This is a genomic window from Streptomyces sp. NPDC051662 (genome assembly GCF_040681655.1).
Lineage (GTDB): Bacteria > Actinomycetota > Actinomycetes > Streptomycetales > Streptomycetaceae > Streptomyces.
The window spans coordinates 1-52,060 of the sequence record NZ_JBFAZD010000045.1 but is presented as its reverse complement, the minus strand read 5'-3'; the positions used below and the strand labels follow the sequence as shown (position 1 = coordinate 52,060).

The 52,060-nt window shown below is 69.1% G+C and carries 54 protein-coding genes and 2 pseudogenes; 29 read left to right on the top strand and 27 right to left on the bottom strand.

Annotation, left to right across the window (positions count from 1 at the left end; all coding sequences use genetic code 11):
* Positions 1 to 736 precede the first annotated feature (736 nt).
* Positions 737 to 1,045 carry a hypothetical protein gene (locus tag AB0M67_RS39765; protein ID WP_365752878.1) on the top strand — a complete coding sequence of 103 codons (309 nt, stop codon included), beginning with the start codon at positions 737 to 739 and terminating at the stop codon, positions 1,043 to 1,045.
* A gap of 64 nt (positions 1,046 to 1,109) precedes the next feature.
* On the opposite strand, the gene AB0M67_RS39760 is transcribed toward AB0M67_RS39765, so the two are convergent.
* Complete coding sequence (locus AB0M67_RS39760; RefSeq protein WP_365752876.1) at positions 1,110 to 1,508, bottom strand: hypothetical protein; 399 nt, start codon at positions 1,506 to 1,508, stop codon at positions 1,110 to 1,112.
* A gap of 686 nt (positions 1,509 to 2,194) precedes the next feature.
* On the bottom strand, positions 2,195 to 3,247 hold the full coding sequence (locus AB0M67_RS39755; RefSeq protein WP_365752874.1) for an SGNH/GDSL hydrolase family protein: 1,053 nt from the start codon (positions 3,245 to 3,247) through the stop codon (positions 2,195 to 2,197).
* Positions 3,248 to 3,759: 512 nt separating this feature from the next.
* On the opposite strand from AB0M67_RS39755, the gene AB0M67_RS39750 reads away from it, so the two are divergent.
* From AB0M67_RS39750 to hemC, 7 genes are all read left to right on the top strand, one after another.
* Positions 3,760 to 4,302 (top strand): HNH endonuclease family protein, encoded by a 543-nt coding sequence (locus tag AB0M67_RS39750; RefSeq protein ID WP_365752872.1) that lies wholly within the window; start codon positions 3,760 to 3,762, stop codon positions 4,300 to 4,302.
* A 175-nt stretch (positions 4,303 to 4,477) separates the two neighbouring features.
* Entirely contained in the window at positions 4,478 to 5,662 is a 1,185-nt protein-coding gene (locus AB0M67_RS39745; protein ID WP_365752870.1) for a helix-turn-helix transcriptional regulator, read from the top strand.
* 104 nt (positions 5,663 to 5,766) lie between these two features.
* Positions 5,767 to 6,165: a hypothetical protein gene (locus AB0M67_RS39740; RefSeq protein WP_365752869.1), complete on the top strand. Its 399-nt coding sequence runs from the start codon at positions 5,767 to 5,769 to the stop codon at positions 6,163 to 6,165.
* Complete coding sequence (locus AB0M67_RS39735) at positions 6,162 to 6,323, top strand: hypothetical protein (RefSeq protein ID WP_365752867.1); 162 nt, start codon at positions 6,162 to 6,164, stop codon at positions 6,321 to 6,323. The genes AB0M67_RS39740 and AB0M67_RS39735 overlap by 4 nt, the downstream gene beginning before the upstream one ends.
* A gap of 443 nt (positions 6,324 to 6,766) precedes the next feature.
* The gene (locus AB0M67_RS39730) at positions 6,767 to 6,940 is read left to right on the top strand and encodes a hypothetical protein (RefSeq protein ID WP_365752866.1); all 174 of its coding nucleotides are present in this window, start codon (positions 6,767 to 6,769) and stop codon (positions 6,938 to 6,940) included.
* Between the two features lie 122 nt (positions 6,941 to 7,062).
* The gene (locus AB0M67_RS39725; protein ID WP_365752864.1) at positions 7,063 to 7,659 is read left to right on the top strand and encodes an NUDIX hydrolase; all 597 of its coding nucleotides are present in this window, start codon (positions 7,063 to 7,065) and stop codon (positions 7,657 to 7,659) included.
* Positions 7,556 to 8,527, top strand: coding sequence for a hydroxymethylbilane synthase (gene hemC, locus AB0M67_RS39720; RefSeq protein ID WP_365752862.1), 972 nt, complete (start codon positions 7,556 to 7,558; stop codon positions 8,525 to 8,527). Before AB0M67_RS39725 ends, hemC begins: the two co-directional genes overlap by 104 nt.
* 298 nt (positions 8,528 to 8,825) lie before the next feature.
* Here the strand turns inward: hemC and AB0M67_RS39715 are convergent, their stop codons facing one another.
* The 4 genes from AB0M67_RS39715 to AB0M67_RS39700 form a co-directional block, all read right to left on the bottom strand.
* On the bottom strand, positions 8,826 to 10,553 hold the full coding sequence (locus AB0M67_RS39715) for a relaxase/mobilization nuclease domain-containing protein (RefSeq protein ID WP_365752861.1): 1,728 nt from the start codon (positions 10,551 to 10,553) through the stop codon (positions 8,826 to 8,828).
* Positions 10,550 to 10,891, bottom strand: a complete 342-nt coding sequence (locus AB0M67_RS39710; protein WP_365752885.1) for a plasmid mobilization relaxosome protein MobC — start codon at positions 10,889 to 10,891, stop codon at positions 10,550 to 10,552. The genes AB0M67_RS39715 and AB0M67_RS39710 overlap by 4 nt, the downstream gene beginning before the upstream one ends.
* Before the next feature lie 464 nt (positions 10,892 to 11,355).
* Positions 11,356 to 12,567 carry a DUF3631 domain-containing protein gene (locus tag AB0M67_RS39705; protein WP_365752859.1) on the bottom strand — a complete coding sequence of 404 codons (1,212 nt, stop codon included), beginning with the start codon at positions 12,565 to 12,567 and terminating at the stop codon, positions 11,356 to 11,358.
* A gap of 631 nt (positions 12,568 to 13,198) precedes the next feature.
* Positions 13,199 to 13,420, bottom strand: coding sequence for a helix-turn-helix domain-containing protein (locus AB0M67_RS39700; protein WP_365752857.1), 222 nt, complete (start codon positions 13,418 to 13,420; stop codon positions 13,199 to 13,201).
* Positions 13,421 to 13,866: 446 nt separating this feature from the next.
* On the opposite strand from AB0M67_RS39700, the gene AB0M67_RS39695 reads away from it, so the two are divergent.
* On the top strand, positions 13,867 to 14,217 hold the full coding sequence (locus AB0M67_RS39695; protein ID WP_365752856.1) for a helix-turn-helix transcriptional regulator: 351 nt from the start codon (positions 13,867 to 13,869) through the stop codon (positions 14,215 to 14,217).
* Between the two features lies 1 nt (position 14,218).
* Positions 14,219 to 15,562 (top strand): site-specific integrase, encoded by a 1,344-nt coding sequence (locus tag AB0M67_RS39690; RefSeq protein WP_365752883.1) that lies wholly within the window; start codon positions 14,219 to 14,221, stop codon positions 15,560 to 15,562.
* Between the two features lie 103 nt (positions 15,563 to 15,665).
* On the opposite strand, the gene AB0M67_RS39685 is transcribed toward AB0M67_RS39690, so the two are convergent.
* On the bottom strand, positions 15,666 to 16,298 hold the full coding sequence (locus tag AB0M67_RS39685; protein ID WP_365752854.1) for a helix-turn-helix domain-containing protein: 633 nt from the start codon (positions 16,296 to 16,298) through the stop codon (positions 15,666 to 15,668).
* Positions 16,299 to 16,392: 94 nt separating this feature from the next.
* Between AB0M67_RS39685 and AB0M67_RS39680 the strand changes: the two genes are divergently transcribed.
* Both AB0M67_RS39680 and AB0M67_RS39675 read left to right on the top strand, forming a co-directional pair.
* The gene (locus tag AB0M67_RS39680; RefSeq protein ID WP_365752882.1) at positions 16,393 to 17,355 is read left to right on the top strand and encodes a zinc-binding dehydrogenase; all 963 of its coding nucleotides are present in this window, start codon (positions 16,393 to 16,395) and stop codon (positions 17,353 to 17,355) included.
* Between the two features lie 188 nt (positions 17,356 to 17,543).
* On the top strand, positions 17,544 to 17,762 hold the full coding sequence (locus tag AB0M67_RS39675) for an alpha/beta hydrolase (RefSeq protein ID WP_365752852.1): 219 nt from the start codon (positions 17,544 to 17,546) through the stop codon (positions 17,760 to 17,762).
* 517 nt (positions 17,763 to 18,279) lie between these two features.
* Here the strand turns inward: AB0M67_RS39675 and AB0M67_RS39670 are convergent.
* Both AB0M67_RS39670 and AB0M67_RS39665 read right to left on the bottom strand, forming a co-directional pair.
* Positions 18,280 to 19,140 (bottom strand): alpha/beta hydrolase, encoded by an 861-nt coding sequence (locus tag AB0M67_RS39670; RefSeq protein ID WP_365752851.1) that lies wholly within the window; start codon positions 19,138 to 19,140, stop codon positions 18,280 to 18,282.
* Between the two features lie 91 nt (positions 19,141 to 19,231).
* Entirely contained in the window at positions 19,232 to 19,795 is a 564-nt protein-coding gene (locus AB0M67_RS39665) for a RidA family protein (RefSeq protein WP_365752849.1), read from the bottom strand.
* Positions 19,796 to 20,030: 235 nt separating this feature from the next.
* Here AB0M67_RS39665 and AB0M67_RS39660 point away from each other — a divergent pair, with 235 nt between their 5' ends.
* Complete coding sequence (locus AB0M67_RS39660) at positions 20,031 to 21,008, top strand: Lrp/AsnC family transcriptional regulator (RefSeq protein WP_365752847.1); 978 nt, start codon at positions 20,031 to 20,033, stop codon at positions 21,006 to 21,008.
* 317 nt (positions 21,009 to 21,325) lie between these two features.
* Here the strand turns inward: AB0M67_RS39660 and AB0M67_RS39655 are convergent, their stop codons facing one another.
* On the bottom strand, positions 21,326 to 22,411 hold the full coding sequence (locus tag AB0M67_RS39655) for an alpha/beta hydrolase (protein ID WP_365752845.1): 1,086 nt from the start codon (positions 22,409 to 22,411) through the stop codon (positions 21,326 to 21,328).
* Between the two features lie 101 nt (positions 22,412 to 22,512).
* Between AB0M67_RS39655 and AB0M67_RS39650 the strand changes: the two genes are divergently transcribed.
* From AB0M67_RS39650 to AB0M67_RS39640, 3 genes are all read left to right on the top strand, one after another.
* Positions 22,513 to 23,097 carry a TetR/AcrR family transcriptional regulator gene (locus AB0M67_RS39650; RefSeq protein WP_365752843.1) on the top strand — a complete coding sequence of 195 codons (585 nt, stop codon included), beginning with the start codon at positions 22,513 to 22,515 and terminating at the stop codon, positions 23,095 to 23,097.
* Between the two features lie 371 nt (positions 23,098 to 23,468).
* Entirely contained in the window at positions 23,469 to 24,332 is an 864-nt protein-coding gene (locus AB0M67_RS39645; protein ID WP_365752841.1) for an AraC family transcriptional regulator, read from the top strand.
* Positions 24,333 to 24,508: 176 nt separating this feature from the next.
* Positions 24,509 to 25,045 carry a YbhB/YbcL family Raf kinase inhibitor-like protein gene (locus AB0M67_RS39640; protein ID WP_365752839.1) on the top strand — a complete coding sequence of 179 codons (537 nt, stop codon included), beginning with the start codon at positions 24,509 to 24,511 and terminating at the stop codon, positions 25,043 to 25,045.
* 410 nt (positions 25,046 to 25,455) lie between these two features.
* Here the strand turns inward: AB0M67_RS39640 and AB0M67_RS39635 are convergent, their stop codons facing one another.
* The 5 genes from AB0M67_RS39635 to AB0M67_RS39615 form a co-directional block, all read right to left on the bottom strand.
* The gene (locus tag AB0M67_RS39635) at positions 25,456 to 26,076 is read right to left on the bottom strand and encodes a dihydrofolate reductase family protein (protein WP_365752837.1); all 621 of its coding nucleotides are present in this window, start codon (positions 26,074 to 26,076) and stop codon (positions 25,456 to 25,458) included.
* A complete protein-coding gene (locus AB0M67_RS39630; protein WP_365752835.1) occupies positions 26,076 to 26,582 on the bottom strand; it encodes an SRPBCC family protein in 507 nt (168 codons plus the stop codon). The genes AB0M67_RS39635 and AB0M67_RS39630 overlap by 1 nt, the downstream gene beginning before the upstream one ends.
* Before the next feature lie 3 nt (positions 26,583 to 26,585).
* Complete coding sequence (locus AB0M67_RS39625) at positions 26,586 to 26,927, bottom strand: metalloregulator ArsR/SmtB family transcription factor (protein WP_365752833.1); 342 nt, start codon at positions 26,925 to 26,927, stop codon at positions 26,586 to 26,588.
* Positions 26,928 to 27,110: 183 nt separating this feature from the next.
* The gene (locus AB0M67_RS39620) at positions 27,111 to 27,974 is read right to left on the bottom strand and encodes an alpha/beta fold hydrolase (protein ID WP_365752831.1); all 864 of its coding nucleotides are present in this window, start codon (positions 27,972 to 27,974) and stop codon (positions 27,111 to 27,113) included.
* 331 nt (positions 27,975 to 28,305) lie between these two features.
* Positions 28,306 to 29,559, bottom strand: coding sequence for an MFS transporter (locus AB0M67_RS39615; RefSeq protein WP_365752829.1), 1,254 nt, complete (start codon positions 29,557 to 29,559; stop codon positions 28,306 to 28,308).
* A gap of 719 nt (positions 29,560 to 30,278) precedes the next feature.
* On the opposite strand from AB0M67_RS39615, the gene AB0M67_RS39610 reads away from it, so the two are divergent.
* Positions 30,279 to 31,079 (top strand): hypothetical protein, encoded by an 801-nt coding sequence (locus AB0M67_RS39610; protein ID WP_365752828.1) that lies wholly within the window; start codon positions 30,279 to 30,281, stop codon positions 31,077 to 31,079.
* Between the two features lie 142 nt (positions 31,080 to 31,221).
* On the opposite strand, the gene arsM is transcribed toward AB0M67_RS39610, so the two are convergent.
* The gene (gene arsM, locus AB0M67_RS39605; protein WP_365752827.1) at positions 31,222 to 32,037 is read right to left on the bottom strand and encodes an arsenite methyltransferase; all 816 of its coding nucleotides are present in this window, start codon (positions 32,035 to 32,037) and stop codon (positions 31,222 to 31,224) included.
* A gap of 107 nt (positions 32,038 to 32,144) precedes the next feature.
* On the opposite strand from arsM, the gene AB0M67_RS39600 reads away from it, so the two are divergent.
* From AB0M67_RS39600 to AB0M67_RS39590, 3 genes are read left to right on the top strand one after another with little or no spacing between them, the layout of a single operon-like run.
* Positions 32,145 to 32,549 carry a metalloregulator ArsR/SmtB family transcription factor gene (locus AB0M67_RS39600; RefSeq protein ID WP_365752825.1) on the top strand — a complete coding sequence of 135 codons (405 nt, stop codon included), beginning with the start codon at positions 32,145 to 32,147 and terminating at the stop codon, positions 32,547 to 32,549.
* Complete coding sequence (gene arsB, locus AB0M67_RS39595; protein WP_365752823.1) at positions 32,546 to 33,664, top strand: ACR3 family arsenite efflux transporter; 1,119 nt, start codon at positions 32,546 to 32,548, stop codon at positions 33,662 to 33,664. Before AB0M67_RS39600 ends, arsB begins: the two co-directional genes overlap by 4 nt.
* Entirely contained in the window at positions 33,657 to 34,073 is a 417-nt protein-coding gene (locus tag AB0M67_RS39590; protein ID WP_365752821.1) for an arsenate reductase ArsC, read from the top strand. The genes arsB and AB0M67_RS39590 overlap by 8 nt, the downstream gene beginning before the upstream one ends.
* Before the next feature lie 44 nt (positions 34,074 to 34,117).
* Here AB0M67_RS39590 and AB0M67_RS39585 read toward each other — a convergent pair whose 3' ends face one another.
* From AB0M67_RS39585 to AB0M67_RS39560, 6 genes are all read right to left on the bottom strand, one after another.
* Positions 34,118 to 34,318: a hypothetical protein gene (locus tag AB0M67_RS39585; protein WP_365752819.1), complete on the bottom strand. Its 201-nt coding sequence runs from the start codon at positions 34,316 to 34,318 to the stop codon at positions 34,118 to 34,120.
* A 237-nt stretch (positions 34,319 to 34,555) separates the two neighbouring features.
* The gene (locus tag AB0M67_RS39580; RefSeq protein ID WP_365752817.1) at positions 34,556 to 35,047 is read right to left on the bottom strand and encodes a hypothetical protein; all 492 of its coding nucleotides are present in this window, start codon (positions 35,045 to 35,047) and stop codon (positions 34,556 to 34,558) included.
* 109 nt (positions 35,048 to 35,156) lie between these two features.
* The gene (locus AB0M67_RS39575; RefSeq protein WP_365752815.1) at positions 35,157 to 35,609 is read right to left on the bottom strand and encodes a MarR family winged helix-turn-helix transcriptional regulator; all 453 of its coding nucleotides are present in this window, start codon (positions 35,607 to 35,609) and stop codon (positions 35,157 to 35,159) included.
* A 199-nt stretch (positions 35,610 to 35,808) separates the two neighbouring features.
* Positions 35,809 to 36,474: a hydrolase gene (locus AB0M67_RS39570; protein ID WP_365752814.1), complete on the bottom strand. Its 666-nt coding sequence runs from the start codon at positions 36,472 to 36,474 to the stop codon at positions 35,809 to 35,811.
* 315 nt (positions 36,475 to 36,789) lie between these two features.
* The gene (locus AB0M67_RS39565) at positions 36,790 to 36,999 is read right to left on the bottom strand and encodes a helix-turn-helix domain-containing protein (protein WP_365752812.1); all 210 of its coding nucleotides are present in this window, start codon (positions 36,997 to 36,999) and stop codon (positions 36,790 to 36,792) included.
* 121 nt (positions 37,000 to 37,120) lie between these two features.
* Positions 37,121 to 37,807: an ABC transporter permease gene (locus AB0M67_RS39560; RefSeq protein ID WP_365752810.1), complete on the bottom strand. Its 687-nt coding sequence runs from the start codon at positions 37,805 to 37,807 to the stop codon at positions 37,121 to 37,123.
* A 222-nt stretch (positions 37,808 to 38,029) separates the two neighbouring features.
* On the opposite strand from AB0M67_RS39560, the gene AB0M67_RS39555 reads away from it, so the two are divergent.
* The 6 genes and pseudogenes from AB0M67_RS39555 to AB0M67_RS39530 all read left to right on the top strand — a co-directional run bounded on the left by AB0M67_RS39555 (position 38,030) and on the right by AB0M67_RS39530 (position 42,833).
* Entirely contained in the window at positions 38,030 to 38,683 is a 654-nt protein-coding gene (locus AB0M67_RS39555; RefSeq protein WP_365752808.1) for a response regulator transcription factor, read from the top strand.
* Positions 38,664 to 39,308 (top strand): annotated as a pseudogene (locus tag AB0M67_RS39550) (HAMP domain-containing protein); the annotation flags it as partial. The gene AB0M67_RS39555 and the pseudogene AB0M67_RS39550, both read left to right, overlap by 20 nt.
* Positions 39,287 to 39,631: an ATP-binding protein gene (locus AB0M67_RS39545; RefSeq protein ID WP_365752880.1), complete on the top strand. Its 345-nt coding sequence runs from the start codon at positions 39,287 to 39,289 to the stop codon at positions 39,629 to 39,631. The pseudogene AB0M67_RS39550 and the gene AB0M67_RS39545, both read left to right, overlap by 22 nt.
* Positions 39,632 to 39,694: 63 nt before the next feature.
* Positions 39,695 to 40,237 (top strand): PadR family transcriptional regulator, encoded by a 543-nt coding sequence (locus AB0M67_RS39540; protein WP_365752806.1) that lies wholly within the window; start codon positions 39,695 to 39,697, stop codon positions 40,235 to 40,237.
* The gene (locus tag AB0M67_RS39535) at positions 40,234 to 41,052 is read left to right on the top strand and encodes an ABC transporter ATP-binding protein (RefSeq protein ID WP_365752804.1); all 819 of its coding nucleotides are present in this window, start codon (positions 40,234 to 40,236) and stop codon (positions 41,050 to 41,052) included. The genes AB0M67_RS39540 and AB0M67_RS39535 overlap by 4 nt, the downstream gene beginning before the upstream one ends.
* A gap of 2 nt (positions 41,053 to 41,054) precedes the next feature.
* Positions 41,055 to 42,833, top strand: coding sequence for an ABC transporter permease (locus tag AB0M67_RS39530; protein WP_365752802.1), 1,779 nt, complete (start codon positions 41,055 to 41,057; stop codon positions 42,831 to 42,833).
* Between the two features lie 37 nt (positions 42,834 to 42,870).
* On the opposite strand, the gene AB0M67_RS39525 is transcribed toward AB0M67_RS39530, so the two are convergent.
* Entirely contained in the window at positions 42,871 to 43,143 is a 273-nt protein-coding gene (locus tag AB0M67_RS39525) for a DUF6193 family natural product biosynthesis protein (RefSeq protein WP_365752800.1), read from the bottom strand.
* A gap of 382 nt (positions 43,144 to 43,525) precedes the next feature.
* Positions 43,526 to 44,410: a LysR family transcriptional regulator gene (locus AB0M67_RS39520; protein WP_365752798.1), complete on the bottom strand. Its 885-nt coding sequence runs from the start codon at positions 44,408 to 44,410 to the stop codon at positions 43,526 to 43,528.
* 275 nt (positions 44,411 to 44,685) lie between these two features.
* Between AB0M67_RS39520 and AB0M67_RS39515 the strand changes: the two genes are divergently transcribed.
* Entirely contained in the window at positions 44,686 to 45,819 is a 1,134-nt protein-coding gene (locus AB0M67_RS39515) for a M20 family metallopeptidase (protein ID WP_365752879.1), read from the top strand.
* Positions 45,797 to 46,462 (top strand): hypothetical protein, encoded by a 666-nt coding sequence (locus tag AB0M67_RS39510; RefSeq protein WP_365752796.1) that lies wholly within the window; start codon positions 45,797 to 45,799, stop codon positions 46,460 to 46,462. Before AB0M67_RS39515 ends, AB0M67_RS39510 begins: the two co-directional genes overlap by 23 nt.
* A 347-nt stretch (positions 46,463 to 46,809) precedes the next feature.
* Here AB0M67_RS39510 and AB0M67_RS39505 read toward each other — a convergent pair whose 3' ends face one another.
* The 3 genes and pseudogenes from AB0M67_RS39505 to AB0M67_RS39495 all read right to left on the bottom strand — a co-directional run.
* Positions 46,810 to 47,391 carry a peptidase inhibitor family I36 protein gene (locus tag AB0M67_RS39505; RefSeq protein WP_365752794.1) on the bottom strand — a complete coding sequence of 194 codons (582 nt, stop codon included), beginning with the start codon at positions 47,389 to 47,391 and terminating at the stop codon, positions 46,810 to 46,812.
* A 327-nt stretch (positions 47,392 to 47,718) separates the two neighbouring features.
* Entirely contained in the window at positions 47,719 to 47,859 is a 141-nt protein-coding gene (locus tag AB0M67_RS39500; RefSeq protein ID WP_365752792.1) for a hypothetical protein, read from the bottom strand.
* Between the two features lie 274 nt (positions 47,860 to 48,133).
* Positions 48,134 to 48,286, bottom strand: a pseudogene (locus tag AB0M67_RS39495) (transposase); the annotation flags it as partial.
* A gap of 115 nt (positions 48,287 to 48,401) precedes the next feature.
* On the opposite strand from AB0M67_RS39495, the gene AB0M67_RS39490 reads away from it, so the two are divergent.
* Positions 48,402 to 52,060, top strand: a 3,659-nt coding sequence (locus AB0M67_RS39490; protein ID WP_365752791.1) for a CHAT domain-containing protein, incomplete at its 3' end; no start/stop codon positions are given.

The window sequence follows — 52,060 nt, the reverse complement described above, 5'->3', positions numbered from 1 at the left end:
CGACATCTCGAAGCGTGGAGAACGGCCGCCCCAGCTGTCCCGAGAAGAACCGCAGATCAGCAGGTCGGGTGACCAGCGAGGATAAACGCCAAGCTTAGTCGCTGCCGCGCCCGCTGCGGGAGTTAAATAAAGGAGCTCGCCTTGGATCTCGGATTCGAACGCATCGCCGTTATGCTGGCTTTGGTTTGGTGGATCTCGAACGTGTGTATCGCTGGCAGTATGAGGTTTTATACTCGCTTCGACATCAAATTTCCTCGCTAGCGACCTCATATTCGTTAGCCTTCCGGCCAGCTTCTAGCCCTTGCCTTTCTGACGGTCGACATCGCTGCGGCATGACTCCTGGGCGGGAGTGGCAGAAGACTCCCAGTTGCACTTTGCTGGGTATTGGCGTGCTGAGCCCGGCGAGCGTGGATGCAAGTCCATTAGTCTGGCGAGGTGCTCGATGAAGCCTCGGCTTGAGGCCGGCGGGCGTTAGCCGAGGCTTCTGGAAAATTGTTACGGACACCACGTGGTCTAGCTACAAAGAAACCCCAAGTCGCTGACTTGGGCCTTCGTCGTGGAGCGGGTGACGAGAATCGAACTCGCGCTCTGCGTTTGGGAATCACAGGTGCTTTGTTTGCTTCCTTGCAGGTCAGCGGCTTAAGTGGGTGTCGGGCGTGATCTGTGGAGTCGCTGTTACGCGCTCCGATTGGCCGTGGTTCACCGCCTCGACTGGCTCGACAGTGGTGCGATATGGATGAGTGCCACTTCGCCGTCGCTGTCGAGGAGGTGGCAGGGGGCATCGGTGCTGGGCAGGGGAGTTGACTGCATCGAGTTGAAGTTGGACGAGGTCCTACAGGAAACCTCCGACATTCGTGGCGACGTCGCCGACCACGAGACCAGGCTCCGTGCGCTGGAGCGTGCTCGGTGGCCGCTGCCCACGATCACCGCGCTGGCCGCTGTCGCCGCCGTGGTGATCGCGCTCTACCGCTGGCCTGCACGCGCCACGCCCCTCCGTCCAGCTTCCGGGCTGGACAGAGGGGCGCTCTCCGCGTTTCCCGCCTAAGGCGCCCTCAGCAGCTGAGGACCTTACTAGAGCCCTGCGCCGCGTCGTGCTGGGACCACCGCGGTCACACCCAGACGCTTCGCTCGGTTCCCCAGCCCCAAGCGCCGAGGGCTTCGCCGCCATAGGCACCTGCCTGGAGGTACACACGCCCATCCGTACGCAGACGGCCCGTTTCCTTGATCGCCGTTGTTGTCAACTCGTCGGTGCAGGACCCTCGCGTATACCGCCAGCTTTCGGCACTGGACCCGAAAGCCAGGCTCCACAGCTGATCCGGTCCTTGTTTGCGGATGCACCTGGCTTTCACGGTGCCTTTCAGTTCATAGCGGTCACCGGTCCGGGTGACCGTGCCCGTGATGTCCACGTTGTAGTAATTTTGGGCATAGTTACTGCCCGACTTGTACGTCACATGGAAGTCCTTTGGTGCGGCAGCCGCGGGGTTGATCCCGCTCAGCGTGACCAGCACCGCCGTTACCGCACAGAGCGCGAACCGGGCAGCGGCCCGGCAGGCCCCAACCGCCCATTGCCTGGACGTCATCGTTCCTCCAGAGGAGTCGAAGAAGTTCGGATCTCTCGCTGGGACTGTCGAGGAGAGGAAACCGCGAGGCCCGGGGCACGAGGTTCTTCATCACCGCGCCCGCATCCTGGACCGGATCGTGAACCTCCGGAGCGATCGGGCTGGACACGCCACCGTCGACGAGCGGGGACGCATCCGCACGTGCCGCTCCGGAAGAACGGGGAGTCAATGCGGCGCCTGCCGTGGTCAGCCGACAGGAACACTTGACCACCTCGCCCTCCGGTTCGACCGCAATACCCCACTACGTGCAATCCCGGTCCTCACCCTGCCCGCAACGACCCCTGGCATAGCCGAGGCACGGCAGGACAACCCCATGGGGTGACAGGGGGAAACGTGGATTCGATACGGCCGGGCCACCAGCCGGGCTGAGGGAAGCCTGATCGCCCTCTACCGCTGACCCGCACGCACCGCGCCCCTGCTCTCCCACGGGAGGGCAGGGGCGCATTGGTCGTGCCCAGGACTCGGCGGCCTATTTCACTTGAAGCGGTGGGGGCTGGAAACGGAGCGTCAGCTACCACAGCCAGCCCCCGACCCTACCCGTTTGAAGGACAGCAAAGCCCCCGGTCAGCGGGGCGTCATCGCTGGGCGATGGGGAGGGCTGCTGAGGTCAGGTGGGCCAGCTCGTTGTGCCCGTACTCGTTGGGGTGAGCCGCGCCCCACAAGGCATAGTCGGGGTTGGTCCTGGGGGCCGGGACGGGCCAGATCCACCGGTTGGGGGACGCGGGCTGGCAGGGCTCGTGCCCCTTGAAGTGGTCGTAGGTGTTCACGTAGGTGACAGCGAAGCTGGGCTCTTTCGCGGCCAGCCCGGTGACGGTGTCCTCGACGCTTGCGTTGAACGCTTCGAACTTGCCCCGCAGCCACACGAGGTCACCGTGGGAGACCGGCCCGAGCCCGTTCCTCAGGAAGGGGATGGGATCGGTGTAGAAGTTGCACCGTGTCACGTCCTGGGGGATGACCACGGGATAGCCGACGACCGCTACCTGAGCTTGCGGAGCCCGCTTGTAAATTTCCAGCAGGGCCTTCCGGATTTCCTCCTGTGCACCTGGGATGTCGAACTGGTAGTTTTTCTCGCCGTTTTCGGAGCGGTCCTTGCACGAGGTGCCCTGGGGGTCGTTGCCCCTGCCGGTGCCGCCGAAGTCGCGGTCGGTCCCGTCATTGATGCAGGTGAGGAAGGTGTTGCTGACTCCGCTGTCGTTGCCTCCCATCTGAAATGTCACGTACTTCGTCCCGGCGTCGACCTCGTCGATCATCGCTGCGGTTCGCCCGCCGTCGATGGACTCCCAGAAGCCGCCTCGTCCGGACCCCCAGACACCCTTCTTGAGGGTCGCCCCGTTGCAGGAGGTGTCGGTGATGTCCCAGCCCTTGGCCTCGGCCAGCTGATGGGGATAGTTCCTCAGAGACCGTCCGCCGCAGGCTTCGTCGGTCGGGTCGAGCGGCTCGATGGACCCGCCGGCGGCGAACGAGTCACCGATCGCCACGTACTTGGGATCGGCCGCGGACGCCGCGCGCACCGGATGGGACTGCGGTACGGCGACCGCGGCAGACAGCCCCACGCCGAGCAGGGACGCGGCGGCCGCAACGATCGTCGAACTGCGCAGCAGACGGCGTGACGAACCTCGACCGGGCAAGATGACCTCCTCGTTGGTGCCCCCACCTCAAGGCAGGTAGGGACTCCGACGAATACTCACCAAACTCTCAGGTAAGAGGCAAATCGGTACACCATATGGGTGACGGGGATGTTCGAGTTTCCGCAAAGTCTCGATCGGCAAGCCTCTGGCAGTCATCGGCGAACTGGTCGACGAGGGAGTCCAGCTCCTGGCGCGGCATGCCGGTCAGGGCCGGATCGACAGCGCAAGCCGCTGAATCGGGCGAAGACGTCGGTCAACAAGTTGATCGCCAGTGAACGGGCGGTGCGCGAGCGGACTGGGCAGAGGCCAGTTTCCTGCGTGGAAAGCACGTTTGGGTGATCTCTCGCCGCAGTAACGATCCGCCAGCCGGACCGTCGCGAGCGTGATCAGGATGATTCTGCAACTGCGGCGTACGACCGTCCTCGCCGTGTCAACCCTCCTCGCGCCTCGCCCTCGCTGCGGCTCCCGCCCCCGCTCACACGCCGCCCCTCTCGCCACCGTCAGCCCGGTCCATGCCGGAGCCGGTGGACGCAGCGACCGCCCGCACTCAACTCGCCCAGCTCACCGTCACCGAAGAGGTCACACCGCCCGGCTACAGCCGAACAAAATTTCCGCACTGGGCCACCCAGCACGGCAACTGCGACACCCGCGAGGTCGTGCTCCAACGCGACGGCCAGGACGTCGTCCAGGATGCCGCGTGCCGAGCGGCCGGTACCTGGTACTGGCCGTACGACGGCGCCAGCTGGACCGACGCGACCGACCTCGACATCGATCATGTGGTGCCGCTGAAGGAAGCGTGGCGGAGCGGCGCGGACAGCTGGACGACAGCGCAGCGACGGGGCTTCGCGAACGACCTGACTCGTCCGCAGCTCATCGCCGTCACGGACAATGTGAACCAGGCCAAGGGCGACAAGGACCCGGGGAAGTGGATGGTTCCCCTGGCCTCGTACCGGTGCACGTACAGCCGTGCCTGGGTGCAGGTGAAGCACTTCTACAACCTGAGCATCGACTCCGCGGAGAAGGCCGCGCTCGAGAACGCCCTGAACAACTGTTGAGCCTGTCACCCACCGCGCGCCCCCTGTCTGGCCTTCATCGGCTGGGCAAGGGGCGTTTCGCTGCGCTCGCTGCGAGCGTGGGCACGCAGAACGCCTCGGCTCCGTGGAGCCGAGGCGTGCGGCCCGGAGCCGACCGGGCGTACCGTTCTGGTGTCGAGTCAGAACGGAGTTCAGTATGCACGCTCTGCCACATGACCACACCGGCGCGCGAATCAAACGGCTGCGCCTGGAACGCCACCTCACCCAACGGGCCCTATCCGACCTGTCTGCGGTGCCATACAGCACCCTCACCAAGACCGAACAAGGCGTCCTGCCCGCCACCCCGCACGTCATCGCCAGCATCGCGCGCGCTATGCGTGTCGAAGTCGCGAGCATCACCGGCCAGCCCTACGTCATGGAGCTGCGGGCCGATGAACTGGACGTGTTGATCCGACCGATCCGTGAAGCGTTGGACGTCTACGATCTCGGCGTCGACCCCGACATCACGCCACGCGCTCATCAACTGCTCAGCGAGGACGCGGAGGGGCTACTCGTCTCCGTTCGCGCGGGGGAGATCAAGCAGGCCGCGAGCCAGGTGGCGGGCCTCATCCAGGAAGCGACCACCGCGGCTCACTCTGCGGAAACCACAGAGGGCTGGCTGCTGCTGGCCAGCACCTACCGGACTGCATATGACGTCGCTTCGAAGCTCGGTTTCGGAGATCTGGCGATGATGGCTCTGTCCCGTATGGACTGGGCGGCGCAGCGCGGCTCCGATGCGGTAATCGGTGGCATGTCCCGGTACATGCGGGCCCTGACCTATCTCCGCGACGGCCAGTACCGCACGGGAGAACGCCTTGTGACGCTCGGCCTGACCACATTGGAGCAGGCGGACCCTGGACGCGAACGCGACGTCGTAACCGGCCAACTCCACCTCGGCGCCGCTGTCATGGCCGGGCGTGCGAAGGACAGGGGGCGGGCCGAGGGCCACTTGGGCGAGGCCAAAAAGATCGCCGACCGGACCGGCGAGGCCGTGCCGGTGCACTGGCTTGCGTTCGGCCCGACCAACGTCGCGGTGCACAAGGTCTCGGTACTCGCGGAACTGGACGAATATGGGGCCGCTGCGGAGGCAGGCCAAAGCGTGTCCTTCCCCCAGGACTGGCCTGCCTCCCGGAGGAGTCACCACCACGCTGAGATGGCCCGCGCACAGATGTGGACCGGAGACATCGACAGCGCTTTCAAGAACCTGTTGTCCGCAAGGAAAGCCGCACCTCAGCAGGCTCGGCATCATCCGACCGTCCGCGAGACCTACGCAGGACTGGAAGCGGCCAAGCGTCAACTGCCCGACAGCTTCCTGTCCTACGGCTCTTGGCTGTCCGTCTGACGCTCCGTGAAGCCTTGGCCCCGACTATCACGAAGTCGTGATAGTCGGGGCCTTTTCGTGGCGTCAGCATGGCTCCACTCGTCCACGAGCACATGGAGCCGACCATGTCCACCGCGCCACCGCCGCTCGCGTTCATCTACGACCGCCACGCCACCGAGCACCGCGCCCCCCTCGACTTACGCCTCGACGGCTGCCGGAACTGGGCCGCGCTGCACGGCTGGGCGATCGCGGGTATTTGGCTCGACCTCGGCGACGCGGCCCTGACCGACGGGCACCGCCGCCAGTTCGATGGCCTGTGCGGCGCGATGGCGCTGTACGCGGGCAACCGCGAGGTCCTGTGCCTCGTCCACACCTGGGACCGCCTCACGCGCACCGACGCATGCCCCGAGTATCAGCGCAAGGTCGCCGCGGCCGGCGGGTACACGGCCACCTGCCTCGGTGAAGACGACCAAGGGGCATTCAGCTCGGCCGCGCACGCCGGGTCCACAGGGCATGTCTCATGACCACGGCCCTGTACACGGCCCCCGCCTGTCGCCTCGACGAACACGCCGAATGCCACGGTCCCGGGGAGACCCGGCTCGCCTGGCAGACGCCCACACAGCCGCCGGTCGAAACGCTGCGCTGCAACTGCCCCTGCCACCGCCCGGAGGGACCGCGGTGACCCAGCGCACCCAGCAGCTGCTGTACGCCGTGGTCCTGGCCGTGCTCCTGGCCGTGCTCGCGCTCGGTGTCGCCTCCGGGGGCCGGTCGTGACACTCCGGCTCCGGATCGACCCGACGGCCATCGCCACGATGGGCGCCTGCCTCATGTGCGAGCGCGACCACCTCGCCGTCGTGACAGTCGGCGACCTCACCACCGCCGCCAGCCCCGGCCACCAGGCCATCGAAATCCCGGTTGACGCCTGCCGACGCTGCGAGGGGCGGCTGCTCATGCTGCTCGCCGACGCGCAGCGGCCCCTGGTCCGGCCCTACGTAGCGGCCGTGTACCCCGACCGACTCCCTGTCCGCTACTCCCGTTGGCGGGCAGGGATGAGGGCCCTCGGGTTCGGGCGTGAGCCCGAGGGCCCGTTGACCAGCACCGACCACGAAAGGCACTACCACCCCGATGGCCAGCAAGAAACAGACCGTCAAGGCAGCCCAGAGCACGATCGCGCGCTACACCAACGGCGCCTCTACGGCTGAACTCAGCCAGGACGCGCTGATCACTCGCCACCTCCGCCGGACGACGGAGCAGCGGTACCGGGACGAGAACCAGAACCAGAACCAGAACAGCAGCTGATCAGCAGCACCCCATGGCGACCGAATCGGGGCAAGGGTCGCACCCCGCTCGCTCCGGCCGAGGCCCGGAAGTCCCAGCTGGGGCGGGCCTCAGATCTGTCCTGTCACTCGTGAGGACGACGCATGATGACCACTGGCGCAGCGAGTTTCGTGCGTGCACCCGGCCACCCCATTTCGGCCGCGGTGCTGCTCATGGATTCGCGGGATCGCATCCTCATCGTTCATCCGGCCCGGCCCGGCGCTCCATGGGCTCTTCCTGGCGGGCTCGTAGAAGGCGGCGAGTCCCCGGTGGACGCCGTACGGCGCGAGGTCCGCGAGGAGTTGGGGATCGAGGTGGACGTACGGGCCATGGATCTGTTCGCGGTGGAGTGGCTCCAGGCCAGGCGCCCCGGACGCTGTGACCGGTTCGCGTTCGTCTTCGCCGGGCCGCGCTTGCCGACGTCGGAGACGGACCGCATCACCCTGCAACGAGACGAACTCGACCGCTGGACTTGGGCGCCGCCGGCGGAGGCCCTGGGTCTCCTGCATCCCCGTATCGCCGCCCGTATCCGGGGCCCGCTCCAGCGCCCCGGCTCAACGCTCTACCGTGAAACCCGGAACGAGAGGACCACACCCCATGAACCACTTCCCGGCCGACCGGACCTTACGTATCGGCACCCGCAGTTCACCGATGGCGCTTGCCCAGTCCGACCAGGTCGCCGCCCTCCTGCGCAAGCATGAGCCGGAGATCAGCATCGAGATCGTTCCCGTCACCACGGAAGCGGACCTCTGGCAGGGCGACCTGGCCCAGCTCGGCGGCAAAGGGCTGTACGTCAAGCAGATCGACACCATGCTCCAGCGCGGCGAGATCGACATGGCCGTCCACTGCCTCAAGGACGTTCCCGGCGACGTCCCCATGCCTGAGGGCCTGATCTTCGCCGCGTACCTGCCCCGCGATGATGTACGCGACGTCCTGCTCTTCCCGGAAGGCTCGTCGATGCAGACCCTCGACGACCTTCCTCCCGGGGCCACGGTCGCTACTTCGGCCGTACGGCGGAAGGCTCAGATCAACCGCGTACGGCCGGACCTCAGCGTCGTACGGGTACGGGGGGCGGTGGGTACCCGCATCGACAAGCTGGACGGCAAGAAGCAGATCGACGCCAAGCTGGACGCCATGATCCTCGCTACCTCGGGCCTGGAACGACTCGGTCTGTCCCACCGGGGCCGGCAGGTCTTCAGCGTCGACGAGATCCTCCCCGCAGTGGGAGCCGGTGTCCTCGGCCTGGAATGCCGCCGGGACGACGGCACCGTGGCGGGCCTCCCCACCGGCGTGAACGATGAGAAGACCATGAGCGAGGCCACGGCCGAACGCGTCATGCTGCACGGCCTGCGGGGGCACTGCAACAGTCCGATCGCCGGACACTGCATCACCGAGCCGGACGGCCAACTGTCCCTGCGAGGCATGGTCTTCAGCCGGGACGGCTCGAAGTTCGTCCACGCCCACATCTGGGGCGAAAGGACCAACGACCCCGCCACCCTCGGCGCCCGCGTCAGCGCCGAACTGCTCCGGCAAGGAGCACGAGAAATCATCGTGGGCGTCCCTCACTGACTTCGTCCCGGAAACCGGCCTCGATCGGGAACGGACCGTGAGGACTACAGGGACCTCACCGGTCCTCGGGTGAACAGGGCCGCTTGTCGCCGCCCCCTGCTCGCCTGGGTTCAGGGGGTGGCTTCACCCTTTCCGTTTCCTGCACCGGAAACGGGGGCTGTGCGCGGGGGCGGACTGCCGGAACGCCGAAGGTGGAACGAGGTCCCAACGGTTCTTTCGACCGGGACATCCCGGGTGTCGTGATCGCGCCAGTGGCGTATGGCTGACCCCCCGTCAAGGACTCTCTGGTGATCGCTGGTCATCGGCCTCTGCGCGGTTGATGCGGAAGTTCCTTGACGGGGCGTGCTGTTGTCGGTGAGGACGGCGGTGTCGTCGCGTTTTCGCCGACCGCCGCGTGCTGGGGTGCGGCAGGGAGGTCGGCGATGTGCCGGAGGCGCCAGACAAGGACGTCGCTGATGGAGTCGGCGGTGTCGAGTTCCCGTTGTGCGGCTGCTTGGGTGAGCAGGGTGGCGGGATGGTGGCCGGTGGCTTCGGTGTCGGCGAGGGTGGCGGCCAGGGCGTGCCAGCCGGGCTCGGCGAGGATCCGTTCGGCCAGTTCCGGCACCGCTTGGCGCAGGTAGGCGGCCTGTCTGCGCTTGAGGGGGTGCGGCAGGTGCCGGCCGCGGTGGTGGAGCACGGCCATGGGCTGCTGTGCGGCTGTGTGGTAGGCGGCGCGCAGGTGTTCGGCGGCCTGACGTGCGGCGGCGGCCTGCTGAGCGTGCTGATGTCTGGCGTGCCAGTGCGCGGCAGCGGTCACCAGGAAGAACACCATGTCGATGACCATCGCCGTGGTCGCGCCGTCTTCTCCGCGGCCGAGGGCCGGGCCGCTGTGGACGAGGTCGCGGGCGGCCTGACGCAGGGCGCGGTCGTGTCCGCGTTCAGCACGGATGTGGGAGCGGGTGGCGCGCTCGAACGCGAAGGCGGCCTCCCGCAGTTCACGCCGCGTGTGAGCCGCGGAGGTCTTGGCGAGCGTGTCCAGCACCTCACCCGCCGCCGCGACCTGCGCGGCCACTGCCCTGTCGTCACCGTGGTCGACGACCAGCACCGCCTTCCACACCGCGGTGGTCGCACGACGGCGCGCAGCCGCCGGGCCCGTGGGCTGGTACGTCCGGCTGGTTCGGGTTCCGCTGTCGTGGTCCGGCTCCGTGCTGTTGCCGGACCAGCGTTCGCGGATTTGGGGGAGGGAGAGGTCGGGAGCGAGCTTGGAGCCTGGATAGAAGACCGGCTCGCCGGTCTTGTTGCGGTCGTCGGGCAGTGCGACCTTGTAGCCCAGCAGGTCGCCGGAGGGAGCGGCACGCTTGCGGATCAGCAAGCCGGCTGCGGCGAGCCGGTCGAAGAACTCTTCTTCGCCCTGCGCGCCGGCGACTGCGCGGCGGACGTGCTCGCGTAGTTCCTCACGCGCGGTCCGCCCGCGGCCGTGGCGTTCGGCTTTGTGCTGTTCGGCGCTGGTGGGGCGTTTGGCGGCGGTGCCGTCGCCTGGGGCGACGCGGCGCAGGCCGTAGTCGGCTTCGATGCGGCGGGCCTCGGCCTGGGCGCGTCGGGCTTCGTTGTGCAGCCGTGGGCGGCGGCCGTCGTCGCGAACCAGGGTGGCGATGATGTGGATGTGGTCGTCGGCGTGGCGGACGGCCGCCCATCGGCAGGCTCGTTCGTCTCCGTCGGGGGCGATGCCGGTGGCGGCGACCGTCCGGCGGGCGATGGCGGCCCAGTCCTCGTCGGACAGGACCGGGTCCTCGGGACTGGCCCGCACCGACAGATGCCACACGTGCTTCTCCGGTCGCCTGTCTTGGGCGAGGGCGTTGACGGGCTGGTCGAGCAGGCGCTCAAGTTGCTCGTAGGTGGCGCTGGGGTCGCGGCCGGGGTCCGGAGTCAGCGGATCGAAGGCGGCGACCAGATGCGGGTCTATGTGCTCTTCGTGCGTGCCGGGTCCGTAGAGGTAGCGGATCAGACCGACTGTCTTGCTGCCGCGTTTGTGGATGCTGGGGATCATGCCGGGGTGTCGCCGTCGCGGTGGGCGAGCAGGGCGTCGGCGGCATCCTCCATGCGGCGGGCCGCGCCGAGGACCGCGTGGGCTGTAGCGTCGAGGTGGGGTGCGTCGGCGCCGGAGTTGAGTGCCTTGGCGACCTGGTTGAACAGGCCGTGGATGCGGCCCAGGTGCCGGCGGGCGGCGAAGATCTCGTCGATGACTTCCCGTTCAGTGGCGATCTCGGCGGCGGTACGGGTCAGGTCGCGGGCCGCCTTGTCCACGGCGTAGGCGAGGAACGCGGCGTTGCTCATCCCGCACCGGCCGGCTGCTTTCGTGAAACGGGCGAACTCGGCGTTGTTCATACGGCAGCTGGGCTGGTGCATTCGCTTGAGCGGCTTGGGCTGGCGCGGGCGCTGACGCCTGCGCGAGAAGGGGTCGGCCAGCCGTTCCCCTCCATGCTGCGAACCGCCCTCGGTCGCTGCCTGCCAGTCCGGTGCCCCCTGGCGCCGGACCGCTCCCGCCACCCCAGGGGCGGGAGACCCGGGAGCATTGCTCCCGGTACAACTTGCTGCGCTGTCTGGGGCTGAGGCGGTGTGCGTCTGCTGCTGAGCTGTGGGTGGTTCGGGGTGCTGTTCGTGCATGTACAGGTTTCTCCGGTGGTGAGGAGGTTGGGGGGTGTCACGTCCGTCGCGTGCGTCGCATGCCTGGTCAGCACAGGTACGGACATCCGGGCAGGTACGGAGAGGTGCGTCCCGGCGAGGGAGTCCGTCCCCGCGCTGACCTGCGCGGGGACGGACGCGACGCAGTGATACGGACCCCAGGCGGGTCAGCGGCCGCGTGTGGGGCCGGCGGGGCCTGCGGGCGGGCCGATGGGCAGCGTGCCCGCCGGGGCGGCGCGTGGCGTGCCCGGGGTTGGGCGCGCGGGCGTGGTGTCGTGCGTGGGGGAGGGTGCCGGGTCGGTGAGGTCACGGCAGTGGCGGGCCCAGGCGTCGAGGAACCGGTTGCGGGCATATGCCTTGGCCTGCCTGCCCTGGTCGAACCGGTAGTTGGCCGGGCTGATGCCGAAGTCGCGCAGCATGTTGCTCAGGTGGTAGGCGTTGAACCCCTTGGTGCCGTGCTCGGCCCAGGGGGCGTCGGGGTCCTGGAGCAAGTCGGCGACCAGAGTCTGGGAGGACAGGGCCTCGGGGTTGCCGTGTGCCTGGAAGATGCGGCGGATGTCGCGCAGTAGCCGCGTCTTCAGGCTGGTCTGCTCGTCCTGGACCGCCTCGTACCGGGTCATCGCCACACAGGCCGCACGGGCGCGCGCGGGCCAGTGACCGCCGGTCAGGTCGGCGGTGATCACCAGTGGCTCCCATGTGTCCGCTGCCCGGTCCTCCACCGGCATCGTCGGCACCATACGGGCGGCCGTGCCGCGCAGCGGTCCCAGCCAGGCGGCCAGCCGGTCACGCAGCGCGTTGAGTTCGGGCACGGAGTTCCGCGAGCGGAACTGGGCGACCTTCTCGCCCGGCTTGCGCTTCTGCATCCGCAGCACGACTGCCCGGTCCATGATCGTGTCCGGCAGGTCACCGATCCCGGCGAGCGCGGCCATGGCGAAGGTGGGGTAGGCGGTTGGCTTGTGCTCGGGGCCGGATATGCGCCAGGCGGGCCGGTTGCGCTGATGCCCGGCGTTCAGCAGGCCGCGCAGGTCCTCCTTGTCGCCAGCCTTGGGGCCGAAGATGGTGTCGGCCTCGTCCACCAGCAGGGTGGGCGGATTCTTGCCGATGACGCGGAAGACGACCGCCGGGGAGGTGTTCACCGTCATCATCGGCTGGTGGACGGTCTCGTGGAGCACGTCCAGAACCCGAGACTTGCCACAGCCCTTCGTCGGCCCGACCACGGCCAGACGCGGCGCGTGCTGCAGAGCGGTCTGGATGTGCGTGGCCGCCACCCACAGCGTGACCGCTGTCAGCGCCTCCTCACTCGGCAGCACCACGTACTTGCCGATCGCCGCCCGCACCTCATCCAGCAGCCCGGCACCCTCACCGGATGCCTGTTCCATGGGGTCTGCCGGTTCCCGAGGAGGCCGGGGAACGGCCTCGTGATCCGGTCCCCGCGAGTCGACGGGACCGGTCCCGTCCTGCTGGACGGTCCCCGCCGCGGGACCATCGGTCCCCAGCGGCCGATGGGGACCGCGCTCACGGTCCCCATTTCGGTCCCCTGGTGCAACAGCAGTCTCTTGGGAACCGGTCCCCGTTTCTATGCCGTTGGCCTGCGGGTTTGCACCAGATGCGGATACGGGGACCGCGGCTTGCGGGGACCGAGCACCGGGCACGTCGCGGGGACGGTCCCCAACAGCAGCATCAGCTGAAGGTCGGTCCCCGCGTGCTTCCACGTCCGTCGAGTGCCCGGCGGTCCCCGACGCGGGGGACCGTGTGTCCGCCTGATCCCTGCGGCGCCAGGGGATGCCCTCGCCGGGGACCGCGGGAGTGGGCCAGCCGATGGGAGATGAATTCGTGGGGGTGGGGGACGTAGAGTCCTCCATAGGCGTTCCTCTCCGGTGAGAGGCAGGACGGGCAAGGTCCCGCCCCTCACCAGCTCATTCGTTCAGGGATGGGTACTGAGCAGGGGAGTCTGTGGCTCTCGGCGTTGGCTCGCCGGGGGCCGCTTCGTTGTCCGCGTCAGGCGCGGGGTCAGGCAGTGAGGCCGTACGACGTCTGGGCATCCAGCCACGTGTCCACCTCCTGCCAGCGGTAGCGCAGGTGACGACCGACCTTGTGGACGTTGGGACCGGTGCCCCGGTACTTCCACTGGTAGAGCGTCTTCACCGGCACCCCGAGGTACGCGGCCACGTCGGTGGGAGTGGCGAGCTGGTCACGCTCGGCGCCGGCAAAGCGCGGGGAGCGGTTCGGCAATGATGTCTCCTTATCGGGATCGGGATTTTGGACGGCAGGCGTGGGCAACACAGCCACATCACGCAGCGAAACGTCCAGAACTGGTTTTGAACCTCCCGGCTACTTCTCTCGGCGTGGCCGGGGAAGACCAAAACAGTAAGGGCGGATCCCCGGTTGCCGAAATCGCTCCCACAGCACTGAAATTTTTCTGCGGCGAAGAAACCTGCAGAGGTGCCGGAATCCGATACCTCAGCAGGCCAGAGGCGATGTCTAGCCGTCAGGAGTGACACAGCCAGCCCGCCGGACACTGCGCCTGATTATCGCTCAAATCACCCCATCGCAATGATGCGGAGGGAAGGTAGCACGACCTCCACGCTGAAAAGGCTCGCGATGTACCGGAATTCGATGAGACGAACGCCACTTCGCTCCCGAACCGCTTTTGTAGAGTTTAAGAACTAACTCTTGCCATGGCGGGCGGATACAAGTTACAGCTAACTGTCACGGCAACCCGACCTGTCGAAATAGGCCCCGCCGGCCTCCACACAGCAAGCGCCATCGAGCACCTACGCCTCGTGCGCGGTCTGACCCAGCACCAGCTCGCCGCCCGCTGCACCGCACTGGGTTGCCCGATGGCCAACACCGCCCTCAGCCGCACCGAGCGCGCCCGGCGCCGCTGCGACATCGACGACCTCGTCGCGATCGCTGCCGCCCTCGGCGTCTCGCCGATGGTCCTGCTCCCGCTGTGCTCGCCAGCCAGCCCCGTGCCCCACCTTGTGACCCAGACCCTCGATCGCTTCCAGGAGGCCCTGCTTGTCTGACGTGTACGACCGCTGGCACAAGTCCCACCCCAAGCCCACCGAGGTCGAGTGCGGCGAACACAAGAGCCGTACGCGGCGGATGGTCGCCACCGCCGACCACGGCATCGGCAAGCGCTGGCAGGTCCGCTACCGCGACCTGGACGGCTGCCAGCGCAAGGAGAACTTCGATACGAAGGCCCAGGCGGACAACCGTGCCGCCGAGGTCGACGTCGAGATCCGGCGCGGCTCCTACGTCGTTCCCGCCGAGACGAAGCAGACGCTCGGGGCCTACGCGCAGAAGTGGCTCGACGCAAACTCCGTCGGCCCGACGACCGCCCTCCGCTACGAGGCGACCGTCCGCAACCACATCGTCGAGCACCTCGGCCGACGAGAGTTGCGGTCCCTCAACCAGCCGTCGATCGTTCAGGGTTGGATCCGCACGCTCCAGGACGGCGGTCTGGAGGTGTCCACGATCGAGGGCATCTTCGACATCCTCTCCAGCATCCTCGGCTCGGCCGTGGAGGACGGACTGCTGCCGAAGAACCCCTGCAAGGCGAAGTCGGTCAAGCTCCCGACCGCGACCAAGAAGAAGATCATCCCTTGGTCGTTGGAGCGCGTGCGCGCCGTCATTGCCGGCCTCCCGAAGCGTTTCCAGGCCGGCGGCAAGCTCGCCTTCGGCTGCGGCCTTCGCCAGGGCGAGGTGTTCGGCTTCGCCGTCGAGGACATCGACTTCAAGGGCGGCTGGATACACGTCACCCGCCAAGTGCGGCTGGTCGGCACGAAGCCCGTCTTCGCCCTCCCCAAGGGCAACAAGATCCGGTCGGTGCCCCTACCCGCCCAACTCGCCGCCGCTCTCAAAGCCCACATGAAGGAGTACCGGCCGGTCGAGGTCACCCTGCCCTGGGCCAAGCCGGACGGCGAGCCGAAGACCTTCCGCCTCCTCTTCGTCGACGCGAAGCAGCGGGCGTACAACCGCAGCGTCTTCAACATGGGCGACTGGAAGCGCGCCCTTGCCGTAGCCGGCGTGATACCTCCCCGCGAGCGCGGCGCGCGCTACCTCCAGGCGGCGCCGGACGACGGCATGCACGCCCTCCGGCACGCCTACGCCTCCGTGCTCCTGGACGCTGGGGAGAGCATCAAGGCACTCTCCGAGTACCTCGGCCACTCGGACCCGGGCTTCACGCTGCGGACGTACACGCATCTCCTGCCGTCGAGCGAGACCCGCACCCGCAAGGCGATCGACGACGCCTTCACTGAAACGGGAACGGGAGCCGAGGCGAAAGACAACGGCGCCCCGCCCGCCGCCCAGGGCACATCAGCACCCCCAGCGAAACCAATGTGCCCTCAATGTGCCCTGGCCGCTTGACAGCCCCTCTCAAGCACTGAAAGGGCGAGGCCCGAAGACCCCGCCCACGACCACCGAAATCCCAGGTCAGGGCCACACCAGGCAGTACGGCTGATGCCCCGCCTCATGCAGGCGGTGGCTGAAGTCCTGCCATTCGTGCAGCTGGTGGTAGTGGTGCGTGCCGAGGGCAGGCTGCGAACGCCTGGATCACCAGCCCTGCGAAGCGTCGGGAGGCCTTGACCTGGCCGGCGGTCGATGTGGTGTGGATCCCCTTGTTGGCCATGAGGATGAGAATCAGGTCGTCCAGGACGAAGTCGGACCGTAGCTGCCCTGCTTCCTTGGCTCGCTGAGCCAGTTCGGCGACTGCTTTCACCGTGTACTCACGGCCCGCGGCGACATCCTTCACCCCCGGGTAGGTCGACAGGAAGGCTTCGGTGAAGCCCCGATCGCGTGCGTGCAGCTCACAGATCCTCTCGATCACCAGGCACAGGCCACGCCACGGATCAGGATCGGCGCACCCCTCGTCGACAATGGCGCGACATGCGTTCAGCTGGTCCGCGAAGGCCTCGGCGACCAGCGTCTGCTTGGTCGGGAAGTGACGGTACAAGGTGGCAGGTCCCACCCCGGCACGCCGGGCGACCTCCCGCATCGGCACGTCCAGGCCGTCGGTGGAGAACAGCGCTCGGGCCGCGTCGAGGATGCGTTCGCGGTTGTCCAGCGCGTCGGAGCGCAACGTATGAGGCAAACGGTCGGTCACCACTCTCACTTTACCTAAACGGACGGGGGCGTCCGTTACCGTCCGAGACGTAGAAGCTCTCGTGCTTGAGCTGTCCGAGAATCTGGAGACCACATTGAAGGCAATCTCGATCCGGACGTTCGGAGGTCCTGACGGTCTGGCTGTTGTCGACCTGCCGGTACCCGCACCTGCCGCCGGGCAGGTACTGATAGCCACCGAGGCGGTGGGCGTCGGTGGTGTCGACACCGTGATCCGAAGCGGGGCTCTGGCCGCCTACGGCTTCAAGGAGGGCCACATCCCGGGTAGCGAGGTGGCGGGCACCGTGACCGCGGTCGGTGACGGCGTCGACGCGTCGTGGCTCGGCCTGCGGGTGTGGGGCTTCACCGGCACCGGCGGAGGCTACGTCGAACAGGCCGTCGCGCCGGTCGAGCAGATCCTTCCCCTGCCCAGCAGCCTGTCCGCCGCCGCCGCGGTAACGCTCGGCAGTTCCGGCGCGGTGGCCCACTTCGGGCTTCGCCACGCCCATTTCGCTCCCGGGGAGACGGTCTTGGTACGTGGCGCGGCGGGCAGTATCGGGATCATGGCGGTGCAGCTCGCGGCTCGCGGTGGTGCCGCCGCGGTGGCGGTCACGACATCGTCATCCGAGCGCGGCGAGCGGCTGCGCCGTCTCGGCGCGACCCACGTGCTGGACCGATCCGGCGACGGAGGGGAAGAGGCCCCCGCGGGCTATGACGTCATCATCGACGTTGTGGCCGGTGAGGACATGCCGTCGTTCTTCGACAGGCTCAACCCGAACGGCCGCATGGTGGCCGTGGGCGCTGTCGCGGGTCAGCCGCCCGCGGACTTCGGCACGAAGATCATGGCGGCGTTCCAGAAGTCGATGTCCTTCGCCGCCTTCAGCGCGGCCACCATCACCCCGGCCGACCTGAGTGCCGTACGCGGCAAGCAGTTCGACGCAGCCGGCCGTGGCGAGATCGAAGCGGTGGTGCACGCACTGCTGCCGCTGGACGAAGCTGTGCTGGCGCACCGGAAGATGGACGCGGGTGAAGTCTTCGGCAGGATCGTGCTGACACCGTAGCCCCGCGCTCTCCCCTCTTGCCCGCTCCAGCCGCGCGGAACGGGTGTCAGAGGGGCTGTGGATACCGCTGGGCATGACGTCCCCGCTCCCCCGGGTCCCGGCGAGGCCGACGGCGGTACGTACAGCGACAACTACCCCGCCGCCTACCTCGGGGTGACAACGTCGCGGTCGACCGCGTCCGCCACCCGATGTACGGCGCGTTCACGGCCAACATCCGGCCGTGCGCCTTCTGGCCGGCCCCCGCGGAGCCGAAGGTGAAGATCCCCGCTCGGGGACCTTCCGACATCCTCATGGTGCGGAACCTCCGCGATCCGGCGACCCCGCTGTCCGGGGCGCTTCGGACGCGCCGAGCCCTCGGTGAACGAGGAGTGCACATGGACGATCGAGATCGACGGCGCTTTCCATGAATCCCGACCCGCCCGATCAGTCTGAACAGACACCGCGATGACAGGGCTCATGAACCGGCCGTCCTGCGAAATCTCGGTACTCATCCGCAAGCCGGAAGAAGGCATCAAGCGGAGGTTCCCCCGGCATGTTCTCCACGATCGCGGCGTCCCACGCGATCGCCGTCGACCACCCACGGGTCCTGCTGAGCCAGGAGGCAAACCCTCCACTCCCACGGTGAAACTCGAACGGCTCATCGACATCGTGGACCTGAAGGGCGAGGTGATACCCGGACATCAGCGCCGCCAGTTCCTCCAATGAGCCCTCACGCACCCATAGGTTCGGCCGCTGCCGAACGGCCTCCAGCAGGTCATAGACGTCCCGCCACTCATCGACAGACCGCACCTTCGACCGTTCACTCGACGCCCCCACCACATCCCCCTCCAGCCAACTGACATCAGCAGCAAGCTAACCCGCCACCTTGACGAACTGCATAGGGGCCCCCGAAACCGCGCCTGTTCGCGCGGCGTCCGCTCCGGTTCAGCGCGTGGTGCGGTCGGCGGCCTCGATGAGCTTCTCCACCGTGCCGGGGTGGCTGACCATGACGGAGTGCGAAGCCCCCCGTACCTCGATCTGGCCGCGCGTGTTCGCGCGGTCGTACTCCCAGCGCTGCAGGGCGGGCGGTATGGCCTTGTCCGCGGCGGCGACCAGGCCCCAGGACGGAATGTCCCGCCAGGCGGCGGCCCGCGTGGGGTCGGTGAGGTGCGTGGCGGCGGCGGGGCGCTGCGTGGCGTGCATGACATCGGTGACCGACCTGGGCAGGTCCGCGGCGAACGCGCTGCGGAACTTGTCGGCCTTGAGATAGATGTCGGTCCCGGTGGTGCCGTCCGGGCCGGTGAACGGCACCTCGTTGATCGCGTCCGGGATCTCGCTGCCGGGGTACTTGCCGAGCAGGCCGATGAGTTGCTCGCCCTCGTCGGGCACGAACGCGGCGACGTAGACCAGGGCCTTGACGTTGGGGTTGCCGGCGGCGGCGTTGGTGATGACCGCGCCGCCGTAGGAGTGACCGGCGAGGATGAGCGGCCCCTTGATCGACTTCAGGAGGCCGGCCAGGTAGGGCGCGTCGCTGGACAGGCCGCGCAGCGGGTTGGCGGGCGCGATCACCGGGTAGCCGTCGCGCTGGAGCCGCTTGATGACATCGTTCCAGATCGCCGAGGCGTCGGCGAAGCCGCCGTGGACGAGGACGACCGTCGGCTTGGCGGCTCCCTGGGCGTCCTTCGTTGCCTGAGGAGCGGTGCCGGGGGCCGCGGTGGCCGCGGTCGTCAGCACCGCCGCCGCTGTGGCGGCCGTCGCGGCGGTGGCCGCGATCAGCGCACGGCGCGCGGTCCTGGTTCTCTGCATGGTGGGAGCCTTGTCTGTTCGAAGAGCCGGACCGGGAACCGGGCCGGAGGGTGGGGAGTTGGGAGGACGGCGCGCTGGACGGTGTATCGGATCAGCGGACCGCGGTCGCCTCGATCTCGATGAGCACGCCGGGCCGGGCGAGCCGCTCGACGCCGATCGCCGCGCTGGTGGGCTTGATGCCGGCCTTGTCGAGTCGGTCGATGACCTGGTCGAAGTGCTGGAAGAAGAGGTCCTCGTCAGTCACCGAGTAGCGCAGGTTCGTGATGTCGCTCGGCTTGTAGCCCGCGTCCTCGACGTACTTCTCCACCTGGTCGAAGACGCGGTCGATCTGCTGCTCCATGTCCCACAGGTGCAGGTACGTGTTGTTCTCGTCCTTCGCCGTCTGCCCGGCCACGAACAGGATGCCGCGCGGGTCCTTCACCTCATGGCTCTGGTACAGGGCGGTCCTGCCGTCGTACTTCCAGGGCTCACCCAGCTTCCTTCGGCCGTCCGTCTTCAGCGGCGCCGCGTCGGTCGCCGGCGCCGCTGCGGACACGCTGGTGGCGCTCAGCCGTGGCTCCTCGCCGGTACCGGACTGAACGCCGAGTACCAGGACCGCGGACGCCAAGCCGCTGACGAGGGCGGTGGCGAGGTTCGTACGGCGGGTCATCGTCATGGTCGTGCCTCTTCTCGGCGAGTGACAGTTCGTGGGGAAAGCCTTGGTGACGAGTCGTGGTGACGAGGCCAGTGAAGACCGCCGCCCGCCCACCGACCCTCACCTCACGCCCCACGTGCCCGTACGTGCAGGATTCCGCCACCCGCCTCCCACCCGGCTGCGGATTTTCGTCACTATGGACCTTGATCACGACCAGGGTCGGAGCCGCGACCCGACACACCTCGGAGGCGCCACCATGGACGTCACGGACAAGCTGGTGGTCTCGGCGTTGCTGGCCAACGGGCGTGCCTCGTGGACGGCGATCGCCGAGGCCCTGGACCTCACCGAGAGCACGGTCCGCAGACGCGGCACCCGGCTGATGGAGTCCGGCCTGCTCGCGGTCACCGTCCTGGAGAATCCCTACCGGGCCTGGGGCGGCTGGCCCCTGCTGCTCATACGGCGCGCGCGTCCAGACCGGACCCTGCGGCTGGCACACCAACTCGCCCGGTTGTACCCGGTGAAGACGGTCTGGGTACTCGACAACGGCGAGATCTTCGCTCTGGTCCACCCCCGCCACCGCGACGAACGCAATGACCTGACACTACGTCACCAATCGCTGATCAGCGATCTCGTCGACCTGCGGACCCTGCCCGTGCTGCGCGCCCACACCCTGGCCGGTCCTCCGCAGCCGCCCCTGCTCACCGCCGCCCAGACGGACCTCGTCCGGCACCCGTACGGAGCTCCCGGCCTCGCTCCCGGCCCTCGTCTCGACGCGGACGAACAGCACCTGGTGGAAGCGCTCGCCGTGGACGGCCGAATGAGCTTCGCCCGGCTCGCGGCGGCGACCCACACCTCCCCCGCGACCGCCCAGCGCCGCCTCGACCGCCTCAGACGCGGCGGCGGCGCCGAGATCGCCACCGTCGTGGACCGCTGCCAGGTGGGCCTGGACGTCCAGGCGGTGTTCTTCATCCAGTGCGACCCGGCCAGGCTGCCCGACACGGTCAAGCAGCTCACCTCCCGCACGGCGGTCCATCTGGCCGCCGCGGTGACCGGCCCCGACAATCTGATCGCCGCGGTGGCCGTGTCCCACACCGACGACGTGTACCGCCTCCAGGCCGACGTACTGCCGGGCCTGCCCGGCTACCGCCATGCCCGCGTCCACCTCGTCACCACGTTCATCAAGGAGAGCGGCATGGTCTATCGCGACGGTCGCTGGCAGGCCGTCGAGCCCTGACCGCCGGCCGCGCCGTACGCTCATCTGCCCGGTCCGCACCAGCAGCGCGTCGCCCCGCCGCACTGTGCTGACCTGCCGGGCGAGGGCGTCTTCCAGATCGCCGGTGGTATCGCACAGCCCGCGTCCAGGCTGTCGGCGCTGGAGCCGTTCCACATCCTGCCCCGGTGGAAGTAGTGGCTCAGGGCGTCCCAACTGGGCGTCCCGCTGGGTGCCCATGACGACCATGCCGTCGGAGTATCCGAACCCACCGGCCGGGCCGGACGCGCTCAGGAACTGGCTCTGGGCTCCGGACAGCTGGTCGGTGATCTGTGTGCCGCTCACTTCGGTCCCACTGTGGTGACGGGGCCTGCCCGGAGGGTGGACAGGGTGCGCGGGAGCCACTCGGAGATGATCCCCAGGACTTCGGGGAGCTTGGTGACCGCGCAGTGCCCGGTCCCGGGCAGCAGGTGGACCTCGGTGGCCCGGCGGCCTTCGAACACCAGGGTGTCGTCCTGCGGGACATGGACGTCGTCGGCGCCGTTGATGACGAGCATCGGCGCCTGGCCGTCCTGGTCCAGCAGCGGCCTCAGCGAGAAGGCCGTCAGTGCCGCGAACAGGTCGTCGTGGCCCGGCTGCCGGTCGAAACCCAGGGCGTTGCCGACGATGCCGTCCATCCCGAACCGGGCGAGACGGCCGTGAGCGAAGGCCGCCTCGACGGGGCCGCCCAGCACGACGGCCGCGTCGGCCTCACCGGCCAGGCCGGAGCGGGCGGAGTAGTGGCCTCCCATCGAGATGCCCACGTGCACGACGATGCCGTTGCCCAGAGTCCGGGCGTGGCCGATCAGGCCGCGGACGATCTCCGCGCCGTCCGGGCTCATCGGCACCTGAGAGTCGCCGGTCCCGGGGATGTCGAAGGCGACCGCCGGCAGGCCGGTGTGCGAGCAGAGCGTCACCAGCAGGCCGTGCAGATCCATCTTCCAGCTGTCGACACCGCCGCTGACCAGCAGCACCGGGCCCTTTCCCGCTACGGCGGGCGGGGTGAGGACATGCACCGGCACGCGCGTGACACCGCCCCGGTAAGGCAGGTCCAGGACGTCCCTGCGAAAGGCGACCGGGAATCCGGGTGCCGCGAGGAGGTACTGCTCGCTCTGGTGGGCCAGCGCGACCCGCTTGGCCTCGTCGGCCAGGGTGGGGAACCGCGCCCAGCCGTAGGCGAGTGCCGAGAGGCCGTGCGATCCGGCCTCGGCGTAGCGCGCCGCGAGCGCCGACCACTCGTGGACCCATCCGCCGGGCTCGTCCGCCCACATGTCGGTGACCGCGGCGCGCACCGCGTCCACGTCGGGGACCGGCAGACCGTTGCCGACCATCTGCGGGTACCGCTCCCCGAACAGATCATTCACGTCCAGCGGCCACTGGTACGACATGACGTCTCCTCCGAAAACCTTTAACGCAGGAAGGCTGCGTTAATTTGGAACGTATCGCCGCCCCGCCGAGTAACGCAAGTATCCTGCGATAGCATTCGGGGGTGAGTGAAGAGCAGGTCCGCCGCAGGACCGGCGGCCGGTCCGCACGGGTCCGCCGGGCCGTCCTGGACGCGACCCTCGGGGCCGTGGCCGAGCACGGCCCCGACGCCGTCAGCATCCCCGAGATCGCCCGCCGGGCGGGCGTCCACGAAACCTCGGTCTACCGGCGGTGGGGCACCCGTGAACACCTCGTCGTCGACGCGCTCCTGGCCTACAGCGAGGAACAGCTCCACATCCCGGACACTGGAACCCTGCGCGACGACCTCATCACCTTCGCGGACTCGCTGGCCGCCTATCTGGACACCCCGTTCGGCAAGGCCCTCGTCCGCTCCATGTCGGCCGCGGCCGACGAGCCGGCCCTGGCCGAAAGCCGCGAAGAGTTCTGGAGCTCACGGTTCGACCTGGCCCGGATCATCGTCGACCGGGCAGTCGCCCGCGGAGAGCTGCCCGAGGACACCGACCCCGCGTTCGTCCTCGAAGTCCTCATCTCACCCCTGCACTTCCGGGCCCTGCTCACCCGCCGCCCCATCGACGGCCACCTCACCAGCAGGCTCGTCGACCTGCTCCTGGACGGCCTCACCCGCTGACTTCGCCACGCCATCCGTCACGCCCTCGAAGAGGCGCGCCCACCAGTCAGAACAGCGACGAGGCGGCGCTCGGGCGGATACCGGTCGGCGACCGCGCGCGAGTACTGCTCGGTGTGATCGGCCGGCCTGCCCGCTTCTCGTGACCGGCGACTCGTTGGACGTAGTCCCCGACCCGGAGCCTGTCCACCGCGGCGACCCAGGCCGCGCAGGTCTGGCCGGGTCCGCTGAGTCGGCTCCGTGACCTCGGGGTGGAGCGGAATTTCACCGCCCCGGCCCGAACCGGCTGTGGATCACCGACCCCCGGGGCCCGGCTCTCCGCCCGCCGCGCGGCACATTTCTGGCCGGTCAGGGGGCTGTGCTGCAATCGACTCATGCCTCTTGATGAACTCCGCGCCCTGCTGAACCGGCATGTGCGGCCGGACCAGTACACCGGCATCGAGGGGGTCCGCCTGTCGAGGTTCGAGATCTCCCTCCCGCCCACCCCGTCGACCTCCGGCACCATGCTGGTCCTGGTCGCCCAGGGCACCAAGCGCCTCATGCTGGGCGAGGAGACGTACGAGTTCCGGGCCGGCCAGTACCTCGTCGCGTCACTGGACCTGCCGATCACCACGAGCTTCGACGCCGACCCGCAGGAGCCCTCGCTCTGTGTCGGGCTGGCCCTTGAGCCCGCCGCCATCGCCGATCTCCTGCTGGCCGAACCCGAGGCGGCACCGCGCGACCCGGGCAGAGCACGGCCGGCTCTCGCCGTCGGCGACGCCTCGCCCGAGCTGATCGATGCCGTGGTCCGCCTGCTGCACCTACTGGATCACCCCCGCGACCAGGCGACCCTCGCCCCGCTGATCAAACGCGAGATCCTTTGGCGGCTGATCACCGGCGACCAAGGCGAGCTCGTACGCCAGCTCGGCCTCGCCGACAGCAGCCTCACCCACATCTCACAGGCAGCCCGCTGGGTCCGGGAACACTACGCCGAGCCGTTCCGGGTCGAGGATCTGGCCCGCCTCGCGAACATGAGCACCTCCTCCTTCCACCGCAACTTCCGGGCCGTCACGGCGATGACCCCCATCCAGTTCCAGAAGCAGATCCGTCTGCAGCAGGCGCGGCTGATGCTGGCGACCCACGCCGACGACGTGACCGGCGTCGCCCTCCGCGTCGGCTACGAGAGCCCCTCACAGTTCAGCCGCGAGTACCGGCGCCTCTTCGGCACACCGCCCAGTCAGGACACCGTCGCACCATGACGGGAGCCCGTACCGGTACTGGTCTCGCCACCACACGGCAGGAATGGGCAAGGACGCGAGAGGATCTTTCTTCCTCGGCCGCACCGCCGGATGGTTCTCTGGACATGTCTTCTTCTGGCCTGCGATAGCGCGCGGAACGCTGCGCGCCGGGCCTTGTCGATCCAGGAGGTGTGGTTGTGACCGAGCAACCCAAGAGGGCTTCGCTGCCTCACGAGTTTCATCCGCGGGTACCGTCCTTCACCGTCGCGAGCGAGGATTTCGAACCCGGCGCGGTGCTGAAGGACGCGCAGGTCTACGCGGCCGGGAACACCTCTCCGCAGCTGAGGTGGGAGGGCTTCCCGGCCGGGACCAAGAGCTTCGCCGTGTCGTGCTTCGACCCGGACGCGCCCACCGGCAGCGGATTCTGGCACTGGTCCCTCTTCGACATTCCGGCCTCGGTGACCGAACTGCCGGTGGGCGCGGGCAGCGGCAAGTTCGAAGGGCTCCCCGAAGGCGCCATCCAGGTACGCAACGACTACGGGAGCAAGGACTTCGGCGGCGCCGCACCGCCGGCCGGCGACCCGGCGCACCGCTACGTCTTCACCGTCTACGCCGTGGACCAGGAGAAGCTCGGCCCGGACTCCGACGCCTCACCGGCCTTCGTCGGCTTCAACCTCCGCTTCCACACACTCGCACGGGCTCAGGTCATCGCCGAGTACGCGGCCCCCGCGTAGGCGTCGGCCAAGCCGCCGCTGGGCATCGGACCGGCGGCTTCCTCTCGCAGCGGTGAGCGCCCGCACGCTCGGGGACGGCCCCTGCCAGACCATGCTCGCCGGGTTCTGGCAGGGAAGTCCGTCTTCGGCGGGCAGGGCTGAGTACCGGCCATCGTCAGCACGAGGCGGACATCGGTCTACCTCCGGTCGTACCAGGAGCCGGGAGTCTTCTGGGCGGACGGTTGGCGGATTCCGCCCCACACCAGCCCCTTCCGCCACCCCTGTGATCAGCATTCGGGCTGGACGGTAGAGGCGCCGGTGCACAGCGCAGGCAGTGGTGAGCACGTATCGCCGTCCGTCGTCGCCGCCAGGGCGGGCCGGGCCGTCCGCGGGCAGCTCACCTCGGCGGGAGAGCGCTGAGGTCGGGACGATTACCGCTCCCGGACGGCGTAGGTCACATGCGTCACCCCCGGGGAGGGCTCCGAGCGGATCTGCTCCAAGGCCACGCGGCCGGCGTCCACGCCCTCGAACAGGCGAATTCCGGAGCCGAACAGCACGGGTGAGAGCGCGATCGAGAACTCGTCGATCAGGCCGGCGTTCACGTACTCCAGGATCGTCGCGCCGCCGCCCGCGACGCGGACGTCGCGATCACCGGCGGCCTCGCGGGCCTGGTCGAGGGCGGACTCGATGCCGTCGTTGACGAAGTGGAACGTGGTCCCGCCCGGCCGCTCCCAGGGGTCACGCTTCTCGTGCGTCACGACGAAGACCGGCGTGTGGAACGGCGCCTCCTCCGGCCACATCTGCTCGCCGGCGTCGAACATGCGCTTACCCATCACGCTCGCGCCGGTGCGCTCGAACGTCTCCCGCACGATGTCGTTGTCGCGCCCCTCCTCGCCGCCCCGGCCGAGCTTCAGGTTCTCCCGGAAGAACCGCTGCGGGAAGATCCACCGCTGCAGCTCCATCCACTGCCGCCCCATCAATTCCTCGGAGGACTCGGGCGCGATGAAACCGTCCAGCGACATCGACACACTGAAGAACACCTTCCCGGCCATCAGCCCTCCCCTCCCTTCCGAACGATCTCGGTGACGTATGCGGCCAGGTTGCTCAGGGTCTGCCGGCCGCCCTCGATCGCGTGGTACTTCTCGACCGCCTCGTCGCGCAGCTCCTTGGTGGGGAACACCGTGTGCATTTCGATCCGGGTCGCCGCACCGTCGGGCTCGAACGTGATGACCGACTCGAAGGCGTTCGGGTCATCGCGGGTCTCACCGTGGAGCAACGCGATCCGCTCCGGCGGGGCGAGCTCGGTCCAGGAGATCCACTCCTGGTAGTCCGTCCCGTCCGGTCCATGCATCACGAAGACCCACTCCCCGCCGACGCGGAACTCGAACGCCCGCGTGGTGGTGGTGAACCCCTCCGGTCCCCACCATCGCGACAGGTGCCGCACCTCGGTGAACGCCTCGAACACCAGCTCCCGTGGGGCGTCGATGATCCGGGAGATGACGATCTCGCGGTCGGCTGTCGCCGACCGCGCCGGCGTTCCTCGTTCTGTCGTGCCCATCAGCTACTCCGCTTTCCTTGTCTGCTTCAGATCCTGCACGTAGGCGTCCAGTCGGTCGAAGCTCTCGTTCCAGAACTGCTCGAAACCGCCGGTCCACTCGTGGACGGGCCGCAGCCCGCCGGCGTCAAGGCCGTACAAGCGCTGCTTGCCCGCCTTGCGGTCGCACACCAGCCCGACCTCCCGGAGCACCCGTAGATGTTTGGACGCCCCCGGCTGGGTCATCCCCAGCTCCTGGGCCAACTCCGTCACCGACCGCTCGCCACCCCGTAGCAGTACCAGGATCTCCCGGCGCTGCGGCTCGGCGATCGCGTTGAAGACGTCCGACGTCGTCGCTGCTCGTGCCATGGGGCAATCGTATGCCGATATCGGCATGCGTCAAGGGTCGACCGCCGTCGTCGAACGGTTCGACGCAACCGCGAGATCCGCACCTATCTCCGCAAGCGCGGCAACCGACACGTCATCCCGGAGAAGAGTGACCACCAGGGCCGCCCGCCTACGCCCGGGTTCGCGCGGCGGATCTGGCTCCGATCATGATCCGGCAGGGAGGAGCGCGGCGATCTCGCCCAGAACTCGGGCCGCCGGTACCGGGTCGACCAGCCACTTCAGGTGGCTGCTGGTGAGCGTACGGACGTCGTAGGGGTTCTGCGGCGTCAGCGCGTCCCCCTCGCGGATCATCCGGTCCTGCATGGCGACCGGCACGCTGGTGTCCTCGGCCAGCCGGATGTACGTCTTGGGGATCCGCCCCCAGGTGTCGGGCTGTGCCCGGTCATCGGGCGTGCCGGCGTCGAGGTTCTCGTCGGGCTGGAAGGTGTTGAGGAAGACCATGAACTCCTCGTCCGTCCCGTCGGCGAGGAAAGCCGCCTTGAAGGCCGCGAGGACGCCAGGGTCGGCGGTGCGGAAGTTGGAGCGCAGCAGCCCGAGTTCGGCGGGGTTCCCGACCATCGCCGCTACCTGCCCTGTGGCGTCGACCGAGGCCATCTCGGGCTCGGCATAGTAGGAGTTGACGTCGAGATCGACGGGGCACCAGGCGGAGACATAGACGATGCGGTCGATCAGGTCGGGCCGCTGGTTGGCCGCGACGGTGGCCGTCATACCGCCGCGGCTGTGTGAGACGAGGATGACGGGGCCGTTGCGCTTGGCCCGCTCCAGTATCCCGATGAGGTGCGCGGCGTTGTCGGCGAGCGTGACGCCCTTGATGGCCCCGGGCGCGGTGGCGAGCCCTGCGGGATCCTGCGGCGCCTGATAGGCGCGCGGGTAGGTCGCGGCGAACCCGTGCCCCGGAAGATCGACGGCGATCGAACGGTGTCCGAGGAGGCCGAGTTCGGCCTGGAGTGGTGCGAAGGAGAACGAATTCGCGAAGGCTCCGTGAACCAGTACGAACGTCGGTCGCATCTGTCTACCTCACTTTTTAGGTACTGTCCGGCGGATCATCGCGTTACGGCCAGGGCATGAAGTCGCAGGACGGGGGGACAAGGCGCCATGCTCGACTCCCTGGATACGTAGGTGTGTTGTGCTCGTCGACCGCAACCCCAAAGGCGCGGATCGGGCATGAAGATCATTCCGGAGAACGGTGACAGGCGCCTCTCCGCGCCTGGATAATGGATCTGTGACCGGAGTCGGCGCCGGATCGCTGAGATGGTCACGGTGCCGTGGAGAACGCAGGCACGCTTGTCGGACGGGGAGCCGCCGTTCCAGCGCGCTCCGGGCGGAATCGGGGGCCGGGTCACGCCAGGACTGCGTCCGGTCCGGCTGCCGCCACGCGGCTCTGCCCGGCCCATCGGACCGCGTACGGCATCGCCAGTCCCGCGAGCACGAAGACGCCGCCGAGCGCCAGCCAGCCGGGGACGCCCCAAGTGATGCAGAACAGGGCCAGGACCGACGGCGCCAGAGAGCCCGCCAGGCCCGTACCGGTGGCATGAAGTCCGGAGTACTGGCCCTGAGCCTGAGCGGGCGCGAGTCCGAAGCTCAGCTCGAACGAGGCCGCCGCGTGCCAGAGTTCGCCGACCGTGTGCACGACGACACCCGTGACGATCAGCACAGAGGCGAGCCATCCCGGCATCCCCGCGGCGGCCGCGATCGCCGCCATGCCGAGCAGGAACGCCACACCGGAACGGGCCGCGCCCCGTCCCGCGGAGGCGTTGTCGACGACACCCCGGCTCGCCCGTACCTGGAACACCACCACCATCAGCGTGTTGACCACCCCACATGCCCCGATCAGCCAGGGGGGTGTCTGGCTGTGGCCGACGATCCACAGTGGCAGCGCGAACACCAGAACGTGTCCCTGAAGCGAGAGAAGTGAGTCGAGCGCGGTCACCACCATGTACGGGAGATCCTTCAGCACGCCCCACCGGCCGGCCGCGGGCACCTTCGATGCGGAGCCGTGCTCCGGTTCGCGCACCGGCGGCAGGTGCGGCAGGCGGGTCACGACGGCCGCGCAGAGCAGGAAGCTCAGGGCGTTGGCCAGGATCAGCGCCATGTAGGCGCCTCGTGTGTCCACCTGCACCACCACACCGGCCATGACCGCACCGCACGCTCCGGCGAGGTTGGCCGTCGCCCGCAGGTAGGACCGGTACCTGGTCGGGTTCGGCCCCGCGAAGCCGCGCGTCAGCGGCCCCCGGGCCGCGGCCCCGGCCGAGGCCGCGAGCTGGGTGAGCGAGATGGTCAGGACGAACGCCCAGAACGAGTGCACCAGCACCAGCGCCGCCATCGCCGCGGCCTGTACGCACTGGATCACCAGGTACGTCTCACGCGGCCCGTGCCGGTCGGCCACCCGCCCCGCCGGTACCCCGGCCACCAGGCCCACCAGGGCCGCCACCCCCATGGCCAGACCGACCTGCGCGACCGACAGGCCGACCGAGCGAGTGAAGAACAGTGCGGCGCCGGTCATGAAGAGACCGTTGCCGATCATGCTGATGAACGTCGCCAGCGCCAGCGTCCGCCGCGGTCCGCGTTCGAGCAGCACCCCTCGCGCGATCACCCACGGCGGCCGAGGCCGCCACCGTGATGGCGAGGGTGTGCCGGCCGATATGCCGCCTGAGGTCTTGTCAGTTCTCAAGGTGTGCTGGATTCCCTTCTCCGAAAGCCCGCTTGCCGCTCAGGGACTATGCACGGCGCCCAAGCCGCGGCGAAAGGCGATCCGATCTGGCGAAATGTCACATCTGTAGCGGGAACCGGGGGCGACCGCCGGAAGTTGTGATGAGTGACGGGCCGCCGGACCCGACGAGCGGGTCCGCGGCAGCGGATGAGGGTGCGGGCGATGCCCGTGAAGGCCGTGGAAGTGTTCGGCTTTGCGCGTGTAGCGGCGGCGGAGCCGTGCGCAACGGCCGGGGTGACCATGACCAGCGGGAGCCGTCCGCGGGTGTTGGTGACCTCGCCTGTGTCGGGGTGGCGGGCGAATCACACCATGCGGGCCAGGTCCCTCTGCCGTCCGCCGTGTGATCGGTCAGTCCCCGACGACGAGCACGGGCCGGCCGCGCCCGTTCGGCCGGCGTTGAGGAAGACCCTTGTACTGCCGAGCGCTCCGGCTCGTGCGGCCGGGGAAGTGTGCCGTGGTCAAACCCCGATCCGATGAACCGAGATCTGTCGGGCACCTGTGCGGCAGGAGCCGTTCCTGCCACCCTGGAAGCCAGGGGATATCGCTTCGCGGCCAGCCCCGGCAGACCCGACGGGATCGACGGGATCGACGGGGGATAACTGATGACAGGCTTCCTGACGGACTTACCGACCTTCTGGGCCTTCGCGGTCGTCTGGGTCGGCGCTTTCGCGACATTCATGGCGTACTCGCTGGTCCGCCTCCGCTACGTGCTCCGGCGTGACCGGCAGGTAATCGGACGCTTCTTCGAAACCGGTGCCGCCAAGCCCGTTCTCGCCATGTACCACCTTGAGGGAGAGCGGGCGGCCACACAGGCCGGGATCCTGCTGCTGTCTCCCAGGCGCCGCCCCTCCCGCGGCCGACACCGGACGGTCCGGGAAACACGACCGGAATCGCACCCCCTGCTGACGACACTCCAAACGGCCGTTCACGACGCCGCGGGGAGCGGCTCTGTGGAGGAGGTGATGGCATCACCCCGCTTCCCGGCCTTCAGCGCCCAGTTGCGGCAGGCAGCGCGGCGCGACCTTCCCGCACGTCGGACGCGCAACGTGCCCGGCGAGAGGGAAGCGTGGGCAGCGGTGTTCGGTCTGTTCGCCGTTCTCGTCCACGGCATCGGGTTCTACGTCCGTCAGCCGGACGCGAACGGACTCTGGTTCGTGATCGCCCTGGCTGTGCATGTGCCGGCGGCAGTCTGGCTCGCGATCGCGGACGCGAGAATGGGGCAGGATCAGTGGCCCGAGTTCGAGGCGCTGTGCGAGCGCTGCGTTACCGGGGCGCAGGTCCGCGTCCGTAGACCGAAGCGGGCTACCGGTACGGATCCTGCCCGAACCTCCGGCTGGGCCAACGACGGCGGTGTCGGCGCATCCAGTTCGTGCGGCGGTGGCGGCTGCGGCGGCGGGCTATGAGCCGGCCGCGGCCGTACCCAGAATGCGACGGTCGCTCTCGGGTTCCAATCGTCAGATGTGTGCGCGCTGAAGTCGTCGAACTCGTGGTTGATGCAGTCGGCGAGGTCGGCACCGTAGTAGTAGACGATGTCGGTGCGAGTTTTCAGCAGCAACTGCTGGCCTCGGCGGTGACCTGGAGCCGTGCAGCCAGTGCGGTGGCATTGGTGGGCTTGGTGGGCTTGGTGGCGCGGACGATCGCGGAGTGCATGCCGTCGGCAACGCTATGGGTGGGGGTGATCTCGATGTCGGTGAATCCGGCGGCTTCGAGGCCGTGGCGGTATTCGTTGAAGGAGAGGGCTCCGGCGATGCAGCCGACGTAGTCGCCGCGTTCTGCCCGCTGCTCAGGGGTGAGGGTGTCGTCGGCGACGACGTCGGAGATCCCGATCCGGCCGCCGGGGACCAGGACGCGGTAGGTCTCGGCGAAGACCGCGGGCTTGTCGGTGGAGAGATTCACGACGCAGTTGGAGATGACGACGTCGATCGTGTTCGCGGGCAGCGGGATGGCCTCGATGGCGCCCTTGAGGAACTCGACGTTGGTCACGCCCGCCTTCTTCTGGTTGGCCAGGGCCAGGGCCAGCATCTCCTCGGTCATGTCGAGTCCGTATGCCTTGCCGGTGGCGCCGACCCGGCGGGCGGAGAGGAGGACGTCGATGCCGCCGCCGGAACCCAGGTCGAGAACCCGCTCGCCCTCGTGCAGGTCGGCAACCGCGGTCGGGTTCCCGCAGCCGAGGGAGGCGGCGACGGCCTCGGCGGGCAGTTCGTCGCGTTCGCCTGCCGCGTAGAGGGCTCCGCCGAAGTTCTCGTCGACCTCGATGGCGTCCGGTCCGCAACACGCGCTGCCACCTTCGGTGACCTGGACCGCGGCGGCGGCATAGCGCTGGCGGACGGTTTCGCGCAGGTCGGTGGACTGCTCGATCATGACCTTCACTCCTCGAAGACAGGGCTGTGGCAGACCCTGGAACGGGCTGCATTGACGATTCTCGATGCAACCTTGCGCGCTGGATCGAAAAACGTCAACATAGAAGCATGTCGAAACAAGAGCTGGTCGTGCTCGGCCAGGACGGTGCCGGGGGATGCTGCCCGACGCTGCTGAGTGCGCCCATGGGCGAAGATCAGGCCGTTGAACTGGCGAAGGTGTTCAAGGCCCTGGGTGATCCGGTGCGGCTGCGACTGCTGTCGATGATCGCCTCGCGGGAGGGCGGGGAGATCTGCGTCTGCGACCTCACCCCAGCCTTCGATCTCTCCCAGCCGACGATCTCCCACCACCTGAAGCTGCTGAAGCAGGCCGGTCTGATCGACTCCGAGCGCCGGGGGACGTGGGTGTATTACCGGCTGCTGCCCACGATGACCGACCACCTCGCAGCTGTCCTCGCCAACCCGCGGACTCAGCCCCTTGAGCCCATGGAAACTCCGGCCGGGGCCGCTTCGTGAGCGAGACAACCATCGATCCGGCAGGGCCGGTCGCGGCCCGGCTGTCGTTCCTGGACCGGTTCCTCGCCGTGTGGATTCTGGCCGCGATGGTCGCCGGCCTGGGGCTGGGCCGCCTGGTTCCCGGGCTCGGGGACGCGTTGGCGAAGGTGACGGTCACCGGGGTCTCGCTGCCGATCGCGCTCGGCCTGCTGGTGATGATGTATCCGGTGCTGGCGAAGGTCCGCTATGACCGGCTCGACACCGTCACCCGAGACCGCCGCCTGCTGATCCCGTCCCTGGTGCTGAACTGGGTGGTGGGCCCGGCCCTGATGTTCGCCCTGGCCTGGATCTTCCTGCCCGACCTCCCCGAATACCGGACCGGCCTGATCATCGTGGGGCTCGCCCGGTGCATCGCGATGGTCATCATCTGGAACGACCTCGCGTGCGGTGACCGGGAGGCCGCGGCTGTCCTTGTCGCCCTCAACTCCGTGTTCCAGGTCCTCGCGTTCAGCCTGCTCGGCTGGTTCTATCTCTCCGTCCTGCCCGGCCGGCTCGGGCTGGAGACGACCGGGCTGAACGTGTCGGTCTGGGAGATCGCCCGCAGCGTCCTGATCTTCCTGGGCATCCCGCTGCTGGCCGGGTTCCTGACCCGCAAGCTGGGCGAGAAGGCCAAGGGCCGTGACTGGTACGAGGCGGAACTGATCCCCCGCATCGGGCCGTTCGCCCTCTATGGGCTGCTGTTCACGATCGTCGTGCTGTTCGCCCTGCAAGGCGACGCGATCACCTCGCAGCCGGTCGATGTGCTGAGGATCGCTCTGCCGCTGCTGGTCTACTTCGCCGTCATGTGGGCCGGATCGCTGGCCGTCGGCAAGGCGGTCGGCCTGGAGTATCCGAAGGCCACCACCCTCGCGTTCACCGCCGCGGGCAACAACTTCGAGCTCGCCATCGCGGTCGCCATCGCCACCTTCGGCGCCACTTCTGGGCAGGCCCTGGCCGGGGTCGTCGGCCCGCTCATCGAGGTCCCCGTCCTGATCGGCCTGGTCCATGTCGCCCTGGCCGCCCGCCGCTACTTTCCCCAGTCCGAGCCCCTGACGGCCCCCGCGGGCGCCGTCGAGGAAGGGTCCTCCCGTGCCTGAATCCGTGACCGTGAAGCCGTCTGTGCTCTTCGTGTGCGTCCATAACGCGGGCCGGTCCCAGATGGCCGCCGCCTTCCTCACTCACCTCTCCCAGGGACAGGTCGAGGTCCGCTCGGCCGGGTCGGCCCCGGCCGACGCTGTGAACCCGGCCGTCGTGGAAGCGATGAAGGAGATCGGCGTCGACCTGTCCGCGGAGTCCCCGAAGGTCCTCACCACCGAAGCCGTGCGGGCATCGGATGTGGTGATCACCATGGGCTGCGGAGACGCCTGCCCGGTCTTCCCCGGCAAGCGGTATCTCGACTGGAAGCTTCAGGACCCTGCCGGGCAGGGCGTTGATGCTGTCCGGCCGATCCGCGACGAGATCGAGCGCCGTGTCCGCGGTCTCCTGGACGAGCTGCTGGCCGCATAGCCGCGTACTGATCAACCGCCCCGGCCACGGCCGCGGGCCCGCCTTCAACGGGCAGGCGACCGGGGCTGGGTGGGCAGGACATGGACGTTGCCAGCCTGCTCGGTCAGCTGGAGCCGGAGCTGCCGGTTCTCCATCACGACCTGGTGCAGTGCGCCGACCGGTGCCTCGTTGTCGGCCTTGAGCCGTTCGGCCTCCTTCAGGGCCTCGGCCCGCAGTTCCTTGGCCTTCACGAGCTGCCGACGCACCGCTTCTCGCTGTCGGGTTCTCGCTGTCGGGTATCTCGCCGCGGGCCCGGACCTTCTCGTAGAACTCGTTCTTGAGGTCAAGGTGCCGCTGGGTGAGGACATTGCGAGGAACGTCGGCCGCGGTGGCCTCGGTGGCGAGAGCAACGATGGTCAGAGCTCCGTTCGACCGCTGCGGGGTTCCGCCGAGGATGCGGTCCATGGCCGTGCGGATGCGGTCGCGTTCGTCTGGTGCGGGGCTCATGACTGGGGGTCGTCTGGGAGGTCGTGGATGCCGTCGCAGCTGCGGGAGGCATAGCCGGCGCTGGCGGCCGTTCGCATGTGGCCGTACCGAATCGCCAGACCAACCAGCTCTCCCGGGTGGCGGGCGATGTGCCAGGCCAGGGTGGAGCGGAACCGGCCCGTCCCGATTGCGCCGTGCGGGTCCGGCGGGATCACCTCGTGCGGACGCTCCAGACGGAGGGCCATCCGGGAGGCCCAGTCCACGAAGTTCTCCACTCGCTCGCGCAGGGTTTCGGTGCGAAGAGAGACCTCGGTCCCCTGGCCGAAGCCGCCGAACTGGTGGAACTGACTGCCGAAGAGGAGTTCCCCGCCGGGGACGATCCGCTCCAGCACGCGGATGGCAGAGACGACCGGAGTGATCGCGACCCAGGGCACGTCCCGCAGTTCACCGGAGGAGAGGTGGTTGCCGTCCTCGTCAACGGCCTTCTTGTAGACGTATCCGTGGATCACGTGCCGCCGGCCGGTTCCGTCCGGGTGGGGGCAGCAGCCGGACCGCGGGCCGAGGACTACTGGCGGGAAGGGAATATTCCGACCGTGCAGTCTTCCTCCCTCTCACCGTTCAGGCATCATCGTCCAGCTTCTCCACCACGCGGACGGAGATCTCAGCCAGGGTTCGGAGTTCCGACGCGGTGAGATGGTCCAGGAAAAGAGATCGGACGGCCTGCACGTGCAGCGGGGCCGCCGCCGCGATGGCCTCGCGCCCCGCTTCCGTGATCACAGCGAAGGCACCTCGCCCGTCCTCCTGGCACTCCTCCCGTACTACCAGCCCCCGCCCAATCATTCGCGTGATGTGGTGGGACATCCGGCTCTTCTCCCACTCCAGCGCCCGCGCGAGATCCTGATACCGCTGACGGCCCTCTGGCACATCCGTCAGGTTGACCAGGACCGCGTAATCCGCCGCCGGCAAATGGGATTCCGTCTGCAGCAGCCGCGACAGGCGTCCGATCAGCCGCTCATGCAACCGGACGAAACTCCTCCACGCGTGCTGCTCCTCCGCCGTCAGCCAGTTCACCCGGTCAGTCACGAGGCCGAGTGTAGTGAACTGGTCGATGCGTCATCTAGCCGGCTGGGTGTATGCGCCACCGTCGCGGCGCGGCTCGGGCTACGTCTTCACGCCCGACGGGCTGACGGCTGAGCCTCTTGGGTGGCCGCGTGACGGTCGGGGCACGGGGCGGCACTCCGATAGCGGGACCGCCCCGATGCCCCCGCCGTTACGCCCCGGCCGTCTCGGCGACCGGGGTGTTCAGGAGTTGCTGCTCCCAGACCGTCACGATCCCGGTGGCACCCGTGTGCCCCAGGGCCGCCAGCTGGTCCTCCGGCGTGATGCGGTCCGTCCGGGCCCAGTCACGCTGCCACTCGCTCATCACGGCCAGCCAGGTGATCGGCACGACCCCGGCCTGGATCATGCGCCGCACCGCCATGTCGTGAGCCTCGGCCGACACACCCCCGGAGGCGTCGGTCACGACGTAGACATCGAAGCCTTCGCCCGCCGCCTGGATGGCGGGCATGGCCACGCAGATCTCCGTCCACAGACCGGCGATGATCAGCTTCTTGCGTCCGGTGGCCTTCACGGCGTCCACCACGACCTGGTCCTCCCAGGTGTTGATGAAGGTCCTGTTGATCGGCTTCTGGTCAGGAAAGACGTCCTGCAGCGGCGGGATCAGCAGGCCCCCGCGATCTTCCACGACCGTGGTCAGGATCGTCGGGACACCGTAGCCCTTGGCCGCCTTGGCCAATCCCACGACGTTGTTGGTGACCATCATCGGCTCGTGGCTGTGAAGGTTGGCGAACTGGTACGGCTGGTGATCGATCAGCACCAGGACGCTCTCCTCGGGGGTCAGCAGGGCTTCGAGGCCGGCCTTCGGCGACGTGCTCATGGAGATCTCCTCAGGAGTACGGGGCGCGCACAAACCAATTTGGTTGATGCGTCATCTTTTTACATGACGCGTCAACTACTTGTCCAGCGCTGGCAGTTCGGGGGCAGAGAGCTGCTGGCCGGGGCAGCGCGGAGGGGTGACCGCATATGGATCCGGCCCGAGAACCGCGACCAGTACCCGGCCGACTGGCCGGGCCTCTCCCGGGTCGTCAAGGGGCGCGCAGGGCGGCGGTGTGAATGCGAAGGCGAGTGCGGACGTGGTAGTCACTCCGGCCGGTGCCCCAACTGGCACGGACAGCCCACATACGGCACCGGCTCACGCGTCATCCTGACGACCGCGCAACTTTCGCCGGTCGCCGGATCGAGGTCCGGCGCACGGCCGGGAGCGGGCCGGGCGTCTCGCCGCCGGCGGTCTTGCGTACCTCTTCGTTGACGACCTGGACCTCGATTCGTTGACGACCTGGACCTCGATGAGGTCGTTGGGCCGGCAGTCGAGGATGTCGCACAGAGCCGCGAGGGTGTCCATCGACTCCGCTGTGGCGGCTGTGTGACGAGGCGGAAGACCTGCGATCAGGGTGCCGCCAGTGCCTCCGTCGGCGGTAGCCGCGCCGCGCGCACCGCCGGATAGAAGCCCGCCAGGGCGCCGATCACCAGGGTCGAACCGATGCCACCGCCCATACGTGGATCTGCGTCGGGTAGCCGTCGAATCCGAGGTTCTCCTGCGCGTAGGGCCAGCCGACCAGCGCCTGGGTGTCCAGCTGAGGGATCAGCTCGTTGGGCGCGAGCACTCCGATCACGGTGAACCAGCGGTCGCCGAGCCACACGTGGATATCGGGTCCGGCACGGTGCACCCCGAGCTGTTCGGCCGCGCGGGGACCGAGCACCACGGACGGATAGCGTTCATTGGCCGCGTTCAGCCAGCGGCCGTCGGCCAGCGTCGCACCGGTCGTCCCGGGCAGGTTGGTCTTCGCCGCCTTGACAGCGATACCGCTGGTCTCGGCCTCGGGGATGTGGTCGTTGCGGTAGACCTCGGCGTCGACCTCGCCGAGCGCGGTCACCGACTCCACGTCCGGGAGGTTGTCCACCATGTCCACCGACTCGCCCGGCAGACGGGAGGCGTCACCGCTGAGCGACGGCCCCGGTGTGACGGTCAGCAGATTGGTGCCCAGGGCGCTCAGCCGCCTCTCCAGATCCCCCGCGCTGGAGGTGGAGATGCCCACCACGCCCACCATCGCCGCGATGCCGATGGCGATGCCCAGCGCGGACAGGAACACCCGCATCGGCCAGGCCCGCAGACCGTGCCCGCCCACCCGCAGCACATCGGCCGGACTCATCCGGGCCGGGCGGGGGCGTGCGCCGGCCCGCCCCCGTCACCGCCGAGTTGTACGCCGGACACGGTTACCCCCAAGGAACAGCCAAGCCCGGCCCCACGCCCGCTCCTTGCCCGCCCGATGCCCGGTCCCGTACCCGGTCCCATGCCCTGTCCCGTGGCCCGCCCCGTGCCCGGTCCCCGCGCGTTACTCCCCTGTTACGGGCCACACGGCATCCTGACCGGCATGAGAGTGCTGATTGTCGACGACCACCTCGAACTCGCCGAGACGATCGCCGTCGGACTGCGGCAGGAAGTCATGGCCATCGACCTGGCACTGGACGGCCGACAGGCACCGGAGCAGGCCACCGTGTGCGACTACCACGTCATCGTGCTCGACCGGGACCTTCCGCTGATGCACGGCGACGAAGTCTGCCGCGCGCTCATCAAGCACGGCTGCCGCGCCCGCATTCTCATGCTCACGGCCTCCGCCACCGTCGCCGAGCGCGTCGACGGACTGAGCCTGGGCGCCGACGACTACCTGACCAAACCGTTCGCCCTGGCCGAACTGATCGCCCGGATCCGCGCCCTCGCCCGACGCGCACACCCCGCCGTGCCACTGGTACTGACCCACGGCGATCTCTCGTTGTCACCCGCCGAACACACCGCCTGGCGCGCCGGACGCCGACTCGACCTCTCCTCCAAGGAGATGGCCGTACTGGAACTGCTGCTGGCCGCACAAGGAGCGGTGGTGTCCGCGGAGGAACTGCTCGAATGGGCCTGGGACAACGCCACCGACCCGTTCACCAACACCGTGAAGGTGACCGTCAGCCGGCTGCGCCGCAAACTCGGCGACCCGCCCGTGATCGAAACGGTGCCCCATGCCGGCTACCGCGTCTGAAACGGCCGCCCGGGTCCGTATCCGCTGGTCGGCCCGGCTCCGCCTCACCCTCCTGTACGGAACGCTGCTCTTCGTCTCGGGAGCCGCCCTGCTCGCCGTCACCTACCTCCTGGTCGTACAGAGCCCCGCGTCCAAAGGCACCAAAGTCACCACCACCAACGCCTCACACAACGCGGAGACACAAGAAATCACCGCCGAGATCTCCTATGTCGCCGACCGTGAACGCCAACAGGCACAGCGCACCCTCCTCACCCGGTCCGGGATCGCGCTCGGTGTGATGACCGGACTCTCCGGCGGACTTGGCTGGCTGGTGGCCGGACGAGTGCTACGACCCGTACGCGTGATGACGGACCGGGCCCGCCGGATCTCAGCACACAACCTGCACGAACGCCTCGCAATGCCCGGCCCCGCCGACGACGAACTGAAAAACCTCGGCGACACCTTCGACGAACTCCTCACCCGCCTGGACACCGCGTCCAACGCACAACGCCGCTTCGTCGCCAACGCCTCACACGAACTGCGCACCCCACTGACCCTCCAACGCACCATAATCGAGGTCGCCCTCAACACACCCAATCCAGAGGTGAGAACACTGCGGGCAGTGTGCGAACGGGCCCTGGCAATCGGCGAGGACCAAGACCGGCTGATCGAAGCACTGCTGACCCTGGCAAGCAGCCAGAGCGGAGTCTTCCGCACCGAACCACTGGACCTCGCCGACATCGTCACCGGCGTACTCGACGACCTCGCTACAGCGGCCCGGTTGTCCCACGAGAGGCCATCGGATCGCTGTACCAGCCCTTCCAGCGCCTCGGCCACCGCTCCGCACACACCGACGGACACGGCCTCGGACTGTCGATCGTCGCGGCCATCGCCGACGCCCACCACGCCCGGATCGCGACCGCGCAGGGACCGGAAGGCGGACTCGACATCACCATCGCATTCATTTGACGCCCCTTTTGGATAACCGCTATCTATTGGGGGTCGTTGAGGAGGGAGAGAGGCGGGAGATTCGTGCAGGACGTGGTGCTGGCGCTCCTGGTCAAAGAGCCGTTGCACGGTTACGACCTGCGCAGGCGCCTGGCAGCGGCACTCGGTCCGCTCGGGGAGACACTGAACGCGGGGCAGGTCTATGTCACGCTCACCCGGCTAGAGAAGGCGGGTCTGGTCGTCCAAGTGCGTGAGGATGCGGCGGTGCGCGGCCCGAAACGCAAGGTGTTCGCGCCCACCGCGGCCGGGCACGAGCGGGTGGCCGCGTGGATGGCCGAGAGCACCGGGCCCCGGGCGGACGTGACGGAGTTCCATCTGAAGCTGGTGGCCGCCCGCGAGTCCGGCACGACCGATCCGCTCGCGCTCGTGAACGCGCGCCGACGGGAGCTGATGAGCAGCCTCGCCGAAGCCCAGCATGCCGCCCTCGCTCACGACACGGGTTCGGAGGCCGGGCTGCTGTTGGAGGGCGTCGCGCTCCGGTTGCAGGCCGATCTGCGCTGGTTGGAGGCGTGCGACCGGGTCTGGTCCGGCCGCACGACGCGGGGGAAAGGCGGAGGAAACGGATGACGAGAAATGGTCAGCGGGCCCGGTCGCGGTGGCGCGGTACGGAGGACGGCGCGGAAGCGCGCCGGCCGGATGAGGCGGCAGGGCCGGCACTGCGCGCGGTCGGTCTGGCGCGCGTGTACGGCGAGGACGAGAGCGCGATATGGGCCGTTGATGGGGTCGACCTCGACATCCCCGTCGGGCAGACGCTCGCCGTAACCGGGGCCAGCGGCTGCGGCAAGTCCACGCTGCTCCAGCTGCTGGGCGGCCTCGACCGGCCCACCGAGGGCGAGGTGTGGCTCGGCGGACGGCGCATCGACGACCTCAGCGAGCGGGCGCTCGCCCGGCTGCGGCGCCGCTCCCTCGGGTTCGTCTTCCAGGCATACCACCTGGTCGACGAGTTGACCGCGGCGGAGAACGTCGAGCTGCCCGCGCTGCTCGCCGGCGCCTCGCCCCGCACCGCCCGCCGCCGCGCCGCCGCACTCCTCGACCGGGTGGGACTCGCCGACCGGGCCCGGCATCTGCCCTCCCAACTGTCCGGCGGGCAGCGGCAGCGGATCGCCATCGCCCGCGCCCTGGTCAACAAACCGCTGGTCGTCCTCGCCGACGAGCCCACCGGAAACCTCGACAGCGCCTCCACCCACGACATCCTCCGGCTCTTCGACGAGCTGCGCGCCACTGGCCAGACCCTGGTCATGGTCACCCATGACGAGCGCGTCGCCGCCACCGCCGACCGCGTTGTCTCCCTACGCGACGGGACATTGGGCGACGACACCCGCCTGGACGGCCACGGCGCCGGCACCGCACGGCTCGGCGCTCTCTTGAACTGGGAGAACTGACGGTGGGACACCTGCTCCTGATATGGCGCCTGGTACTGCGCGACATGCGTCGCCGCCCCGGCGAGGCCGTCGTCTTCCTGTTCGCCGTCACCATCGCAAGTACGAGCCTGACCCTCGGCCTTGCGACCAGTAACGCCGTCGACACCGGGTACGAGAAGACGCGCGCGGCCACTGCGGGACCCGACATCATCGCCGTCACGACGGCCGCCGATCCGTCCGGCGTGGCCGCAAGCCTCGCGGACACTCCCGGTGTGACCGAGCAGGCCGACCCCGTCTTCGCGTTCGACACGTACATCAAGGCCCACGGCAAGAGCGCGCACTCCGCGGTCGAAGGGCGCGACACCTCTCAAGATGCCGCAGTCGACCAGCCGCTGGTGACCTCCGGAACCTGGGTACGGCCCGGTGGCGCAGTCCTCGAACGCGGCTTCGCGAAAGCACTCGGCGTGAGCGTTGGTGACCACGTCACCGTGAGCGGACGCGACTATCCGGTCGTCGGAACCGCGGTCAGCGCGGCCACCTCGGTGTATCCGTGGAGCGACAATGCGCAAGGGCCCGGGCCTTCCGACTTCGGCGGCAGGATGTGGCTCACCTCCGCGGACACCCGCGAGGCCGCGGGCGACAACTCCGGAGTCCACCTGATCCATCTGAAGCTGGACGATCCCACCGCGACGCAGCAGTGGATGGACACCGCGTTCGCCGACTGGAGCGCGGCCGACGGCTGGGTCAACACCCATGACTGGCAGGGCGTGTTGCAGACCGACAAGGCCATGATCAGGGACATCCAGCCGGCCCTGGTCGTCGGTGGCTGGCTGCTCGCTGTCGCCGCGATCGTCACCCTCGCCGCACTCACGACAGCACGCGCTGCCCGGGACAACCGGCGTGCCGCACTGCTCAAGGCAGTCGGCGCCGGAGCCGCCACCGTCACCGCCGCCCTGGTCACGCAGTACCTCCTGCTCACCCTCTTGGCCACCGCGATCGGTCTGACCGCCGGGGCGCTTGCCGCGCACCGCCTGGTCGACCCCAGCGCCGGGCTGCTCAACACCATCGGTCCTCCGGACTTCGGCACCGTCTTCGCCGCGGTCCTCCTCGCCGTCGTCGTCGCGGTGACGGGCGCGTTCCGCCCTGCCCTGCGCGCGGCCCGCACCAGTACCGTCAATGCCCTGACCGACCCGGCGCATCTACTCACGCGACGCCCGCGCCTCAATGCCGTAACGGCGTATCTGCCCACGTCACTGCTTCTCGGCACCCGGCTGCTCGCACGTCGGCCCGGCCGGGCGGCGCTGGCCTGCGCAGGCGTGGCCGCCACCACGGTCATGGTCACCGCCCTGCTGACCTGGCACACCGAACTCGCCCTGCGGCCCGACTCCGCGCAGTTCGGCCCCATCGAGATACGGGCCGACCAGACCGGTCAGGTGCTGCTCGCCGTCACGCTCGCGCTGGTAGCGATGTCCACACTCAACACCGTGCTCCTCGGCTTGAGCACCGCCGTGCAGGCCCGGCGCGCCCTGTCCGTCGCCCGCACCCTCGGCGCCACACCCGGCCAGGTCATCGCCGCGCTCTGCGTCGCGCAGCTCCTGCCCGCGGTGCCCGGAGTGGCGGCGGGCATTCCGGCCGGGCTCGGCCTGTACTGGTTCTTCGGCACACAGATCGTGCCCCCGGGATCGTGGCTACTCACCACCGGACTTGTCATCCTGCTGGCAGTCGGAGTGCTGACCGCCCTGCCCGCGTGGGCCCACACCCGCAGCCCCGCTGGACGCGCCCTCAACGCCGAACCCGCCTGACGGACCCTTCACCGGAGCCGCCGATCGGTACTCGTCCTCATCGTCCTCGACGGTGTCCGGATCCCGGGAGGGTGCCGGAGACCCAATAGGTGCCTTCGGCCGCGGGCTGGATGCAGGGAATGTCCCAGGTCCATCGCCACGCCGTGCAGCGACTGAAGTGCAGCTCGCCCATCCCCGTCCAGGGGAACAACTGCCGCAGGCACGGCTCCGCGTAGGCCGCTTCGAGGAGTTCGGTGCGTACGCGCCCGTCGTTACGTACGGCCTGCCAGCCCGTCTCGACACTGGCGTTGTCCGATGAGTCGCTGTTCATGGCACCATCATGCATGCCGGGGACCAGCCACCCGGAACCGTGTGACCGGTCGAATGCTCCCTCGAACTTGATCACTCAAGGAGGGAACTGCCGGACGTGGAGGCGGCCTTCGGAGGACCAGAATGGGCCGGCCTCCGAGGGCCGCTCACCCCGTCTTCACCGCGGCGGCGCGCCGCGCGTGCCGGCCGGGTAGCGGTGCCGTGCTGGTGGGCGGCGGCGGGAATCGCGCCGACCGGCTGCACGTCGCCGAAGTCGAACCATTCGCCCTCGCGCCGGTAGTCGGCAAACGCCCGGTGCGGTAGGGCCTCCAGCTCGCCACCAGGGCAAGGGTGTTGCCCCGGTGTCGCCACCAGGGAGGCCGCAGCGGCCTGGCTGCGTTGGTTCAGTCAACGGCGTCGTGCAGCAGATCCCGCAGTGTCAGTGCCGCCGGTAGCGGGGCCGCGGGCAGCGCCACATGGACGGTCCGGCGCAGGGCCGGGTCGGTGAGGCGGCGCAGGACTAGTTCGTCGGGGACCATCCGGGCGGCTAGCGAGGGGACCAGCGCCACCCCCAGTCCAGCGGCCGCGTAGCCGAACTTCCCGGTCCATTCGGCGATCCGGATGATCTTCCTGGGGGTGAAGCCCGCCCGTGCGCAGGCATCGGCGAGCATCGTGGGACGGTCGCCGTATGCGCTGTGAAGCCATGCCTCGTCGTGCAGTTCACGCAGGTCGACCGCTAGGGCTCCGGCCAGGCGGTGCGTGCGCGGGAGAGCCACGAACAGTTCGTCCTCGCACAGCACGGTCGTTGTGACACCGTCGGCCGGCGGCAGACCAGACGGGTAGTCGCTGACGACGGCAAGGTCCAACGCCCCGTCCGCGAGGCGCTCCATCAGTGTGTCGGTCCCGCCCTCGACCGCGATGACCTCGACATCCGGCTTGGCGTGCTGGAGTGCCCGCAGGGCGGTGGGCACGAGCGAGATGTTGGCGGTGGCGAAGGCTCCCGTGTGCAGCAGTCCGCCGTTCCCCGCGTTCAGCACGGCCAGCTCCCGCGCCGCCCGCGACAGCCGGTCGAGCACCTCCGTGGCGTGCCGGTGCAGCGTACGGCCGACGGGATTGAGCCGTACGCCCCGAGGGAGCCGTTCGAACAGCGGTCCGCCCGCCTGCTTTTCCAGCGCGGCGATCCGCCGGGATACCGCGGACTGTGTGTAATTGAGCCGCGCCGCCGCCTTGGTGAACGATCCGGTCTCTGCCACGGCCACGAGCAGCCGAAGCGCGTCGATCTCGAACACGCCACTCCCCCTTCATGATTCTCCGGGCATCGCCTCTCGCCTTCCCACGACCCATTCTCCAGACGCATGGGTCTTATGCAATCCAGTCGCTGGTGGAATGCCTCAGCTCGCCCTAACGTCGTTCACACGGTGGGGGCTTCGTAGGCGGAACAGCCCCGCCGCATCGATACCCATGAAGTCCGAGGGGGAAGTGTGTCGTCACAACGGTTAGCACGGCGGGGAGTTGGCATGGGGCGGGACCGATGACGCGGGGGGCCGCTGTCGAACTGCCGGCGATGCTGGCCGATCTGGCGGAGCTCGTGCGCTGCGAGTCCTTCTCGGCCGACCACGCGGCGGTGGCGCGAAGCGCCGAGGTGGTGGGAGCGCTCGGGAGGAGGCTGCTGGGGGCCGGGCCGGAGACGATTGTGATCGACGGTGTGACCCATCTGCGGTGGACATTCGGCACCCCGCGGGTCCTGCTGGTAGGACATCACGACACGGTGTGGCCCATGGGCTCGATCAAGAGCCACCCCTGGTCGGTGGTCGACGGGATCGCCCGCGGGCCCGGGGTCCTGGACATGAAGGCGGGCCTGGTGCAGATGTTCCATGCCCTGGCCTCGCTTCCGTCCCCGGACGGGGTGGGCATACTGGTCAACGGGGACGAGGAGGTCGGCTCGGCGACCTCCCGGCAGTTGATCGAGGAATCCGTACGAGGGTGCGCGGCCGCCTTTGTTCTGGAAGCGTCCGCGGACGACGAGGGTGCGCTCAAGACCGCCCGCAAGGGCACTTCGCGGTACGAGGTCGTCGTGCATGGCAGGGCGGCGCACGCGGGTCAGGAACCGCGGAAGGGGATCAACGCCGCGGTCGAGGCCGCTCACCAGGTGCTGTCCATCGCCGGTCTCGGGGCCGCGATGGGTGACGTCGACGGCGCCGACGCCGTGCTGGGCTCCGCGACCGTCACGCCCACCCTGCTGTCGGCCGGCAGTGCACGCAACACGGTGCCCGCGCTGGCGCGGGTGTCGGTGGACGTGCGCGTGCCGACCCCGGTGGCGCAGGACCGGATCGACGCGCTCCTGCGGGGGCTCACACCGCGGGTGCCCGGCGCCCGGCTGGAGGTGCTGGGCGGCAGCCAACGGCCGCCCATGCAGCCGGGTTCCTCCGCCGAACTGTTCGCCCTCGCCACCCAACTCGCCGCGGAACTGGGCCAGGAACCGCTGCGGGGGCTCGCCGTCGGCGGCGCCTCGGACGGCAACTACACCGCGGCTGCGGGCTGTCCGACGCTGGACGGCCTGGGCGCCGTGGGCGGTGGCGCTCACGCGAACACCGAGTACGTCAAGGTCGGGCAGATGGTCCCCCGCACCCTTCTGCTCGCTCAACTCATCAAGCGGACACGGCGCCGGCCCGGCCGTGACCGGCGTGGCTCTGTGTGAAACGCGGCTGGGACTTTCTCCCAGCGCCTCGAATCCGGTGCTGCCGTTACTGCTGTTGCTGCCGTCCCGTCAGCCGCACCTTGATGGCGGACGGCCGGTCCGAATCGATGGGGAGATCATGACTCTGCTCCAGGGGAGACGATTCATCATGCGACACGGTGTGGACGGGCTCGGCCTCGGCGAGAAGCTCGGTAGCTATCCCATCGCGGGAGTGGGAGGCGGCCTGGCGCAGATGGCGCGGCGGGTCGGTGTGGTGCTGTACGTCATCTTGATCGTCTGCTTGGTAGCCATCACACCGCCGGCGGCGTTCGCCAAGGGCGCCGTCATGACAGCGGTGGTGTTCGTCCTGTTCGGCCTCATGCTGGCATGGCGTCGTCTGTCCGCCGGATTCGGACTCAGACGGTGCTACCTCTACACGGACGGCCTGGTTGTCACCAATCTGTTCGGCGGCGTGCAGGACGCGGTGGCGTGGAGCGAGGTGACCGTGCTGAACCGGATGAGCGGCGCGTCGCTCTTCATGACCTTCCACCGGGTCGAGATCGCACGGCACGGCCTCAGGCCCCTGGCGTTCCTGGCGCTGGGCCTGAAGCCCCCGCTGGTGGACGCTCTGGTGAGCCAGCTGGCCAAGAACGGTATTCGCTGAGTGCGGCACGTGCCGACCGAGTCGACGCCGTGGCGGACGTTGATGATGCGTGGCCGCAGTCGCCGCGTCCGCCGCACCCGCGGCCTTGTCGCCGGGCAAAGAGTTCGTCCTGTCGTCCTGTCGCAGTGCATCCGTTTCAACGGTATGGGAAGCGCTGTGATTGTGGTGACGGTCAGCGTCGCCGCCGGCGTCTGGGTGATCTTGGTGGATCGAGCCTTGTTGTGGGCAGAGCGCCGTGGACCGACCGCCCGCCGAGCTCAACCCCCGGCACCCGCTTGTCGCAGGTACCGGGGGTACTTCCGGAATGGAACGAGGGGATCACGACGGACGGAAGGCCATTCCAGCTGTCAGTAGAGCTCGATCTTGTCGACCCGGTTGTTCCAGGTGCCGCCACAGGGGGCAGGGCGCGGAATTTTGCTGAAGTCGGGGGCGCGGTCGCCGGGTTCGAAGGCGAGTACCCATTCTGGGCAGGCACTGTCGATCAGCACGACAAGGCCGGAGCGGGCGTTGTACGCGCTTGAGCCCTGGTTCATCATGTCCCCCTCCTGTAACTGCCAGGTTCCGGCACCGATGCGCCAACGCCAGAGGCCGTTGGAGTTGTAGTCGGTCCATTCCCAGATGCAGAAACGGCCCGAAGCGCAGTCGCCCAGCGACATCGGCGAGAGCGTGCTGTGCTCGGCACCAGGGGCGGCACCCAGGGTGTCGAGGGCCGCGGCCTTGCTGTCGTAGCAGCGGGCGCTTCCGCCGACTGTCTGGAGACAGTAGCCGCTGCGGGGGCTCTGAACACCGTTGCTGTCGGCTCCCGCGGATGAAACCGTCCCTCCGAGGAGGAGCAGCGCGGCCGCCGTCACCATGAGGGTGCGGAACGATCCCCCTCTGCTCCGCAGGGAGGCCAACGGCCTCAGATAAGAACGGATCGCGTGACGCATTTCGTGTTCTCCTTATGTGGTTTCTGTTTTTGAGCGCGCACGTGTGTCGGACCAGGCTCGTGACGTGCGAGATTGAGGGAAAACTCGCATCAGGGAACGAGTGGCGTTCGCTGTTGGGGCGAATCCTTCTTGGCAAGGAGAAGTTATCCGTCATGGACTTACGCCTATTTGACGCTCCGTGCACAATCCCTTGATGATGCGTGCACACGGCTTGCGGATCACGGCGGGAAGCAGTGCTTGGTGCTCTGTCGGCGACGACTGTCCGGCTCTGTACGTGTCGGAGCAGTGTTTTCACAGCAGTTCGGGAGGCACTTCGGCGCCCGGCACTCAGCACAGGCGTCCGAGGTGGATGACGCTGACGCGGATCTGTTGGGTGATGATCTCGTACATCACCCGACAGGCCCCGACGTGAGCGCGCAGGATGTCGGCGCTGCCGAACGCGCCCTCGGGCCGCCGCGGTTCGTCCACGGCCCGGACTTTCGGCCCACCCACGACGTCACTGTGACCTGGGCCTCCTCTTTCGGATCACTCTCACGGGCACAGGCCGAACGGCTCATGGTCCGCGAGTCCGAGGCCCGGGACCGTCCGGCGTTCATCCAGGTCCTGTCCGGTCGATCTTCGTGGATCAGCCTGCGGCGTCCGGTGCCGTGCATCGTAAGGCGGAGGATCGCTCTCGTACTGAACGTACTTGGGCGACCCCGACAAGGCGGCGAGGTGCGGTCGTCGTCGCGGGCCCGCGACGACGTTCACAGACCGTCTTCCAAGGCCCGAACCGTTCAGGCAGGTCACGCCACTGCACCCCGGTCCGCATCCGGTGCAGGATCCCGACCCAGACACGAAGCAGTCGCATGGGCCGGGCGTACGACCTGTTCCGCCGCTGGCAGCGGGACGGCACCTGGCACCGGATCTTCACCCTCTCAGGTCATGCCTCCGACAGGAGGGAACGGTCATGCTGGGCTCGGAGGCCGGCGGCCCTCTCGCAGGACCGCGAAGAACATAACGGGGGATGCATGGCCGACGAGAAGCAGCGGGGCCAAGGCGAGGGAGATGTCGCGGGGCTCCGGTCCTGGGCCGCCGTCGCCGTTCGCCAGGCGCACGAGCTGTGGCCCCACGCGCGGCAGAATCCGCGGCCGGCCGCGTTGCGGTTCGTGACCGAGCATCTGGCCACCGTCGAGAGGCTGTTACCGGCGGAGGATCCGGCCCGGGCGGCCGTGGTGCCCTGGCTCGGGCTGCTGATGCGGGCGCGGCTCAAGGGCCGGCCCGACGCCGATCCACAGGAGTGGGCGGCCGCCCTGAGGCATCTCCGGTGGACCGACCGTGCCATGCCGCTGAACGACCAGCTCGCCATGACGGCCCGGAGCAACCTGGCCGAACTGCTCATCCCGCCGGGCATTCCTCCGGAGGTAAGCGACGGCTCCGGGCCGCCGGCCCTGGCCGAATCGCTGCGGGAGCAGCTGACCGAGGCCCTGAACGTTCTCGCCCGCATCGTCGCCGGTGACCTGACGACGCGGGAGAGGGTAGTGGCCGTCATGGAGCGCGTCGCGACGCTGCTGTCCTCGCTCCCCGACCCGCCCGGGGGGAGTTCGCCGTCCCTGCCCCAGGAGGGCAACGATGCTGAGGAGGCGGGGCCGGCCGGTGTGGTGCCCCGCACGGAGCCCGTGGAGGAGGTGCCGGCCGACGCCGTCCAGGGGGTGGTGGACTGGGCGCGCCGGGACGCGGTGCGTTTCGCGCGCCTGCTGGAGTGGCTGTGCGTCACCGTGAACGATCCCCGGGTCTCCATGGCGGACGCCGGCCGGGAGCTGGCGGATCTGGGCCTGGACCAGCCGGAGTTCGCGCCGCTGCGCGCACTGCTCGCCGCGCTCAGATCGGGCGGGCAGGATCCCCGGTCGCTCGCCGAACGCGTCCACAGCGCCGCGCAGGCGGCCAAGGAGGCGTTGCTCGCCATGCCTACGGACGCACCCGAGCGGATCCGCGTCGCCAAGTTCCACGCGGCCCTGCTGGTGGCGGGGAACCTCCGGATGCCAGAAACACTGGACTTCGGCGAGGTGGACATGGCCGCGATGCGGCCGGACCCCGACCCCGCGGCGCGTTCGGCCTGGCGGCGAGAGCTGAGCCTGGAACTGATCCTGGCCACCTCGATCGACAACCTGTGGGTGTCGAACGGTGAGATCGCGCGCGTGGAGCGGAGCGCGGCATGGCTCCGGGAATGGATCGACGCCCTTCCGGCGGACGGGGCGAAGGCCGCGGCCGCCCGGCGGTTCCTGGCCATCCTCCTCGCCCATCGCGTTGCCACCGCCGCCACGCTCGGAGGCAGCCTCCAGGATGGCGTCGCCGCACTGTCGATGGTCAAGGTGCTGTCCGCCGCCGATGAACGCGACGATGTCCAGGCGCTGTTCAGCCTCGTCACCGGGTTCCTGCAGGCCCGCCGCAGCCGGGACCAGGCCACGCTGGCCCGCACGGCAGAGGAACTGATCCAGACGCTGAGCGACCGGTACGCCTCCCCCGCGCCCGACGTGGGCACACGCTTCGTCATCACCGGCACGCTGGGCCTGGCCCACAGCGAACGTGCCGCCTGGACCGGAGACCAGGCCGACCTTCGCGCCGCCGCCCGGTACCTGCGGGAGGCGGTGGAGACCGATCCGGCCACGGTCCCGCCACTGTTCGCACCGTACTTCCCCACTGCGCGGGCCCAGATGATGGCCCAGCTGGCCAGGACCGACCCCCGCCGGGAGGTCATCGACCGCGCCATCGAGGAGGTCCACCGGGTGATCGAGGAATCGTGGACGTCGCCCTGGGAAGAAGCCCGGCTGCGGCTCGCCCTCGGCCAGGCCATGCTCCGCGCGACCACCCACCGCAGTGACCTCAGCCTGCTCGACCCGTGCATCACCGAGCTGAGCCGGGCCCGTGCCCTGGCCGCCGAAGGCCACGGCCTGCCGTTGAACGTCGAGGTTCTGACGGAGCTGTCCACGGCCCACTGGATGAGCGTGGTGACCGGCGGCGGCCGCGCGAGTGAGGACCGGAAGGCGAGCCTGGACACTCGCCGCGAGGCACTGGAGCTGATGGCCGCCGATGTCCTCCTTCAACTCGGCGCCGAGCACGCCCTGTCGGTGGCCAGGACCGCGACCGGCCACGCGCTGTGGCTGGCCCTGCGGTGCGCCGAGGACCACCGCCCCGCCGAGGCCGTGGAGGCGCTGGAGCTGGGTCGGGCCCTGGTGCTCCAGACGGCCGCGGCCGCACACGGCGTGCCCCGGCTGCTGGCGGACCGGGGTCACTCCGACCTGGCCGAACGGTGGCGGGCACAGGCACCGCGGCATCCACTCCAACGAGGTCCGAGCGGGGAGGACCGGGTTGAGGTGGACGCGGGCGAGGGGCATCCGGCTGAGGGGGATCCGCTTCGGCCGGGGGGAGCGGCCGTGGTGCCGGCCCAGGCCCCCGGCGCTGAGCTGCCGAGCAGCCTGCGGCGCAGGGCGCTCGCCGTACTGGAGGCGGGAAACGGCACCGGCGCACGGGAGTTGCTCGGCACTCCGGACGTCGCCGCGCTGACCGCCGCGCTGGCCGCCTCGGGGGCCGACGCGCTGGTCTACCTGGTCCCCGGCGAGGGCTTCCGCCCCCACATCCCGGGACGCGCGCTGATCCTGCGCCCCGGCAGCGCCGAGCCCGCCGTGCTTGCCCTGCCGCTGCTGCTCTCCCCAGGTAGTCACCAGCTGGAGCGTTACCTTGCCGCCGCCGCCGACCGTTCCCGCAAGGCGGCCGACCCGGACGCGTCGCGTGCGTCGTGGGAGGCCGCCGAGACGGAATGGCGGGCGGCGCTGAGCGAGCTGTGCGACTGGGCCTGGCCCGCCGCCGTAGGACCGGTCCTCGGCTCCCTGGAACCCCTCGGCCGCCCGCCGAGGATCGTACTGATCCCCTGCGGCCCCCTCGGCGTCGTCCCCTGGCACGCGGCGCGCGAGCACATCCCGCTGGGGGGTTTCCGGTACGCCTGTCAGGACGCGGTGTTCAGCTACGCCCCGTCCGGGGCGCAGTTCCTGCGGGCCGCCGCCCGCGACCGGCTGCCCACCAGCGGGCGCCGGGTGCTGGTCACCGACCCGCGGCTCAGCCTGGTGTGGGCCGAGATCGAGACGGAGGCGCTGCGTTCGGCCTGCTACCCGGACGCCCGGCGCTACGGCGAGTTCGTGGCGGCCGAGGGCGTGCCGGATGCGCCGGGTAGCTGCGAGGACCTGCTGGCCGTGCTGCCGGGAGGCGGTCAGCCGGCGGCGGTCGTGCACATGTCCTGCCACGGCGTGGCCGGTCCGAGTCCCACGCGATCGGCGCTGTCGCTGGCCGATGGCGAGCTGACCGTCGCCCGGATCCTGGACCACGCCGCGACCGCGGCGCCCGGCCCGGACGGCCCGCTGGTCGTGCTCAGCGCCTGCGAGACCGACCTGAGCACGGGCGACCACGACGAGGCACTGACTCTCTCCACCGCCTTGGTCGCCCGGGGCGCGGCCGACGTGATCGGCTCCCGCTGGGCCGTCAACGACAGCGCGACCGCGCTGATGATGGCCGTCTTCCACCACTTCCTCACCAGCCAGGAGCTAGGGCGTGTTGCGAAAGTAGCGCCGTCCGCCCGCAGGGCGGGGCCTGCGGCGTCCGGTGCGTGCGATCGCAAGGCGGAGGGGCACCCCAGTAC

Bases quoted from the DNA above. Each gene is read 5' to 3' on its own strand.
- AB0M67_RS39765 (WP_365752878.1), top strand. From the start codon at position 737: ATGAGTGCCACTTCGCCGTCGCTGTCGAGGAGGTGGCAGGGGGCATCG.
- AB0M67_RS39750 (WP_365752872.1), top strand. From the start codon at position 3,760: ATGCCGGAGCCGGTGGACGCAGCGACCGCCCGCACTCAACTCGCCCAG.
- AB0M67_RS39745 (WP_365752870.1), top strand. From the start codon at position 4,478: ATGCACGCTCTGCCACATGACCACACCGGCGCGCGAATCAAACGGCTG.
- AB0M67_RS39740 (WP_365752869.1), top strand. From the start codon at position 5,767: ATGTCCACCGCGCCACCGCCGCTCGCGTTCATCTACGACCGCCACGCC.
- AB0M67_RS39735 (WP_365752867.1), top strand. From the start codon at position 6,162: ATGACCACGGCCCTGTACACGGCCCCCGCCTGTCGCCTCGACGAACAC.
- AB0M67_RS39730 (WP_365752866.1), top strand. From the start codon at position 6,767: ATGGCCAGCAAGAAACAGACCGTCAAGGCAGCCCAGAGCACGATCGCG.
- AB0M67_RS39725 (WP_365752864.1), top strand. From the start codon at position 7,063: ATGATGACCACTGGCGCAGCGAGTTTCGTGCGTGCACCCGGCCACCCC.
- hemC (WP_365752862.1), top strand. From the start codon at position 7,556: ATGAACCACTTCCCGGCCGACCGGACCTTACGTATCGGCACCCGCAGT.
- AB0M67_RS39715 (WP_365752861.1), bottom strand. From the start codon at position 10,553: ATGATCCCCAGCATCCACAAACGCGGCAGCAAGACAGTCGGTCTGATC.
- AB0M67_RS39710 (WP_365752885.1), bottom strand. From the start codon at position 10,891: ATGAACAACGCCGAGTTCGCCCGTTTCACGAAAGCAGCCGGCCGGTGC.
- AB0M67_RS39705 (WP_365752859.1), bottom strand. From the start codon at position 12,567: ATGGAACAGGCATCCGGTGAGGGTGCCGGGCTGCTGGATGAGGTGCGG.
- AB0M67_RS39695 (WP_365752856.1), top strand. From the start codon at position 13,867: ATGGCGGGCGGATACAAGTTACAGCTAACTGTCACGGCAACCCGACCT.
- AB0M67_RS39675 (WP_365752852.1), top strand. From the start codon at position 17,544: ATGTACGGCGCGTTCACGGCCAACATCCGGCCGTGCGCCTTCTGGCCG.
- AB0M67_RS39670 (WP_365752851.1), bottom strand. From the start codon at position 19,140: ATGCAGAGAACCAGGACCGCGCGCCGTGCGCTGATCGCGGCCACCGCC.
- AB0M67_RS39665 (WP_365752849.1), bottom strand. From the start codon at position 19,795: ATGACGATGACCCGCCGTACGAACCTCGCCACCGCCCTCGTCAGCGGC.
- AB0M67_RS39660 (WP_365752847.1), top strand. From the start codon at position 20,031: ATGGACGTCACGGACAAGCTGGTGGTCTCGGCGTTGCTGGCCAACGGG.
- AB0M67_RS39655 (WP_365752845.1), bottom strand. From the start codon at position 22,411: ATGTCGTACCAGTGGCCGCTGGACGTGAATGATCTGTTCGGGGAGCGG.
- AB0M67_RS39645 (WP_365752841.1), top strand. From the start codon at position 23,469: ATGCCTCTTGATGAACTCCGCGCCCTGCTGAACCGGCATGTGCGGCCG.
- AB0M67_RS39635 (WP_365752837.1), bottom strand. From the start codon at position 26,076: ATGGCCGGGAAGGTGTTCTTCAGTGTGTCGATGTCGCTGGACGGTTTC.
- AB0M67_RS39630 (WP_365752835.1), bottom strand. From the start codon at position 26,582: ATGGGCACGACAGAACGAGGAACGCCGGCGCGGTCGGCGACAGCCGAC.
- AB0M67_RS39625 (WP_365752833.1), bottom strand. From the start codon at position 26,927: ATGGCACGAGCAGCGACGACGTCGGACGTCTTCAACGCGATCGCCGAG.
- AB0M67_RS39620 (WP_365752831.1), bottom strand. From the start codon at position 27,974: ATGCGACCGACGTTCGTACTGGTTCACGGAGCCTTCGCGAATTCGTTC.
- AB0M67_RS39610 (WP_365752828.1), top strand. From the start codon at position 30,279: ATGACAGGCTTCCTGACGGACTTACCGACCTTCTGGGCCTTCGCGGTC.
- arsM (WP_365752827.1), bottom strand. From the start codon at position 32,037: ATGATCGAGCAGTCCACCGACCTGCGCGAAACCGTCCGCCAGCGCTAT.
- AB0M67_RS39600 (WP_365752825.1), top strand. From the start codon at position 32,145: ATGTCGAAACAAGAGCTGGTCGTGCTCGGCCAGGACGGTGCCGGGGGA.
- AB0M67_RS39570 (WP_365752814.1), bottom strand. From the start codon at position 36,474: ATGAGCACGTCGCCGAAGGCCGGCCTCGAAGCCCTGCTGACCCCCGAG.
- AB0M67_RS39565 (WP_365752812.1), bottom strand. From the start codon at position 36,999: ATGGACACCCTCGCGGCTCTGTGCGACATCCTCGACTGCCGGCCCAAC.
- AB0M67_RS39560 (WP_365752810.1), bottom strand. From the start codon at position 37,807: ATGAGTCCGGCCGATGTGCTGCGGGTGGGCGGGCACGGTCTGCGGGCC.
- AB0M67_RS39555 (WP_365752808.1), top strand. From the start codon at position 38,030: ATGAGAGTGCTGATTGTCGACGACCACCTCGAACTCGCCGAGACGATC.
- AB0M67_RS39535 (WP_365752804.1), top strand. From the start codon at position 40,234: ATGACGAGAAATGGTCAGCGGGCCCGGTCGCGGTGGCGCGGTACGGAG.
- AB0M67_RS39525 (WP_365752800.1), bottom strand. From the start codon at position 43,143: ATGAACAGCGACTCATCGGACAACGCCAGTGTCGAGACGGGCTGGCAG.
- AB0M67_RS39515 (WP_365752879.1), top strand. From the start codon at position 44,686: ATGCTGGCCGATCTGGCGGAGCTCGTGCGCTGCGAGTCCTTCTCGGCC.
- AB0M67_RS39505 (WP_365752794.1), bottom strand. From the start codon at position 47,391: ATGCGTCACGCGATCCGTTCTTATCTGAGGCCGTTGGCCTCCCTGCGG.